The organism is Kitasatospora sp. NPDC101155 (assembly GCF_044768305.1).
Taxonomy (GTDB): domain Bacteria; phylum Actinomycetota; class Actinomycetes; order Streptomycetales; family Streptomycetaceae; genus Kitasatospora.
The window spans coordinates 217,663-271,357 of the sequence record NZ_JBIWPN010000007.1; the positions used below are offsets into that span (position 1 = coordinate 217,663).

At 73.1% G+C, this 53,695-nt stretch carries 57 protein-coding genes (2 of these 57 running past the window's edge); 33 read left to right on the forward strand and 24 right to left on the reverse strand.

The genetic code is table 11. From position 1 onward, the window contains the following. Together ACIRYZ_RS13400 and ACIRYZ_RS13405 are read left to right on the forward strand one after the other, a co-directional pair. A protein-coding gene (locus ACIRYZ_RS13400) for a GNAT family N-acetyltransferase (protein WP_402943071.1) crosses the window boundary here: on the forward strand, positions 1–219 show its final stretch. Its footprint begins 612 nt before the window's first position; 219 of the gene's 831 nt are visible here — the last part of the coding sequence; its start codon lies off the left edge, out of view; its stop codon occupies positions 217–219. Beyond that, positions 216–1,064, forward strand: coding sequence for a lysophospholipid acyltransferase family protein (locus tag ACIRYZ_RS13405; protein ID WP_402943074.1), 849 nt, complete (start codon positions 216–218; stop codon positions 1,062–1,064). The genes ACIRYZ_RS13400 and ACIRYZ_RS13405 overlap by 4 nt, the downstream gene beginning before the upstream one ends. A 144-nt stretch (positions 1,065–1,208) precedes the next feature. Here ACIRYZ_RS13405 and ACIRYZ_RS13410 read toward each other — a convergent pair whose 3' ends face one another. Then, positions 1,209–2,783, reverse strand: coding sequence for an MFS transporter (locus tag ACIRYZ_RS13410; protein ID WP_402943077.1), 1,575 nt, complete (start codon positions 2,781–2,783; stop codon positions 1,209–1,211). A gap of 125 nt (positions 2,784–2,908) precedes the next feature. Between ACIRYZ_RS13410 and ACIRYZ_RS13415 the strand changes: the two genes are divergently transcribed. From ACIRYZ_RS13415 to ACIRYZ_RS13430, 4 genes are all read left to right on the forward strand, one after another. Then, positions 2,909–3,607 carry a TetR/AcrR family transcriptional regulator gene (locus ACIRYZ_RS13415; RefSeq protein WP_402943078.1) on the forward strand — a complete coding sequence of 233 codons (699 nt, stop codon included), beginning with the start codon at positions 2,909–2,911 and terminating at the stop codon, positions 3,605–3,607. A 121-nt stretch (positions 3,608–3,728) separates the two neighbouring features. After that, entirely contained in the window at positions 3,729–4,154 is a 426-nt protein-coding gene (locus ACIRYZ_RS13420; RefSeq protein ID WP_402943080.1) for a hypothetical protein, read from the forward strand. A gap of 75 nt (positions 4,155–4,229) precedes the next feature. After that, the gene (pip, locus tag ACIRYZ_RS13425) at positions 4,230–5,192 is read left to right on the forward strand and encodes a prolyl aminopeptidase (RefSeq protein ID WP_402943083.1); all 963 of its coding nucleotides are present in this window, start codon (positions 4,230–4,232) and stop codon (positions 5,190–5,192) included. A 30-nt stretch (positions 5,193–5,222) separates the two neighbouring features. Then, on the forward strand, positions 5,223–5,357 hold the full coding sequence (locus ACIRYZ_RS13430; protein WP_402943086.1) for a hypothetical protein: 135 nt from the start codon (positions 5,223–5,225) through the stop codon (positions 5,355–5,357). Positions 5,358–5,681: 324 nt separating this feature from the next. Here ACIRYZ_RS13430 and ACIRYZ_RS13435 read toward each other — a convergent pair whose 3' ends face one another. The 3 genes from ACIRYZ_RS13435 to ACIRYZ_RS13445 form a co-directional block, all read right to left on the reverse strand. After that, positions 5,682–6,230, reverse strand: coding sequence for a PaaI family thioesterase (locus ACIRYZ_RS13435; RefSeq protein WP_402943087.1), 549 nt, complete (start codon positions 6,228–6,230; stop codon positions 5,682–5,684). An 81-nt stretch (positions 6,231–6,311) separates the two neighbouring features. Continuing rightward, positions 6,312–7,220 (reverse strand): mycothiol conjugate amidase Mca, encoded by a 909-nt coding sequence (gene mca, locus ACIRYZ_RS13440; RefSeq protein WP_402943090.1) that lies wholly within the window; start codon positions 7,218–7,220, stop codon positions 6,312–6,314. Positions 7,221–7,323: 103 nt separating this feature from the next. Beyond that, a complete protein-coding gene (locus ACIRYZ_RS13445; protein ID WP_402943092.1) occupies positions 7,324–8,820 on the reverse strand; it encodes an MDR family MFS transporter in 1,497 nt (498 codons plus the stop codon). Positions 8,821–8,946: 126 nt separating this feature from the next. On the opposite strand from ACIRYZ_RS13445, the gene ACIRYZ_RS13450 reads away from it, so the two are divergent. From ACIRYZ_RS13450 to murQ, 3 genes are all read left to right on the forward strand, one after another. Further along, positions 8,947–9,603 carry a TetR/AcrR family transcriptional regulator gene (locus ACIRYZ_RS13450; protein WP_402943095.1) on the forward strand — a complete coding sequence of 219 codons (657 nt, stop codon included), beginning with the start codon at positions 8,947–8,949 and terminating at the stop codon, positions 9,601–9,603. Between the two features lie 129 nt (positions 9,604–9,732). Further along, positions 9,733–10,413, forward strand: a complete 681-nt coding sequence (locus ACIRYZ_RS13455) for a DUF6445 family protein (protein WP_402943098.1) — start codon at positions 9,733–9,735, stop codon at positions 10,411–10,413. Between the two features lie 109 nt (positions 10,414–10,522). Further along, a complete protein-coding gene (gene murQ, locus ACIRYZ_RS13460) occupies positions 10,523–11,428 on the forward strand; it encodes an N-acetylmuramic acid 6-phosphate etherase (protein ID WP_402943101.1) in 906 nt (301 codons plus the stop codon). On the opposite strand, the gene ACIRYZ_RS13465 is transcribed toward murQ, so the two are convergent. Together ACIRYZ_RS13465 and ACIRYZ_RS13470 are read right to left on the reverse strand one after the other, a co-directional pair. After that, positions 11,425–11,937: an isochorismatase family protein gene (locus ACIRYZ_RS13465; protein WP_402943103.1), complete on the reverse strand. Its 513-nt coding sequence runs from the start codon at positions 11,935–11,937 to the stop codon at positions 11,425–11,427. The two genes, murQ and ACIRYZ_RS13465, sit on opposite strands and share 4 nt — an antisense overlap. Positions 11,938–11,942: 5 nt before the next feature. Further along, positions 11,943–12,674 (reverse strand): TetR/AcrR family transcriptional regulator C-terminal domain-containing protein, encoded by a 732-nt coding sequence (locus tag ACIRYZ_RS13470; RefSeq protein ID WP_402943106.1) that lies wholly within the window; start codon positions 12,672–12,674, stop codon positions 11,943–11,945. 248 nt (positions 12,675–12,922) lie between these two features. On the opposite strand from ACIRYZ_RS13470, the gene ACIRYZ_RS13475 reads away from it, so the two are divergent. After that, complete coding sequence (locus ACIRYZ_RS13475; protein ID WP_402943109.1) at positions 12,923–14,278, forward strand: MFS transporter; 1,356 nt, start codon at positions 12,923–12,925, stop codon at positions 14,276–14,278. A gap of 376 nt (positions 14,279–14,654) precedes the next feature. Beyond that, positions 14,655–16,121: a TolB family protein gene (locus tag ACIRYZ_RS13480; protein WP_402943112.1), complete on the forward strand. Its 1,467-nt coding sequence runs from the start codon at positions 14,655–14,657 to the stop codon at positions 16,119–16,121. Positions 16,122–16,211: 90 nt separating this feature from the next. Here the strand turns inward: ACIRYZ_RS13480 and ACIRYZ_RS13485 are convergent, their stop codons facing one another. Both ACIRYZ_RS13485 and ACIRYZ_RS13490 read right to left on the reverse strand, forming a co-directional pair. Further along, positions 16,212–17,420, reverse strand: a complete 1,209-nt coding sequence (locus tag ACIRYZ_RS13485) for a hypothetical protein (RefSeq protein WP_402943114.1) — start codon at positions 17,418–17,420, stop codon at positions 16,212–16,214. Then, positions 17,417–20,122, reverse strand: coding sequence for a hypothetical protein (locus tag ACIRYZ_RS13490; RefSeq protein ID WP_402943116.1), 2,706 nt, complete (start codon positions 20,120–20,122; stop codon positions 17,417–17,419). Before ACIRYZ_RS13490 ends, ACIRYZ_RS13485 begins: the two co-directional genes overlap by 4 nt. A 376-nt stretch (positions 20,123–20,498) precedes the next feature. Here ACIRYZ_RS13490 and ACIRYZ_RS13495 point away from each other — a divergent pair, with 376 nt between their 5' ends. Beyond that, entirely contained in the window at positions 20,499–21,068 is a 570-nt protein-coding gene (locus ACIRYZ_RS13495; RefSeq protein WP_402943119.1) for a hypothetical protein, read from the forward strand. A gap of 80 nt (positions 21,069–21,148) precedes the next feature. Here ACIRYZ_RS13495 and ACIRYZ_RS13500 read toward each other — a convergent pair whose 3' ends face one another. After that, entirely contained in the window at positions 21,149–22,612 is a 1,464-nt protein-coding gene (locus ACIRYZ_RS13500) for a glutamate synthase subunit beta (protein ID WP_402943122.1), read from the reverse strand. Between the two features lie 163 nt (positions 22,613–22,775). On the opposite strand from ACIRYZ_RS13500, the gene ACIRYZ_RS13505 reads away from it, so the two are divergent. Together ACIRYZ_RS13505 and ACIRYZ_RS13510 are read left to right on the forward strand one after the other, a co-directional pair. Further along, the gene (locus tag ACIRYZ_RS13505; RefSeq protein WP_393038675.1) at positions 22,776–23,456 is read left to right on the forward strand and encodes a response regulator transcription factor; all 681 of its coding nucleotides are present in this window, start codon (positions 22,776–22,778) and stop codon (positions 23,454–23,456) included. Further along, positions 23,453–24,838 carry a sensor histidine kinase gene (locus tag ACIRYZ_RS13510; protein WP_402943124.1) on the forward strand — a complete coding sequence of 462 codons (1,386 nt, stop codon included), beginning with the start codon at positions 23,453–23,455 and terminating at the stop codon, positions 24,836–24,838. Before ACIRYZ_RS13505 ends, ACIRYZ_RS13510 begins: the two co-directional genes overlap by 4 nt. A gap of 56 nt (positions 24,839–24,894) precedes the next feature. Here ACIRYZ_RS13510 and efeB read toward each other — a convergent pair whose 3' ends face one another. From efeB to ACIRYZ_RS13525, 3 genes are all read right to left on the reverse strand, one after another. Next, a complete protein-coding gene (efeB, locus tag ACIRYZ_RS13515) occupies positions 24,895–26,220 on the reverse strand; it encodes an iron uptake transporter deferrochelatase/peroxidase subunit (RefSeq protein ID WP_402943127.1) in 1,326 nt (441 codons plus the stop codon). Further along, entirely contained in the window at positions 26,220–28,280 is a 2,061-nt protein-coding gene (efeU, locus tag ACIRYZ_RS13520) for an iron uptake transporter permease EfeU (RefSeq protein ID WP_402943129.1), read from the reverse strand. Before efeU ends, efeB begins: the two co-directional genes overlap by 1 nt. A 239-nt stretch (positions 28,281–28,519) precedes the next feature. After that, positions 28,520–28,837 (reverse strand): hypothetical protein, encoded by a 318-nt coding sequence (locus tag ACIRYZ_RS13525; RefSeq protein ID WP_393038663.1) that lies wholly within the window; start codon positions 28,835–28,837, stop codon positions 28,520–28,522. Between the two features lie 408 nt (positions 28,838–29,245). Here ACIRYZ_RS13525 and ACIRYZ_RS13530 point away from each other — a divergent pair, with 408 nt between their 5' ends. Beyond that, positions 29,246–30,868 carry a cytochrome bc complex cytochrome b subunit gene (locus tag ACIRYZ_RS13530; protein WP_393038693.1) on the forward strand — a complete coding sequence of 541 codons (1,623 nt, stop codon included), beginning with the start codon at positions 29,246–29,248 and terminating at the stop codon, positions 30,866–30,868. 84 nt (positions 30,869–30,952) lie between these two features. Here ACIRYZ_RS13530 and ACIRYZ_RS13535 read toward each other — a convergent pair whose 3' ends face one another. Next, positions 30,953–31,357, reverse strand: coding sequence for a hypothetical protein (locus tag ACIRYZ_RS13535; RefSeq protein ID WP_402943132.1), 405 nt, complete (start codon positions 31,355–31,357; stop codon positions 30,953–30,955). Positions 31,358–31,561: 204 nt separating this feature from the next. Here ACIRYZ_RS13535 and ACIRYZ_RS13540 point away from each other — a divergent pair, with 204 nt between their 5' ends. The 5 genes from ACIRYZ_RS13540 to ACIRYZ_RS13560 all read left to right on the forward strand — a co-directional run bounded on the left by ACIRYZ_RS13540 (position 31,562) and on the right by ACIRYZ_RS13560 (position 35,462). Next, positions 31,562–32,176: a TetR family transcriptional regulator gene (locus ACIRYZ_RS13540; protein WP_402943134.1), complete on the forward strand. Its 615-nt coding sequence runs from the start codon at positions 31,562–31,564 to the stop codon at positions 32,174–32,176. A 27-nt stretch (positions 32,177–32,203) separates the two neighbouring features. After that, positions 32,204–33,748 carry an FAD-dependent monooxygenase gene (locus ACIRYZ_RS13545; protein WP_402943137.1) on the forward strand — a complete coding sequence of 515 codons (1,545 nt, stop codon included), beginning with the start codon at positions 32,204–32,206 and terminating at the stop codon, positions 33,746–33,748. 72 nt (positions 33,749–33,820) lie between these two features. Next, the gene (locus ACIRYZ_RS13550) at positions 33,821–34,171 is read left to right on the forward strand and encodes a hypothetical protein (RefSeq protein WP_402943139.1); all 351 of its coding nucleotides are present in this window, start codon (positions 33,821–33,823) and stop codon (positions 34,169–34,171) included. A 93-nt stretch (positions 34,172–34,264) separates the two neighbouring features. Beyond that, positions 34,265–34,918 (forward strand): NADPH-dependent F420 reductase, encoded by a 654-nt coding sequence (locus ACIRYZ_RS13555; protein WP_402943141.1) that lies wholly within the window; start codon positions 34,265–34,267, stop codon positions 34,916–34,918. Between the two features lie 112 nt (positions 34,919–35,030). Beyond that, positions 35,031–35,462: a YchJ family protein gene (locus ACIRYZ_RS13560; protein WP_402943144.1), complete on the forward strand. Its 432-nt coding sequence runs from the start codon at positions 35,031–35,033 to the stop codon at positions 35,460–35,462. 22 nt (positions 35,463–35,484) lie between these two features. Here the strand turns inward: ACIRYZ_RS13560 and ACIRYZ_RS13565 are convergent, their stop codons facing one another. Further along, positions 35,485–36,462: a polysaccharide deacetylase family protein gene (locus ACIRYZ_RS13565; protein WP_402943145.1), complete on the reverse strand. Its 978-nt coding sequence runs from the start codon at positions 36,460–36,462 to the stop codon at positions 35,485–35,487. Positions 36,463–36,698: 236 nt separating this feature from the next. Here ACIRYZ_RS13565 and ACIRYZ_RS13570 point away from each other — a divergent pair, with 236 nt between their 5' ends. Beyond that, entirely contained in the window at positions 36,699–37,238 is a 540-nt protein-coding gene (locus ACIRYZ_RS13570; protein ID WP_402943148.1) for a GNAT family N-acetyltransferase, read from the forward strand. A gap of 22 nt (positions 37,239–37,260) precedes the next feature. On the opposite strand, the gene ACIRYZ_RS13575 is transcribed toward ACIRYZ_RS13570, so the two are convergent. Beyond that, entirely contained in the window at positions 37,261–38,166 is a 906-nt protein-coding gene (locus ACIRYZ_RS13575; RefSeq protein ID WP_402943150.1) for a carbohydrate kinase, read from the reverse strand. 328 nt (positions 38,167–38,494) lie between these two features. Here ACIRYZ_RS13575 and ACIRYZ_RS13580 point away from each other — a divergent pair, with 328 nt between their 5' ends. The 5 genes from ACIRYZ_RS13580 to ACIRYZ_RS13600 all read left to right on the forward strand — a co-directional run bounded on the left by ACIRYZ_RS13580 (position 38,495) and on the right by ACIRYZ_RS13600 (position 42,487). Next, positions 38,495–40,033: a M1 family metallopeptidase gene (locus ACIRYZ_RS13580; RefSeq protein WP_402943153.1), complete on the forward strand. Its 1,539-nt coding sequence runs from the start codon at positions 38,495–38,497 to the stop codon at positions 40,031–40,033. 352 nt (positions 40,034–40,385) lie between these two features. Further along, positions 40,386–40,910 (forward strand): SigE family RNA polymerase sigma factor, encoded by a 525-nt coding sequence (locus tag ACIRYZ_RS13585; protein ID WP_402943155.1) that lies wholly within the window; start codon positions 40,386–40,388, stop codon positions 40,908–40,910. Further along, complete coding sequence (locus ACIRYZ_RS13590) at positions 40,897–41,676, forward strand: hypothetical protein (RefSeq protein ID WP_402943158.1); 780 nt, start codon at positions 40,897–40,899, stop codon at positions 41,674–41,676. The genes ACIRYZ_RS13585 and ACIRYZ_RS13590 overlap by 14 nt, the downstream gene beginning before the upstream one ends. A gap of 47 nt (positions 41,677–41,723) precedes the next feature. Beyond that, positions 41,724–42,167 carry a hypothetical protein gene (locus tag ACIRYZ_RS13595; protein ID WP_402943160.1) on the forward strand — a complete coding sequence of 148 codons (444 nt, stop codon included), beginning with the start codon at positions 41,724–41,726 and terminating at the stop codon, positions 42,165–42,167. 83 nt (positions 42,168–42,250) lie between these two features. Continuing rightward, positions 42,251–42,487, forward strand: coding sequence for a hypothetical protein (locus ACIRYZ_RS13600; protein WP_402943163.1), 237 nt, complete (start codon positions 42,251–42,253; stop codon positions 42,485–42,487). A 39-nt stretch (positions 42,488–42,526) separates the two neighbouring features. On the opposite strand, the gene ACIRYZ_RS13605 is transcribed toward ACIRYZ_RS13600, so the two are convergent. From ACIRYZ_RS13605 to ACIRYZ_RS13615, 3 genes are all read right to left on the reverse strand, one after another. Next, positions 42,527–44,131: a sigma-70 family RNA polymerase sigma factor gene (locus ACIRYZ_RS13605; protein ID WP_402943165.1), complete on the reverse strand. Its 1,605-nt coding sequence runs from the start codon at positions 44,129–44,131 to the stop codon at positions 42,527–42,529. Positions 44,132–44,312: 181 nt separating this feature from the next. After that, positions 44,313–45,323, reverse strand: coding sequence for a CAP domain-containing protein (locus ACIRYZ_RS13610; protein WP_402943168.1), 1,011 nt, complete (start codon positions 45,321–45,323; stop codon positions 44,313–44,315). Positions 45,324–45,439: 116 nt separating this feature from the next. After that, positions 45,440–45,919 carry a GNAT family N-acetyltransferase gene (locus ACIRYZ_RS13615; protein ID WP_402943171.1) on the reverse strand — a complete coding sequence of 160 codons (480 nt, stop codon included), beginning with the start codon at positions 45,917–45,919 and terminating at the stop codon, positions 45,440–45,442. A gap of 216 nt (positions 45,920–46,135) precedes the next feature. On the opposite strand from ACIRYZ_RS13615, the gene ACIRYZ_RS13620 reads away from it, so the two are divergent. Further along, complete coding sequence (locus ACIRYZ_RS13620; RefSeq protein ID WP_393029920.1) at positions 46,136–46,387, forward strand: hypothetical protein; 252 nt, start codon at positions 46,136–46,138, stop codon at positions 46,385–46,387. Between the two features lie 25 nt (positions 46,388–46,412). Here the strand turns inward: ACIRYZ_RS13620 and ACIRYZ_RS13625 are convergent, their stop codons facing one another. Continuing rightward, positions 46,413–46,580, reverse strand: coding sequence for a hypothetical protein (locus ACIRYZ_RS13625; RefSeq protein WP_402943174.1), 168 nt, complete (start codon positions 46,578–46,580; stop codon positions 46,413–46,415). Positions 46,581–46,598: 18 nt separating this feature from the next. On the opposite strand from ACIRYZ_RS13625, the gene ACIRYZ_RS13630 reads away from it, so the two are divergent. The 5 genes from ACIRYZ_RS13630 to ACIRYZ_RS13650 all read left to right on the forward strand — a co-directional run bounded on the left by ACIRYZ_RS13630 (position 46,599) and on the right by ACIRYZ_RS13650 (position 49,859). Then, positions 46,599–47,225: a DJ-1/PfpI family protein gene (locus tag ACIRYZ_RS13630; protein WP_402943177.1), complete on the forward strand. Its 627-nt coding sequence runs from the start codon at positions 46,599–46,601 to the stop codon at positions 47,223–47,225. Positions 47,226–47,523: 298 nt separating this feature from the next. Further along, positions 47,524–47,766: a ferredoxin gene (locus tag ACIRYZ_RS13635; protein WP_402943180.1), complete on the forward strand. Its 243-nt coding sequence runs from the start codon at positions 47,524–47,526 to the stop codon at positions 47,764–47,766. A gap of 88 nt (positions 47,767–47,854) precedes the next feature. Continuing rightward, complete coding sequence (locus ACIRYZ_RS13640; protein ID WP_402943183.1) at positions 47,855–49,069, forward strand: cytochrome P450; 1,215 nt, start codon at positions 47,855–47,857, stop codon at positions 49,067–49,069. A gap of 183 nt (positions 49,070–49,252) precedes the next feature. Beyond that, the gene (locus tag ACIRYZ_RS13645) at positions 49,253–49,417 is read left to right on the forward strand and encodes a hypothetical protein (protein WP_387616524.1); all 165 of its coding nucleotides are present in this window, start codon (positions 49,253–49,255) and stop codon (positions 49,415–49,417) included. 103 nt (positions 49,418–49,520) lie between these two features. Then, on the forward strand, positions 49,521–49,859 hold the full coding sequence (locus tag ACIRYZ_RS13650) for a hypothetical protein (RefSeq protein WP_402943185.1): 339 nt from the start codon (positions 49,521–49,523) through the stop codon (positions 49,857–49,859). 118 nt (positions 49,860–49,977) lie between these two features. Here ACIRYZ_RS13650 and ACIRYZ_RS13655 read toward each other — a convergent pair whose 3' ends face one another. From ACIRYZ_RS13655 to ACIRYZ_RS13665, 3 genes are all read right to left on the reverse strand, one after another. Beyond that, positions 49,978–50,262 (reverse strand): DUF427 domain-containing protein, encoded by a 285-nt coding sequence (locus ACIRYZ_RS13655; protein ID WP_402943188.1) that lies wholly within the window; start codon positions 50,260–50,262, stop codon positions 49,978–49,980. A gap of 77 nt (positions 50,263–50,339) precedes the next feature. Next, entirely contained in the window at positions 50,340–50,576 is a 237-nt protein-coding gene (locus ACIRYZ_RS13660) for a DUF6296 family protein (RefSeq protein ID WP_402943191.1), read from the reverse strand. 36 nt (positions 50,577–50,612) lie between these two features. Next, positions 50,613–50,849 carry a DUF2277 domain-containing protein gene (locus ACIRYZ_RS13665; protein ID WP_402943194.1) on the reverse strand — a complete coding sequence of 79 codons (237 nt, stop codon included), beginning with the start codon at positions 50,847–50,849 and terminating at the stop codon, positions 50,613–50,615. 151 nt (positions 50,850–51,000) lie between these two features. On the opposite strand from ACIRYZ_RS13665, the gene ACIRYZ_RS13670 reads away from it, so the two are divergent. Next, entirely contained in the window at positions 51,001–52,194 is a 1,194-nt protein-coding gene (locus tag ACIRYZ_RS13670) for an MFS transporter (RefSeq protein WP_402943197.1), read from the forward strand. A gap of 6 nt (positions 52,195–52,200) precedes the next feature. Here the strand turns inward: ACIRYZ_RS13670 and ACIRYZ_RS13675 are convergent, their stop codons facing one another. Together ACIRYZ_RS13675 and ACIRYZ_RS13680 are read right to left on the reverse strand one after the other, a co-directional pair. Further along, positions 52,201–52,719 (reverse strand): gamma carbonic anhydrase family protein, encoded by a 519-nt coding sequence (locus tag ACIRYZ_RS13675; protein ID WP_402943200.1) that lies wholly within the window; start codon positions 52,717–52,719, stop codon positions 52,201–52,203. 57 nt (positions 52,720–52,776) lie between these two features. Beyond that, positions 52,777–53,695, reverse strand: partial view of a serine hydrolase domain-containing protein gene (locus ACIRYZ_RS13680; protein WP_402943202.1) — the 3' portion only. Its footprint extends 380 nt past the window's final position; 919 of the gene's 1,299 nt are visible here — the last part of the coding sequence; the start codon falls outside the window, past its right edge; the stop codon is at positions 52,777–52,779.

Genomic DNA, 53,695 nt, shown 5'->3' on the forward strand with positions numbered 1-53,695 from the left:
CGCTGGGACGCCACCGGCGTGCCGCGCGCCGAGCGCGGCGCCCTGCCCGCCTTGCTCCGCGGCTACCTGCGGCTCGGCGCCTGGGTCTGCGGTGAGCCCGCGTACGACCCGGACTTCGGCTGTGCCGACCTGTACGTGCTGCTGTCGCTGGAGCGCACCGACCCCCGCTACCTGCGGCACTTCCTGTCCGGAGCACCCTCCTCGGGCGCGTCGTCATGAGCGCCTGGCTGCCGACCGCACCTTGCCGGCCGGAGACCTGCCTGGGCGAACGCGCGCCGGAGGTCTCCCACCTCCGGCGGGCGCTGCGGCTGACCGCCTGCCTGACGGCGGTGCTGGCCGGGGTCGTGCTCTGCCTGCCGGTGCGGCTGCTGCCGTACGGCGCCCGGGACCGGCTGATCCGGCTCTGGGCGCGGGTGCTGCTGCGCTCCCTCGGGGTGACCGTCCACCTTGGGACGCCAGGGACGCCCGGGATTCCCGGAGTTCCCGTGCCGAGCGGGGCGGTCGGCGCCGGCGGGGCACTGGTGGTGGCCAACCACGTGTCCTGGCTGGACATACCGTTGCTCGCGGCCGGACGGCCCGGGCGGTCGCTGGCCAAGACCGAGGTCCGGCAGTGGCCGGTGCTCGGGCACCTGGTCGCCTGGGGCGGCACCGTGTTCCTGGACCGCGATCGGCTGCGGGCCCTCCCGGACACCGTGGCGACGGTGGCCGAGGTGCTGCGCTCCGGGCACCCGGTGATCGTCTTCCCGGAGGGGTCGACCTGGTGCGGGCGGGAGAGCGGACGGTTCCGGCCCGCGCTGTTCCAGGCCGCGGTGGAGGCTGGTGCCTCCGTCCAACCGGTGACGATCCGCTACCGGTTGGCGGACGGACGGCCGACCAGTGCGCCCGCCTTCGTCGGGGACGACGGGCTGCTCACCTCGCTCGCCCGGGTGGTCGCGGTGCGCGGGCTGGTCGCGGACGTCACCTTCCTGCCGCCGATCCCGCCGCCCGGGCCGCAGCCCACCCGGGCGGGGGCCCGGCGGGAGCTGGCCCGCGCGGCGCAGGCGGCGGTGGAGGGCATCCACTGACGGGGCCCGCCGTGGAGGCGGGTTAGAGGGGCTCCTCGAAGGCGTCTCGTACGGGGACCGTTGAAGGCGTCTCCTACAGGGACCCTTGAAGGCGCCCCTCGGTCGCGTCCCGCCGAGGTTCCGTCACGGCACGTCGGCCGGTGCTCACGTGGCGCGGGTGCCCGCCAGTTCCTCCGGCTGCGGTCGGCCGGAGCCGGACGGACCGGACGGGACGAGCGGCCGGGCCCGGCCGAGCAGGACCGCGACCAGAACGGCGGTCACTGCCAGCCCGCCCGCTCCGCTGAGCACGGCGAGGTGGATGCCGTCGATGAAGGCGCCGTCCACCGCTGCCCGGACCGGCCCGGGCAGCGCCGCCGCCGTGCCTCCGGGGCCGTGCGCCACGCCGGCCGGGGCATCCGCGATCGAGCCGACGGCCTCGGGCGGGACACCGAGCCGGTGCAGGGCCGAGGTCAGCGAACCCGTCATCCGGTTGGTCAGGACGGCGCCGAGCACCGCGATGCCGAGTACGCCGCCCAGTTCGCGCAGGGTGTTGATGGTCGCCGAGGCCATCCCGGTCTGCGCCGGGGCGACCCGCTGCATCACCGCGATCGAGACCGGGGTGAAGGTCATGCCCATCCCGAGGCCCATCGCGAACAGCGTCCACAGGTAGGCCGGGTAGTGCGCGTGGTCGCCGTACAGCGACAGCCCGCCTAGGCCCGTTGCGCACAGCGCGAGGCCGAGCACCAGCGGCAGCCGCGGACCGTAGGCCGCGGTCAGCCGACCGGAGAGCGGTGCGGCGACCACCAGCATCGCGGTCATCGGGAGCCCCGCGTAGCCGGCGGCGGCCGGGGACCAGCCGAGCACGCCCTGCATCATCAGCGGCAGGAAGAACAGCGCCCCGAACATCCCGAAGCTGACCATGAACCCGCTGAGCAGCGCGCCGCCGAGCGCCCCGTCGCGGAACAGGCGCAGCTCCAGCATCGGTTCGGCGATGCGCAGTTCGAGTACCAGGAAGGCCAGCAGCAGGACGGCGGCCGCGGCGCCGCAGCCGAGCACCCGCGGGTCGGTCCAGCCCCGGGAAGGGCCCTCGATCAGCGCGTAGACCAGCAGGGCCAGGCCGGCCGCGGACAGTGCCAGGCCCATGAGGTCGATCCGGCGCGGGCGCGGGGCGATGTCCGGCAGGACGCGGGCGGCGAGCAGCAGTCCGGCCACGCCGATCGGCACGTTGATCCAGAACACGCTGGCCCAGCCGAGGTGTTCGACCATCGGACCGCCGACGACCGGGCCGATGGACAGGCCGAGCGCGGAGACCCCGGACCAGGTGCCGATCGCCTTGGCGCGCTCGCGTTCGTCGGTGAAGACATGCCGCAGCAGGGCGAGGCTGCCGGGTGTGAGCAGCGCGGCTCCGACTCCCTGGAGCATCCGGGCGCCGACCAGCACGCCGATCTCCCCGGCGAGCGCAGCCACGGCGGAGCCGGCCGTGAACAGGGCGAGGCCGAGGCGGAACACCCGGGTGCGGCCGTAGCGGTCGCCGAGCGCGCCGCCGGTCAGCACCAGGGCGGCGTAGACCAGGCTGTAACCCTCGGCGACCCACTGCAGGCCGCTGATCCCGGTGTCCAGGTCCTGCCCGATCCGGGGCAGGGCGTTGTTGACGATGACGTTGTCCAGCATGGACATGAACATGGTGACGCAGAGCGTAAGTAGCGCGAGCCGCTTGCGGCGGGCACTCGACTCCTCCATGGGACCCCTCCCGATCTAAGGCCCCTAACAGTGTTAGGCGCTTGTCCGGCAGCCATAGGGTGTCCCTAACGGTGTTAGATTGCAAGCGGGATTCCACGACACCGCTGGGAGGCGTCCGCACAGCCATGCCGGAGATCAACGGCGCCACGCCGGAACACAACGCCGGGACACCCGCCCTGACCAGGGAAGCCCTCGCCCAGGCGGCGCTTCGCGTACTGGAACGGGACGGCCTGGCCGGACTGTCCATGCGCAAGGTCGCCGCCGAGGTGGGCGTCAAGGCGGCCTCGTTGTACTGGCACGTCCGCAACAAGGAAGAGCTGCTCGACCTGCTCAACGACGCGATCATGGCCTCGGCCGAGCCCCCGCCGCGCGAGGGCGACTGGCGGATGCAGATGCGCGGATACTGCTGGCGCCACCGACAGCTGCTGCACGACAACCGCGACGCCGCCAAGGTCGTCGCCGGCCGCCTCGCCCCGGGGCCGCACATGTTCGGACTGCTGGACGACCAGCTGGACCGCCTGCGCGAGGCCGGATTCTCCGACGCGCACGCCGCGCTGACCACCTATCTGCTGAGCTCCTTCGTCCAGGGCTTCGTCCTCCAGGAACAGTCACCGATGTCGGCCGCCGAGGCCGACGGCGCCAGCCGTCTGGAGGTCACCACCGAGGTCCGCGACCGCTTCCGCGCCCTGCCCGTCGAGGACTTCCCCAATCTCGTCGCCCTGGCCGGCGACCTCACCGAGCCGAGCCTCGACGCCCGCTTCGAGTTCTGCGTCGAGCGCATCCTCGACGGACTGGCGGCCCTGCTGCCGCCGGAGCACCAGTGACGAACCGATGACGCACCGCCCGCCGGGCCTGCCGGGCTTACCTGGCCTGCCGTGCGACGACGGCTCCGCCCTCGACTACGATGATCACCAGGCAAAGGCCAGGCAAAGGAGCGGTGGGGCGATGGTCGAGCGTAAGGCGGCGGAGAAGCCGGCCGCTCACCAGCCCGGGGACCCGACGCCGGTCCCGGGCGGACAGGTCGGCCCGGGCAGATACATCGCAGAGACGTCGATGGGCTGCCTCGGCGAGCTGCTGACCGAGATCGTCGGCGGGCTCGTGCTCCTCGTCCTCACCACCGCCTCCCTGGCGGGCGCCTATCTCCTCGCCCGCGCCCTCCACCAGGCGAGTCCGGCAGGGGCGTACGGCCTGGCCGCGGTGGGGCTGCTCGGGCTGGCCCACGGCATCCGTCACTGGCGCCGCCCCAAGGAACAGCGCAGCCGGGTCGGCCGCATCACCGCCGCCGTCACCGGCGCGCTGGGCTTCTGGCTGATCCTCTGCGTCGGATACGCCCCGTTCGATGCCGCCTTCGGGCTGAACATCGGGCTCTGACCGGTCCGACGGCATGTATGCTCACCCGGCGCCCCGCCCACCGTCCACCGCCCACCGTCCACGGAGGAGTTACCGATGGCCGAGCCGCATTCCCACGACGAGCCCTACGCCCAGGGCCTGTTGGACGTCGGCGACGGGCAGCGGATCCACTGGAACACCTCCGGCAACCCGGCGGGCAAGCCGGCTGTGGTGGTGCACGGCGGGCCGGGCTCCGGCCACCATCCCGGCTCCCGGCGGTACTTCGACCCCGAGCGCTACCGCGTCGTCCAGTACGACCAGCGCGGCTGCGGGCGGAGCCTGCCGCACGCCGCCGACCCGTCAACCGGGCTGGAGCACAACACCACCGCGCACCTGGTCGCCGACCTGGAGCGGCTGCGCGAGCACCTGGGCATCGACAAGTGGCTGTTGTACGGCGGCTCGTGGGGTTCGACCCTGATACTCGCGTACGCGCAGGCCCACCCGGAGCGGGTCTCCGCGATCGTGATCTGCGGGGTGACCATGACCCGCCCCGAGGAGACGGACTGGCTCTACCGGGGCGTCGGCCGTTTCCTGCCGGGCCCCTGGGAGAAGTTCCACGCCTTCCCACCCGCCGTCGACCGGGACGGCGACGTGCTCGACCTGCTCACCGCCTACAGCCGGCTGCTCAACAGCCCAGAGGAGGACGTCCGCCGAGCCGCCGCCCAGGCCTGGGCCACCTGGGAGGACGCCGTCATCGCGCACGAGGTGCTGGGCAAGCCGAATGCCTACTCCGACCGCCCCTCCGACGCCCTGATGGCCTTCACCCGGATCACGGCGCACTACTTCTCGCACCAGGCCTTCCTGGCGGACGGCCAACTGCTGCGCGACGCCGGTCGGCTGGCCGGTATCCCGGGCGAGCTCATCCATGGACGGCTCGACCTCGGCGGCCCGCTGCAAACCGCTTGGCAGCTGGCCAAGGCCTGGCCGGACGCCAACCTGACGGTCATCGACGAAGCCGGACACACCGGCAGCCCGCGAATGGCGGAGGCGGTCCTCGCGGCCGTCGAGCGCTTCGCCTGAGAGCGGAACCTGCTCTTCAGCAAGGCCGTCATGGAGCAAGCCAAGCCCGACTACCGCTGCGTCATGGTGACCGACAACTTCCTCGCATTCCGGGCGGCGCTGATCGCCCGCAGGACCGGCACCGACGTCAACGGGCATGTGTTCGGCTCGCCCACCGCCCGGTAATACTGGCCGAGTGCGGCCATCCGGGAGTTCGCGGCGGTGTTCCTCTCGCACAAGCGGGTCAACTTCGGGATCTGCGGCCTCCTTGCGCTCTGCGGGGTGCTGGCGGCGCTCTGAGCACCTCGGGTTTCGGGGGCCTGGGTGTTCGGGTTTGGGTGTTCGGGTTTGGGCGTAAGGGGCTTGGGGCGTACGGGCCTCGGGGTCTCCGGGTCTCGACTGCTCAGCCTCGGGCTCTTCGGGCATGGTCTGTTCGGTTGGGCCCCGGTCGTCGCGGCGGTCGCCGCCACGGTCGGGGCCCGGCTGTTCAGCGGTGGGTTCGCCGGCCGGTCAGGCCGCCGGGCGGGGGGTGAGGATCGCGCAGGTGGTGGTGGCGTGGGCGTAGAGCTTGCCGTTCTCCGCGCCGACCACCCTGGCCTCCGCGGTCGCCATCGTCCGTCCCAGGTGGAGCACCACGCCCTCGCAGCGCAGGAGCCCCGAGTCGGCGAACAACGGACGCAGCATATGGACGTTCAACTGCGTGGTGGTGTAGCCGATCCCGGCCGGCAGCTTGCTCAACACGGCGCAGCCGAGCGCCGAGTCGAGCAGGGTGGCCAGGTACCCGCCGTGCACGGTGTTCATCGGGTTGAAGAGGTGGTCGCCCACCTCCCCTTCGAACACCGCCGTGCCCGGCTTCACCTCGACCAGATGAAAGCCCATGGTGCTGCAGATCGACGGCTCCGGGATCCGCCCGGCGATCCACTCCAACAGGACCTCCTCGCCGGTGAGGTGCGGATACTCGGAGATCGGCGGACCGACTGTCCAGGTGTGGGTGCGGGAGCGCGACTCCTGACCGCCCAGGGACTGCTGCTCGGTGGGGGCAGGCTGGTGATTCGTCATGAGACCAACCTGCCTTGTTCGAACCCCTGGCTCAAGTCCCGTCCGGTACACGCCCGTCGGCCTCACTGGTTCACTCATGCCTCATGCCGCCCCCTCCTTCGCGCGCAACCCTGCGAACAGGTCGGTCTCGCCCCCGCCCGTCCCGGGTCCGCCCGTTGCGGGTCCACTCAGGAAGCTCCGAGCCAGGTGGTAGTCCTCCGTCGGCCAGACCTCACGCTCGATGTCCCGGGGGTGGGCCATGAACGCGGCGCCGGGCTCCACCTGGGTGGCGTGCGCCAGCATCGCCGCGTCCCGTATGGCGAACTGCTCGGAGCAGGCGATTCGGGTGGTGGTCGCGAGGGCGGGCGGGGTGTCGGGCCAGCCGGCGAGCAGTTCGCCCATGGCCGAGTCGACTCCGCGCTCCGTCATGGCGTCGTGCAGCGTCTGGAACCAGGCCCGGGAGAGGGCCAGGTGGTAGTAGAGCTTGGCCGCCTGCCAGGGCTCGCCCGCCTCGGGGTAGCGCTTCGGGTCGGCGGCGGCCTCGAAGGCCTCGGCGGTGACCTGGTGGGTCATCACATGGTCCGGGTGCGGGTACCCGCCGGTCTCGTCGTAGGTGATCACCACCTGCGGGCGGAACTCCCGGATCAGGGCGACCAGCGGGGCCGCGGCGACCTCCACCGGCTGGGCGGCGAAGCAGCCCTCCGGCAGCGGCTCTCCGGGGCCTGGCATCCCGGAGTCGACGAAGCCGATGAACTGCTGCCGCACGCCGAGGATCTCACGGGCCGCGGCCATCTCCTCGCGCCGGATCCGGGCGAGGTTGTCCCGAACCTCGGGCCGGTCCATCGCCGGGTTGAGCACCGAACCGCGCTCGCCGCCGGTGCAGGTGGCGACCAGGACGTCCACGCCCTCGGCCGCGTACCGGGCGAGGGTGGCCGCGCCCTTGCTGGACTCGTCGTCGGGGTGGGCGTGCACGGTGAGCAGACGCAGGCCGCCAGGATGCTTGGTGAACATGAGGTACCTCCATGGTCGATACGAATGGATGGGGATCGGTCAGAACCGATGGGGATCGGTGTGAGCCCGCCCAACTGATGGATGATCACTGACCGACGGCCGGTCAGTCTGCCTTACGGTCGGCGCCCGGGTAGAGCAGGGCCGGCGCGATGGCGAGCGCCGACAGGGCCAGCACCCACCAGAAGGTCGCGCCGAAGGCCGCACCCGGCTGGCCGGGGTGTCCGGCCTGCGCCCGCTGGAGGACCAGCGTCAGCACCGCCGTGCCGAGCGCCCCACCGAGCCGGTTGAGCACGTTGACCGCACCGGCGGCCGCCGCCACCTGCGACTTGTCGACGCTCCCGTACACCGCCGCCATGCCGGGGATCAGGACGATCCCCATGCCCGCCCCGCGCAGCGCCAGCGAGCCGACGAGCAGCCAGTCCGCCGGGCCAGAGCCCGTTCCCAGCTGGGTGAACACGAGGGTGCCGAGCAGCGAGCAGCCGATACCGAGCAGGATCAGCGGGCGGGGCGCGAAGCGGTCGGCTATTCGCCCGGCCAGCAGCGAAGTGACCGCCGTACCGAGCGCCTGCGGCGCGAGTAGCAGCCCGGCCTCGACCGCCCCGGCGCGCTCCACCTGCTGGTAGTAGAGCGGGACCAGGAACATCGAGCTGTACAGCGCGGCGCCCTGAAGGAAGCTGTTCGCCGTCGCCACCGCGAAGCCACGCCGGACGAACAGCCGCACGTCGATCAGCGGCGCCCGGGCCCCGTCACGCCCCGCCCGCAGCGCGTGCCGACCGTACGCCATCAGCAGCACCGCACCCACCGCGACCGCCACCGGGCCGACCGCGCCGCCCTCGCCTATCGTGGAGAGCCCGTAGACCAGTGCCGTCAGGCCCGGCGACAGCAGCACCACACCCGTCACATCCAGTCGGGGTTTCGCGAGTTCCGACCGGCTCTCGGCCGGAAGCCACCGGGCCGCCAACAGCAGGGTGAGCAGCCCCACCGGCACGTTCAGCAGGAACATCCAGCGCCAGTCCAGGTGCTCCAGCACCAGCCCGCCGAGGATCGGCCCCAGGACCGGGGCCAGGCTGATCGGGAGCAGCATGGTGCCCATCACCCGCGCGATCCGGGAGCGCCCGGCCTCCTGCACCATGAGCGTCTGCCCCAACGGCTGGATCATCGCGCCGCCGACGCCCTGGAGCACCCGAAAAGCGATCAGGCTGCCCGTCGACCAGGCCAGTCCGCACAGCGCGGATCCCAGCACGAACAGGACGACCGATCCGAGCCAGGCGCGCCGGGCGCCGAAGCGGCCGGCGGCCCACCCGGAGAGCGGCATGGTCAGCGATATCGCCAGCAGGTACCCGGTGGCCACCCATTGGACCGCGGCCATCGAGCTGTGCAGGTCGCGGGCGACGGAATCGATGCCGACGTTGACGATCGTGGTGTCCAGCAAGGCCAGGATCGGGCCCAACGCGAGCACCGCGCCCATCTTCAGCAGGCCGGGCGGCAACCGCTCCGGCCGCTGCGCCCGAGCGGCCCCGCGCCGACCCTTCGCGGCGCTCTTCTCCGCGCGCCTCTCCGAGCCCTTCGTCGTGATCCGCGTGGTGACCGATGTGGTCATGAACCCTCCCCTGGGCCGCTCCTCCGTCGACCGCTCCGGCCGACGTGAAGAACTTAGGACGGGCCCAGTTATTAGGTCAAGCATAATTTCCGTGCTCGACCCAGCGAACTGCGCTAGGCTCCTGCCATGACCGACACCGGGAACACGCCGAACCTGCGCGAGCTCAACAAGCGCCGCACCCGCGAGGCGATCTCGCACGCCGCGACCAGGCTCTTCATCGAGCAGGGCTTCGACCGGACGACCATCGCCGAGGTCGCGGCCGCCGCGGGCGTCGCCAAGATGACCGTCACCAACCACTTCCCGCGCAAGGAGGACCTCTTCTTCGACCTGCACGAGGAACTCGTCGGCCGGCTCGCCCGCGCCGTCGCCGAGCGCGCCCACGGCGAGTCCGCCCTCGCCGCGCTGCGTCGGGACTGCCTGACCGCGCTCGACCGGCACGACCCACGACTCGGCTTCTCCGGCGAGGACTTCGCCCGCACCGTCGCCGAGAGCCCGGCCCTGGGCGCCCGACTGCGCGAGCTGAACGAGCAGGCCGAGACGGCACTCGCCGAAGCGCTGGCCGAGGCCGTGCACGCGATACCCGTCGACTTCGAGAGCCGGGTCGCCGCCGCCCTGCTCGCCGCCGTCGACCGGGCGGTGTTCACCGAGGTGTTCCGCCGCACCCTGGCCGGCGAGGAGCACGCCGCGATCACCGCCGCGGTGAGCCCGTGGGCCGCCCGGGCCTTCGACCGACTGGAGGCTGCCCTTGGCAGCTACGCCGTCCGCGAGGGCCAGGCCGTTTGAACGCCGACCGGTAACTTGTCGCGCGAGCCCGAACACGACGATGGAACACTCACACCAAATACCGCCCTTGACGAAAAGTTGACCTGTTCACGGCAGAAGGTTGACGACCGCCGCCCCTATGGTCGGCCCATGCCCTCACAGCCCATCAGGCCCACCGCCCTGCCGGTCCTGCCCTACCGCAAGCCCACCCGCGGCCGGGACTTCTGGGTCCTGGACAACGTCCTGCCCGACCCGGACGCCGTCCGCGAGCGCGTCCTGGCCCGGGGCGACTGGACCGAGGGCTACCCGTACCGCCCCGAGACCTGGCCGGGCGTGCGCACCATGCCGGGCCTGGAGCCTGACGAGCTGGCGCGGGTCGAGGCACTGGTCCGCAAGGCCACCGGCGCCTCCCGGCTGTGGGTGCAGAGCACTCCGGGCGGCGGCACGCTCAACCACAACTGCGTCCAGGTCGTCGGCGCCGGAGAGTCGGAGTCCCGCCCGCACACCGACTCCCGCGCCCTCTGCCGCTACGCCGCCGTGCTCTACCTCAGCCCGGGCGCACCCAAGGACGCAGGCACCAGCTTCTACCGCCAGCAGTTCCCCGGCGGCCGCCTCGGCGGGAACCTGGTCAACGCCCTGCACAACAACCTGGTCGAGGCGCTCGGCACCCGCCACGTGCCCGCCGACCACTTCGCCGAGGACGTCCGCGTCCCCAACCGCTACAACCAACTGCTCCTCTACCACGCCAACCTGATCCACAGCGCCACGAATTACTACGGCAACGAGTTGGCGGACCGCCGCATGACGGCGGTGTTCTTCTGGATGGCCTGACCAATAGCCTCAACACGCCCTGAAGCACGCCCTGAAGCACCGCCTGAATCACGACCCGAACGCCACACCACCCGGGTTCAGGCCGCCCCTCCCCGGGGACGCTCGCCGCATGAACACCGACGCCGCACCCCCGACCGAGACGGTCCGACCCGACTGGGCCGGGATCGACCAGCTGCCCACCCTCGACCTGCTCCACCTGATGAACGCCGAGGACCGTACCGTCCCCACCGCCGTCGCCGGGGAGTTGGCCCGGATCGCCGTCGTGGTGGACGCCGTGGCCGCCCGGATGGCCCGCGGCGGGCGGCTGGTCTACGCCGGGGCGGGGACGGCCGGGCGACTCGGGGTGCTGGACGCCGCCGAGTGCCCGCCGACCTTCGGCACTGATCCAGCCCTGGTCGTCGGCCTGGTCGCAGGCGGCCGGACGGCCGTGACGGAGGCCGCCGAGGGCGCCGAGGACCGTACCGAGCTCGCCGAGGCCGACGTCGCCGCGCTCGACCTGACCCCGGCCGACACCGTGGTGGGCGTCTCCGCCTCGGGCCGCACGCCCTACCCGGTGGCGGCGGTGCGTGCCGCACGGGCGGCCGGGGCCCTGACCGTCGGGCTGGCGTGCAACCGAGGCTCGGCGCTGGTGGCGGCCGCCGAGCTGGGGATCGAAGTGGAGGTCGGCCCCGAGGTGCTGGCCGGGTCCACCCGACTGAAGGCGGGCACGGCACAGAAGCTGGTGCTCAACATGCTGTCCACGGCCGTGATGGTCCGTCTCGGCCGGACGTACGGAAATCTGATGGTCGACCTCCGGGCCACCAACGCCAAGCTCCGCGAGCGTGCCCGACGGATCGTCGCCGAGGCCACCGGCGCCGACCAGGACGCGGTCCACCGGGCCCTGACCGCGACGGACGGACGGACGAAGGACGCGATCCTGGTCCTGCTCGCGGACGTGGACGCGCCCACCGCCGCCCGACTGCTCACGGCCTCGGGCGGACGGCTGCGCGACGCCCTGAAGCCGGCCGGAGGCTAGCCCAGCTGCAGGTCGGCCGCCACCACGACCTCGCCCAGCCGCGGGAAGTTCAGCTCCACCGAGGCCCGGTGCTCGGCCTCCGTCAGCCCGGTCATCGCGTCCTCGACGAACACCAGCCGGTACCCGTGGTCGGCGGCCGCGCGGGCGCTCGACTCCACACCGAGGTTGGTGGCGATCCCGGTGAACACCAGCGTCTCCACGCCGCGCGCCTGCAGCAGCTCGTGCAGCCCGGTGCCCTGGAAAGCGCCGATCGTGCGCTTCACCACGACCTCGTCGGCCGCCGCCTCGACCTCGGCCAGCAGCTCGCTGCCGGGCGGCTGCTCGGCGACGCCCGGCCGCTCGACGCGCACCGCGACGACGGGGGCACCGGCGGCGCGGAAGGCCTTGGCAAGCTCCAGCGAGGACGCCACCACCTCCGAACCGGCGTGCGGCGCGAGCGGGTTGGCGACGATCCGGTCCATCAGGTCGATCAGGACCAGGGCGGTGCTGCGGGGATCAAGGGTGGTCATGGCGCTCACGCTAGCCCATGCCCGTCGCCGGTCACACCTTCACCAGGACCCGCCCCCGCACCCCCACCAGGACCCGCGCCCGCGCCCTCGACGGAACCCGCCCCCGCACCCTCGGCCTCACGCGCGATCTCGGCCCGGAACCCCTCGATCAGCACCCGCAGCCCGTACTCGAAGTCGGCGTCGTGGTCGGTCATCCGCAGCACGTCGACCGCCTCGCTCAGCAGTGGCAGGTCGCGCAGCGCCTCGTCCGGGAAGGGCGGCCTGGCGCGCTCCGCGGCGTCCTGCCGCCAGGCCTGCTCCTCGGTGACCCAGCCCATGAGGTACCGGTCGACGGTCAGCAGCAGTCGCAGCGCGGTGCGCGGACGCAGCCCGGCCCGGCACAGGGCGCTCAGCTGAGCCTCGACGGCCGGGAGTTCGCCCTCGGTCGGCAGGGTGCCGGCGTGCACCCGGGCGCCGTCGCGGTAGGAGAGCAGGGCGCGGCGCTTGGCCCGGGCGTCGGCGGCGATCCACGCGGGCCAGTGCTCCGGGTCCGGCTCGCGGTCGGGCGGCAGAGCCTCGGCGAGCATCGCCTCCGCCATCAGGTCGAGCAGCTCCCGCTTGTTCTTGAAGTGCCAGTACAGCGCCGGTGACTGCACGCCGAGCTCCCGGGCGAGCCGCCGGGTGCTGAGCCCGTCGATGCCCTCCTCGTTGAGCACGCGCAGCGCGGTGCGCACCACCTCGTCGCGTTGCAGTGCCATCGATCGGCCTCCCGGTTATCCGCTTGCGAGGCCACCTTATCGCCGCTAAATTCCAGGCCGGACTTTATCAGTGATAAGGAGCGGGCAATGAGGACTGGCGACAGGACCGGCAATCACGCTCAGTGACAGAAGCACCGCCGAACGCAGCATGCAACACGCAACGTGCACACCCAACGTGCACACCCCACCTGCATCGCGCCCAAGGAAGCCGTCGCGAGAGCGACGGCCGCGAAGGGACCAACCCCCTCATGACCTCAGGAACGGACCGCCTCCGGTACCGACTACTGCCGAACACCGCCCCCTGGCGCTCCTCCCGCGACTTCCGGCTGACCTGGACCTCCGGCACGGTCACCCTGCTCGGCTCGGTCTTCACCATGACCGCGATCCCGCTGCAGATCGCCCACCTCACCGGCTCTCCGCTCGCGGTGGGCGCGGTCGGCGCGGTCGAACTCGCGCCCACCGTCCTCTTCGGCCTCTACGGCGGCGTGCTCGCCGACCGCGCCGACCGCCGCACCGTCGCCCTGGTCACCGAAGTCGCGCTGGCCGCGCTCAGCGCCCTGCTGCTGGCCAACGCACTGCTCGGCACGCCCGCCGCCTGGCCGCTCTACCTCGCCGCCGGGCTGGCGGCGGCGATCCAGGGCCTGCAACAGCCCTCGGTCGAGGCGATGATCCCCCGACTGGTGCCGCACGACCAGCTGGTGGCGGCCGGGGCGCTGCTCTCGCTGCGCTGGAGCATCGGCGGAGTGGCCGGGCCGGCCGCCGCCGGGTTGCTGATCGCGACCGCCGGCGTCCCGGCGGCGTACCTGGTCGACCTCGCCACCTTCCTGCTGTCGATCGCCCTGCTCGCGCGGGTCCGGCCGATCCCCTCGGAGCGCGACGCCGAGCCGCCCCGGCTGCGCGAGTTCACCGAGGGAGCCCGGTACGCGACCCGGCGGCCCGACCTGATCGGCACCTACCTGGCCGACCTCGCGGCCACCGTCTTCGCCCTACCCACCGCACTGTTCCCCTTCCTCGCCGAGGAGTTGGACGCGGTCTGGGCGCTCGGCCTGCTCTACTCGGCTTCCGCCGCCGGCAGCCTGATCGCGGCCGCCACCGGCGGCTGGACCGAGCGGGTGCACCGGCACGGACGGTGGGTCCTGCTCTCCACCGCCCTGGTCGGCGCGGCCACCGCCACGGCCGCCGTCGCCCCGGGCCTGTGGGCCGTGGTGCTCTGCCTGATCGTCGCGGGCGGCGCCCACTGGATCGGCGACACCTTCCGCAGCGCCATCTGGAACCAGTCCATTCCGGACGAACTCCGAGGCCGCGCCGCCGGCCTGGAGATGCTGATCGGCTCCACCGGGCCGGCCCTCGGCGACCTACGGGCCGGCGGCCTCGCCGCCCGCCAGGGCATCCGGGCCGCGCTGGGCACCGGCGGCCTGCTCTGCCTGGGCAGCAGCACCGTCCTGTCGGCCGCACTCCCCGCGCTCTGGCGCTACGACCAGCGCGACCACCGGCGCGAACGCCAGCACGAACAACATCTCAAGCACCAGCACCACCCCGAACACCCACAGCGCCGACACCAGCACGAGCACCCGCAGCACCAGACCCCGGAGCCCTCCCCGTAAACCGCCGCTCAACCCACGACGGGCACCACCGCATGCCGGGCGATCAACTCACCGGGCCGGCGCGGATCGCCGACGCCACGCATGGGCAGCACGGTCAACGTGTACGTCTGTTCGTTCCCCCGAGCAGCACGAAGCGTTCGGGCGCGCCCACCCGCACGCCCGTCCCTTGACGTGAATACGCCGCTCCGCGCGAACCACCGTTGACCGCCCACCCCACCCGGCGGTTGGCTCACCCAGAGCCGACCGCCGGGGAGTTCGACGCAACCAGCCCTGGACGCCGTCTGCCCTGGACGCAACCAGGCCTGGACGCAACCAGCCCTCGACGCCACCGGGCGTCACCGTCGACGCGGCCGGCCGTTCCCAGGGGAGGGACCCGATGACCCGCACGCGCACCACCGCCCGCCCGTCCCGGCGCCTGCTGCGCGCCGCCTGCGCACTCGGCGCAGCCGCCGCACTCGCGCTCACCACCACCCAGGCGGCCCAGGCGGACCCCCGCCGGAAGTCCGGAGTCGAGCGGGTATCCGTCGGCCTCGGCCAGGCGCAGCCCGACGGCGCCTCGCACGCCGCCGGGCTGAGCGCCGACGGCCGCTACACCGTCTTCACCTCGAACGCCACCAACCTGGTGCCCGGCGACACCAACGGCAAGTCCGACGTCTTCGTCCGCGATCTGCGGACCGGCGACACCGAGCGGGTCGACACCGGATCGGACGGCGCGCAGGCCAACGGTGGCTCCTTCGAGGCCACCATCAGCGGCAACGGCCGGTACGTCGCCTTCAGCTCCGACGCCACCAACCTGACACCCGGCGCCAACCTCGGCGCCCAGGACGTCTACGTCCATGACCGCTGGACCGGCGAGACCACCCTCGTCTCCGTCGGCGAGGAGCCTGGCAAGCCGCAGCCGAACCAGTTCTCCGGGCACCCGTCGCTCAGCTGGGACGGCCGCTACATCGCCTTCCAGTCCAACCGCACCGACCTGGCCCCCGGGACGGTCACCTGGTTCGGCGCCAACATCTACGTCCACGACCTGTGGACCGGCGAGAACCGCCTGGTCAGCATCGGTGCGGACGGCAAGGAGGCGAACGGTTCCTCCGCCGCCCCCGTGATCAGCGCCGACGGCGGCAGCGTCGCCTTCATCTCCAAGGCGACCAACATCACCAGCCAGGACAAGCCCGTCTCCCTCTCCCCCGACGCGGCCGCCGGGCTCGCCGCCGAGTCCGGCCAGGAGCCCGACGAGCAGTTCGTCCGCGACTCCTTCCGGACCGACGACCGGCCCCGGATCCTCAAGCCGCACCTCTACCCGCTGTACGTCCGCGACCTGCGCGCCGAGGAGACCACTATGGCCAGCGCGGACGAGAAGGGCGGCTGGCGCGGAGCGGACTACCCCTCGCTCAGCCCGGACGGCCGGTACGCGGTCTACTCGACCTGGGTCCAGCACGGCGACAACTGGTGGGAGCGGCACTTCGAGGTGTACGTCCGCGACCTGGAGGAGGGCACCGAGACCCAGGTCAGCGTCGGCCTGCCCGGGACGAAGACCACCGGCGACTCCCTCAACGGGCAGATGACCGCCGACGGCCGCTGGGTGTACTTCGACTCCACGGCCGCGAACCTGGTGGCCGGCGACACCAACGGCGTCGGCGACGTCTTCCGGCGTGACCTGTGGAGCGGCCGCACCGAACGGGTCAGCGTGGCGAACGACGGCGCGCAGACCACCGGCGCCTCGTACGGACCGTACGTCGACGCCCATGGCACCACGGTGGTGTTCGGCTCGGACGACGGCACCCTCGTCCCGGGCGACACCAACAAGGCGCCGGACGTGTTCGCACGCCACCTGCCGAAGCACTGACACCCACCACAACGCCCACGCCCCGACCCAGCCCCGAATCCCGACCCCGGCCCTGGCGTCGAACACGATGCCGGGGCCGCCCCCGACCCGCTACCCGAACTCGGGCAACAGGTATCCCAACTGCGAGATCACCGACCAGAGTTGATCCGCCACCTTGGCCGCCGCGGCGACCGCCCCGACGAACGCCTCGGGTGCGGCCGCCGCCGCGACCAGCCCGCCCTTGGCCACCGCCGCCAGCCCCGCGACCACGCCGGTGCCCACCGCCGCCCACACCCCCAGGGCCAGCAGCCCGACCGCGCCCAGCCCGGCCAGGAACAGCTCGCCCTCGGGGGTGAACAGCCGCCGGTCGCGCTCGATCGCCACCGCCAACTCCGGGACCAGCGTGGGCCCGAGCGCCCGGGAGCGCTGCCGGGCCCGGATCAGGTTGAGCATCGCCTCGCGGATCTTGTCGGGCAGTTGCACCGCCCGCAGCGGTACCCGGTGGATGTGGTACAGCACCAGCCCGTCGTAGCCGGGCCGCCCGTTCGCGGGCCTCGGGTACTCACGGAACTCGGTTCGGTTGGTGGGCCAGTAGCAGATCCAGTCGACGTAGGTCTCCCCGTTCTGTTCGATGACGTTGACCGGCATCGGCAGGATCATCAGCCCGGCCCCGAGCCGCCAGTCGGTGCCGGTGGCCACCACCGTGAACGGCAGCTGCTTGACGGCGGTGCGCTGCATGGCGAGCAGCCGGTTCTCGATCACCCGGCCGCACGGGTCCCGCAACACCGAGATCTTCCCACGGAGTTCGCGGTAGGTGTCCAGCGCGCCCTGCTCGGTGCCGACCTCCAGGGCCTCCATCCGCAGCTCCGGGACGTGGTTCTGGATCCCGAGCATGTCCGGTTTGAGCGCTCCGCCCGGGGTGAGTTCACGGACGGCCTTGATCAGCTTGACCGCCGGGGTGCTGCGGTCCTTGAGCATCCGTTTGATCGCCTCGACCTTCGCGGTCGGGAAGACGTTGCGCAGGTCCTCCGACAGCACCTGGAGCACCATCCGCAGCACCGGGTCCTGCGGCTGCGGGGTGAGCCGCCCGTAGGGCAGCGCGTCCTCGGGGTCCAGCCGGTCCCGGCGGGGGCTTCCCCACCACTCGGAGATCCGGTCGAGCTGGAAGGTCACCCAGGTCGCGCCGGGGCGGGCGTCGAAGTCCGCGCCGAAATGGTGGCGCACCCACAGCTCGGCGGCCAGGTACTCGAAGACCGTCGGCGGTTCGTCCCGCGCCTTGCCCAGCAGCAGGCAGGTGTCCTCATCCTTCAAGAAGCTCACGAGATGTCCTTCAGCGGACTGCTGACCGCGATGTCCGTCCCCGAGGTCGGCGTGTACTCGTTCCACTCCGCGATCAGCGTGCCCCGGTGCCCCGGGCGACGGATCGGGAAGGGCGTCAGGGTGCCGTCGTGGCGGTGGGTGAGCCCGGCGAGCAGCAGGTGGCCGTCGTCCGGCACCCGTACCACCCGGGCGGTCTCCTGGATCCGCCGGTCGTCGTACTCGTCCACGACCACCACGGTGTCCGGGTCGAAGCCCGCGCTGGAGGCCACCGGCACCAGCACCGGCGCTCCCCCGGCGGCCGGTTCGACCACGGCGGCACAGGTGGTCACCACCTCGTCCTCCAGGAGCAGCGAGCTGCTGCCCGGGTTGGCCGGCGGGATGCCCGGATAGTTGCGGTCGTCGTAGGCGGCGATCTCCCGGGCGATGGTCAGGTACGGGTGGTCGGCGGGCAGCGGGGCGCCGTGGAAGCCGCCCTCGGCGAACCGCACCCAGGCCTCCTCCCAGCCCTTGCGCACGGTGAGCACCACCCGGGCACTGCCCGCCCGCAGGAAGGCCTGCCGGTTGGCGTCGGGGTGGCTGATCCGGCTGACGAACGGCCAGGCGACGGGCGCGTCCCAGAAGTAGGAGTAGAGGAAGGTGACCACGTTCTCCCACTCGATGGCCTGGTTGACGAAGGCCACCTCCGCCTCGTGTCCCAGCACCGCCGCCCAGGCCGCGGCGCTCACCCCGAGCCCGCCGGTGTCGTTGCCGGGGAAGCCGGCGCCGTGGCGCAGCCGGTCGGGGTCGCTCGCGACCGAGGCCGTGAAGGCGTCGACCACCTCCGACGGCATCATGTGGTAGTCCACGCCGAGCAGGAAGCGCAGCACGCCCTTCATGATCTCGTCGCTCTCCTCGCGCCGGAGCGTGAGGGTGTCCACGCCGTTGAGGCGCTCGCGCAGGGCGGCGGCACGGGCGGCGAGGTCCTGCTGTTCGGCGTAGTACTTGGTCTGGGCGGCGTTGAACAGGGCCGCCCAGACGTCGTTCTGCCACTGCCGGCGCGCCTCGTCGGTGGGTTCGACGGCCGCGGTGAGGCTCAGCCAGGTCTGCCGGTTGTTGACCAGGTGGAAGCTCACCACGCACGGCCCGCCCGCGTGCCGCAGCAGGCCGCCGTTGACCGGGTCGGCGAGGTCGACGGGGCCGTGCGTGCCGTAGGGCTCGTTCCATTCGGGGATGGCGCTGCCGAGCACCTTGAGGTTGTAGTGGTAGTCGCCGGTGCGGCTCTCGGAGGTGAACTGGAACCAGAGGTTCTTGATCCAGTACCGGTCCGGGATGTTGAGCGGCGGCGCGTCGAAGATGGCGGCGCCGTCGTTGTTGGGCGCGGTGACGTTGACGTGGATGTCCGGGAGCGGGCCGGGGGCGAGCGGCACGGTGGCGCCGTACTTCTCGGCCAGCACCAGGTAGTGCGGCTGGCTCTCGCCGGGGCGGGTCTCCTCGGTGATGTCGGAGTGCGGCACGTCGAAGTGGAACGGTCCCAGCTTCGCCTCCAGGGCGGCGAGTTCGGCGTACGCCTCGCGCAGCGCCCCGGCCGGCTCGGGGATCGCCAGGTCGTAGGTGAGCCGCAGCCCGGAGCGGTAGAGCCGGACCCGCCACTTGCGCATCATGCTGAAGTAGTCGATCCGGATCGGGTCGGTGGGGCTGGCGTTCTTCAGCGTGCGGGTGGTGGTCTCCGAGGAGCCGGTCACGGTGGTGGTCGTGATGGTGACCTTGTGCTCCTGCTTGGTGCGCGAGGAGGCCTTCTCGGTGATCGTGGTCGCGTGCTTGCGGCTGTCGGTGGCGGACTGCGAGTCGGAACTCTGGCTGGTCATGCCGGAGGTGGCGGAACCGGAGATCAGCGGGATGCCGCCGGAGACGGTGCCGGTGACGTTGAACTGGTTGCTGTGCTGGAGCTGGCTGGTGGTGGACTGGGCGAGCTCGGTGTTGTCGGTGACGCCGGTCTCGCTGACGTTCTCCAGCGAGTCGGTGACGATCGAGCTGAACTCCTTGGAGGTGACGGACCACTCCTTCTGGCTGACGGCCGTCTCCTCCAGCGGCGCGAGCGGGATGGTGGCGACGAGTTCGCCGCGTTCGATCCCGGCCGGGGCCATCTCCAGGCGCTCCAGGTTGAGCAGGCCGATCGGGGTGACGGCCGCGTTGTGGTCGTAGGCGGCGTTCGCGGCGGCGGCCCGGCCGGCCCGGGCCAGGCCCTCGACGGTGCCGTCCGCGCGACGCAACTGTTCGAGGGCGCCGCCGAGTTCGCGCAGCGCGGGACCGTCCACGGCGGCGAGGGCGGCGGAGCGCAGCGGGCGGTCGGCGGGGTCGGCGGCGGAGGCGGCGAGCAGCCCCCAGGGCAGCTCGGCCGTCAACTGCTCGCGCAGGGCGGTCACTTCCTCCGGGTGGAGGTCGAGCCGGCGCAGGTAGGCGTGCTCGGCGAAGCCCGGGTTGTGCTGCGGGCTGTCGACTTTCAGCGGGACGAGGGTGGCCTTGGGGATGCTGCGGGCGGCGTGCCCGAGCACCACCGGCTGCTGCCCGCCACCAGGCCAGGGCGGAGTCGGAGGAGTCGGCGGAGTCGGCAAGCCCAGCGGCACGGGCGCAAGCGCGGGTACGGGCTCGGGCGTGAGCACGGGCGTCGACGCGGGCAGTTGCGCCGACAGCTGTGCGGGTGCCCCCTGGGCGTGGTCTGGCATGGCGGTCCCCTCCGTCCGTCTGCTGCCCGGCACCTACCCGGGCCCGTGACGGGGACGCGTCGCGGGCGAACGGCTCGCGGGGCACGGTGCGTTGCGCGGAGGCGCGAAGCGGCGGGCAGCCCTCCCGAGCGCCTGCCCGCACCGAAGCGCGCCCCCACCCCCGAGGGCCGCTGTGCCGGAGTGCCGGAGTAGCGACATGCCGGCCCGGAACGCCCACCTGCTGGGAGCGCGTCAAGCGAACACTTGCCCCGACCCCGTTGACTGACGCTTTGTCAACTATTCACCATCCCCTGTCTACCCGCATAGAACCGCAGGTGGTGGCATGGACACATCGCCCGGCACACCCGTGCCGAGCCCGTGTCAGGGAGCTCCCCACATGCTTCGTGCCCATCGCATCGCCCCCGCCGTCGCGACCGTCGTCCTCGCCGCTGCCGCCCTCGCCACCGCCGGCACCGCGCACGCCGCCCCCGCCACCACCTCGCACACCCGCGCCGCCCTCGACGCGACCTGCTCGCAGGCCTACCTCCCGCTGCCCGACCCGGCCTGCACCCCCGGCGCCACCAACCCGGACGTCACCCAGGACACCATCGACTCCACCATCTGCGTCTCGGGCTACAGCACCTCGATCCGCCCGTCCACCACGTACACCAACCGCCTGAAGGTCCAGCAGATCGCCGCGTACGGCTACGCCGACACCAACACGGCGGACTACGAGGAGGACCACTTCATCCCGCTGTCGCTCGGCGGCAACCCCACCGACCCGAACAACCTGTGGCCGGAGCCGCGCTACGCCACCGGCGCGAGCGGCCTGTCCTCCACCGGCAAGGACACCGTGGAGTACAAGCTCTACCGCGCCGTCTGCAACCACCAGGTCGACCTGGTGCCCGCCCAGCAGGCCATCGCCACCGACTGGACCACCGCACTCTCGGTCCTCGGTCTCAGCTGAGCGATCCGCTGAGTCTCGGCTGAGCCCCCGGCCGAGCCCTCAGCCGGTCGAAGAGCCCTCCGGCACGGGCGCCCACGCCCTCACAGCGTGAGCGCCCGCGCCGAGGCGCTGATCGGCGACGGGAGTTCGGTACGTCCCCGCAGGTAGCGGTCCACCGCGGCGGCCGCCGCCCGGCCCTCCGCGATCGCCCAGACGATCAGCGACTGTCCACGCCCGGCGTCCCCCGCGACGAACACGCCGTCGGCCCCCGTGCCGTACTCGTCGTCCCGTTCCAGCGTGCCGTCCGAGCCGACGGCCAGCCCGAGCTGGGCGAACAGCGGCTGGTCCGGCTCCGGTCCGGTGAAGCCCAGCGCGAGCAGCGCGAGCTGCGCCGGCAGCGTCCGTCCGGTGCCCGCGCGGGCGCTGCGGTCCCCCGGCTCGGTCTCGGCGAAGCACACGCCCGCCAGCCGCCGGTCCGGCCCCGGCTCGAAGCCGACCGTGGCGGCCGCGAACACCCGGGAACCCGCTCCCGACTCCTCGTGCGAGGTGGTCTCCCGGTACACCTTGGGGTGGACCGGCCAGGGCTGCCCGGGCGCCCGGCGCACCGGCGGCCGCGGGTTGATGTCCAGCTGGGTGACCGAGGCCGGGCGCTGGCGCAGCGCCGTCCCCAGGCAGTCGGCCGCGGTGTCCCCGCCGCCGACGATCACCACCTCGCGCCCCTCGGCGGACAGCGGCGAGGCCGCGCAGTCCCCCTCGTCCACCCGGTTCGCCCAGGTCAGGTACTCCATCGCCGGGTGCACCCCGGGCAGCCCGCGCCCGGGCACGGCCAGCTCCCGGCAGGCCGTGGCCCCCACCGCGACCAGCACCGCGTCGTACCCGGCCCGCAGTTCCTCGCCGGTGACGTCCCACCCCACCCGCACCCCGGTGCGGAAGGCCGTTCCCTCGGCCCGGAGCTGGTCGAGCCGCCGATCCAACCGGTGTTTCTCCAGCCGGAACGCCGGTATCCCGTAGCGCAGCAGCCCGCCCGGGCGGTCGGCCCGCTCGTAGACCGTGGTCGTGTGCCCGGCCCGGGTCAGCTGCTGGGCGGCGGCCAGCCCGGCCGGACCCGAACCGACCACCGCGACCCGCCGCTGCGGCCCCCGCCGGTCGGGCGGCTGGGGGCGGTCCCAGCCCGCTTCCCAGGCCCGGTCGGCGATCGCCAGCTCGACGTTCTTGATCGTCACCGCGGCTCCGCCGATCGCCAGCACGCAGGCGCTCTCGCACGGCGCCGGGCAGAGCCGCCCGGTGAACTCCGGGAAGTTGTTGGTCGCCAGCAGCCGGGCGGCCGCCGCCCGCCAGTCGTCCTCCGCCACCAGCCGGTTCCACTCCGGCACCAGGTTCCCCAGTGGGCAGGCGGCGTGGCAGAACGGCAGCCCGCAGTCCATGCACCGCTCCGCCTGTCCGCCCACCACCGGCAGCAGCGCCCCCGGCCGGTACACCTCCCGCCAGTCCCCCAGCCGCTCCCGCGCGTCCCGTCGCGCCCGCTCCGCGCGCGGGGTGGTGAGGAAAGCCATCCGGTCTGCCATCGCGGCCTCCGGCAGGGCGTGCCGACACGGACCCGGCGGCCCACCGGGCGGCGCGCCACCGTGTGGCCACCGTACGCCCACGAAGCGGCACAGGAAAGCCGTCGACCCGAGAACCCCGTGACCCGGCCGCGACTGCCGTGAGCACGCCAGGGAGAATCTCCCCATGACCCACACCGTGCTGATCGCCGAGGACGACCGTGCCATCCGCGACTCGCTCACCCGCGCCCTGACGCTGGAGGGCTACCGGGTCCGGATAGCGGCGGACGGCACCCAGACCCTCGCCGTCCTCGCCGAGCAGCGCCCGGACGTCCTGGTGCTCGACGTGATGATGCCCGCGCCCGACGGCCTGGAAGTCTGCCGCCGACTGCGCGCGGCCGGCGACCGCACCCCGGTGCTGATGCTGACCGCCCGGGTCGAGGTACCGGACCGGATCGCCGGCCTGGACGCCGGGGCCGACGACTACCTGGTCAAGCCCTTCGACGTGGACGAGCTGTTCGCCCGCCTGCGGGCCCTGCTGCGCCGCCAGCCGCCCGGGCCGGTCGAGGACGTGCTGACCGTCGCCGACCTGCGGGTCGAGCCGCCCGCCCGCCGGGCCTGGCGCGCCGGGGAGGAGCTGGAGCTCTCCCGCACCGAGTTCGACCTGCTGGAGCTGCTGGCCCGGCACGCCGGCGCCGTCCTGGACCAGACCACCCTCTACGAGCGGATCTGGGGCTACGACTTCGGCCCCGGTTCGAAGAACCTCGCGGTCTTCATCGGCTACCTGCGCCGCAAACTCGACCGCCCCGGCCTGACCCCCCTGATCCACACCGTCCGCGGCGTCGGCTACACGCTGCGCGAGCCGTGACCGGCCCCGCGCGCCCGCGCCCCCGACTGCCGCGCCCGGGCCTGCGCACCACCCTCTCGCTCGCCTTCGCCGCGATGGCCGCCCTGGTGGCGGTGCTGATCGGCACGCTCGGCTACCACGCCGCCGAGCACCTGATCCGCGACGACGAGACGGACGACTTCACCTCGGCCGTCCGGGCCGTGAGCGGCCAGGTCGAGCGCGAGAAGCTGTACCCGGGGGACTTCAACGGCCCGAGCGGGCTGAGCGAGCAGCTGCTGCACCCGATCCGGGTCACCGCGCAGGCGCTGGACTCCACCGGCGCCATCGTCCCGGGCACCGCCCACCTCGATCTCCCGACCACCTCGGACGACCGCGAGCTCGCCCGCGCCGACGCCCCCGCCCGGACGGTGACGGACGTGCGCCGCATCGACGGCAACACCTGCCGGGTGGGCGTGGTCTCGCTCGGCGGCGGCCGGGGCGCGGTCCAGATCGTGCAGCAACTCGGCGACATCGAGGAGCTGTTGGAGAAGCTGCGCCAGCAGATGGTGGCCGTGGTGGCCGGTGTCGTGCTGATCGCGGGCGCGGCCGGCTGGCTGCTCGCCCGGCGGATCAGCGGCCGGCTGGTCCGGCTCACTGACGCGGCCGAACTGGTCGCCGCGAGCGGCCGGTTGGACGTCCCGGTACCCGCCTCCGGCACGGACGAGGTGGGCCGGCTCGGCCGCGCCTTCGACCGGATGCTGGTCCGGCTCGCCACCGCCAAGGAGAACCAGCGCCGCCTCGTCCAGGACGCCGGGCACGAGCTGCGCACCCCGCTGACCAGCCTGCGCACCAACCTCGCGGTGCTGCCCAGCCTGGACCGGCTGCCGCCCGCGGAGCGCGCCGCGCTGATGGCCGACCTGGCCGAGGAGGCGCGGGAGTTGACCCTGCTGGTGGAGGAGCTGGTGGCACTCGCGGCGGACCGCAAGGCGGACGAGGAAGCGGTCGAGGTGGTGCTGGCGGAGCTGGCCCATGCGGCCGCTGTGCAGGCCCGGCGGCGCAGCGACCGGGAGATCACCGTGGACGCGGACGACACCACCGTCACCGCCCGCCCGGACGCGCTGGCCCGCGCGGTGGGCAATCTGCTGGACAACGCCGCCAAGTTCGACCCGGCCGGCACGTCCCCGATCGAGCTGGTGGTGCGCGGCCCGCGGGTCGAGGTGCGCGACCGGGGCCCGGGCATCGACGCCGCCGACCTCGACCGGGTCTTCGACCGCTTCTACCGGGCCACCGCCGCGCGCAGCCTGCCCGGTTCGGGCCTCGGCCTGGCCATCGTGGCCGAGGTGGCGCAGTCGCACGGCGGCATCGCCTTCGCCGCCAACCGCGAGGGCGGCGGCGCGGTGATCGGCTTCACCCTGGGCGGCTGACAGCACGACGGCGGGCCCGGTGCGCCGAAGCACCGGGCCCGCCGTGGATCTCACGCTCAGCCGGCGGCCAGCAGCCCCCGCCCGAGCCAGTCGGCGTTGTCCTTCACGCCCGGCAGGACGAAGAAGTAGCCGCCGCCGGTCGGCGATATGTAGTCCACCAGCGGCTCGTCGATCAGCCGGGTCTGGGTGGCCTCGAACTGCCGCACCACGTCCTGCTGGTAGCAGCAGAACACCAGGCCCATGTCCAGGTTGCCGGCCTTGTCGACGCCCCGGTCGTAGTTGAAGCCGCGCCGCAGGATGCGCGAGGTGTCGGTGTCGGCGGTGCGCGGGTTGGCCAGGCGGATGTGCGCGTTGAGCGGGATCGCCTTGCCGTCCGGGTCCTTGCCGTAGTCCGGCGCGTCGGTCTCCTGGCGGCCGTCCAGCGGCGCGCCGGTGTCGCGGCGGCGCCCGAACATCTTCTCCTGTTCGGTGAGCGTGACGCGGTCCCAGAACTCGATCAGCATCCGGATGATCCGGATCACCTGGTAGCTGCCGCCGGTCGCCCAGGCGGGCTCGCCCATCCCGTCGGTCACCCAGATCAGCCGGTCCATCTCCCGGGAGGAGGTGGTGTCCGGGTTGACTATGCCGTCCTTGAAGCCGAGCAGGTTGCGCTGGGCGCCGTCCGGGCGGGACTGGTTCTGGAAGCCGTCGATCCGCCAGAGGATCTGCAGCGCGCCGCGGGTGTGCCGGGTGATGTCGCGCAGCGCGTGCAGCACGGTGTCCTGCCGGTCGGCGCAGATCTGCAGCGAGAGGTCGCCGTGCAGTTCGGCGGCCTGCAGGTTGTCGTTGGGGAAGGTCTTCATCGGCGCCAGCTTGACCGGCTTGGCCTTGGCCAGCCCGTAGCGGTCGTCGAACAGCGAGGCGCCGACGCCGACCGTGACGGTCAGGTTGTCGGTGGTCACCACCGAGCCGAGGATGCCGCTGTCGGACGGCGGCGCGCCGACGCCGAGGTCCGGCGGGGTGCCGCCGGCGGTGAGGAAGCGGATCCGCTCGGTCAGGGTCTTGAACAGATCCTCCAGGCCCTTGCGGTCCTGGGCGATCACCTGGCAGGAGATGAAGGCGGCGTAGCCCGGGGCCGGGGTGGTGATGCCGGCCTGGTGGTCGCCGTGGAACGGGACGGCCCCGGTCGCCGTCTGGTGGCTGTCCCCGGCGGCGGCCGGGCCGGCGCCGAGGGTGAAGGCCCCGCCGGCGAGGACGGCGGCGCCGGCGCTCGCGCCGAGCGCGGCCCGCACGAAGCTGCGCCGGGCCGGGCCGGCCGGGCAGCCACCCTGCTCGGCGGCCTGGACGGCCGCGGCGGCGTGCGGGAACGGGCAGGAGCCGGTGGCTGCGGTCTGGTCGGTCATCAGGCGGCCTTCCGGATCTCAAGGAGCGCGGGGATGGGCGAGAGGTCTTCGAGCAGCTGGCCGGTGGCGCCGTTCAGCTGACGGCGGCTCTCGGCGGGCAGCTTGTCCGGCGGGGTCCAGCCGTCGGCGGTGTGGGCGGCGGCGACCAGGTCGCCGACCCGCTTCATCCCGGCGTTGACCCGGACCAGCACCTGCGGGTCGCGCTCGTCGAGCAGCGGCTGCAGCAGGGTCAGCAGCTCCTGGGTGCCGGCCAGGTTGGCCTGGGCGGTGGCCAGGTTGGTGCCGCTGCCCATGTCGGTGTCGCCGGTCAGCTCGAACTGGAGGGTGTTCTCCAGGATCTCGTGGGCGCGCAGCGGCAGGTCGCCCGGGTCGAAGTCCTGGGTGGGGAAGTCGTGCACCAGCTTGGCGACGTTCTGGGCGAGCTCGTCGGCGACCGGCGTCAGGTCGGCGGCGGACTGGCCGTGCCAGAGGCCGTACTCCAGGCGCAGGAAGCCGGTGAAGTCCTTGTCGTCGGCCTTGTCGGCGAAGCCGTCGGCGCGGCCGTCGATCTTCTTGTCGAGGTCGGCGAAGGTGCCGTAGGCGGCGCCGAGCGAGGCGTACTGCAGGTGGGCGGTGAGCCAGTCGGCCTTGGCGGCGGCGAGGTCGCCGCCGTGCACGTCGGTCTGGATCTTCTGGGTCTGCGTCATCAGGGTCGCGAGGCCCTTGTTGACATAGTCCTTGTAGCTGTCCAGCGGGGCCTTGAGGTCGTCCTCGTTGACCGGCTTGACGGCCTTGACCTCGGCGCCGCCGCTGACGTGGACGGCGGCGGAGGTGACGGACTTGCCGCCGGTGGGCACGCAGCGCCAGGCGTAGTCGCCGGAGCCGATGGTGGCGGTCAGCGCGCGGGTGGTGCCGGGGGCCAGGCCCTCGATCTCGCCGTAGACGGCGCCGGTGCCCGGGTTGACCAGGTAGACCTCGGAGACCTTGTCGCCGGTGTTGTGCATCTGGAAGACCTGCTGGCCCGGCTGCGGGTCGGCGAAGCCCTTGCCGCACTCCTGCTCGGAGACCGAGACGGTGGCGGCACTGTCCTGCTTGCCGTCGCTGGCCGCGATCACGACGCCGGCCACCACGACCGGGACGGCGACCAGCGCGGTCGGCAGCACCCAGCGCGGACGGCCCGCGCGCACCGGCTCGGCCTTCTCCTCGGCGCCCGCGGCCTTCTCGGCGCTCGTGCTCTTCTCGGCGGCGGCTGGGGCCGGGGCCGCCTTTCCGCCCCGGATGCCCTCGATGAACAGGGTCATCACGATGCTCAGGTACGCGATGTAGCCGACGACCTGGAGGACCGTCATGGTGACGGTCAGGTTGAGGGTGCCCTGGACGAGCGTGGCGTACCAGGAGGAGGCGTCCAGATGGCCGCTCAGGTCGAAGGCGTACGTGGTGCCGCCGCCGATCAGCCCGGACTCCTGGAGGTCGCGCAGGCCGTAGCCGAGCACACCGGCCGCGACGACGATCAGACCGGCGCCGGTGATGGTGAAGAACCGGGTGAGGTTCATCTTCAGCGCCCGGCGGTACAGACCCCAGCACAGGCCGACGGAGAGCAGCAGGCCGACGGCGGCGCCGATCAGCGGTCCGGTGGACTCCCCGGCGGTGCGCGCGTTGGTCCACAGGAAGAGCGAGGTCTCCAGGCCCTCGCGGGCGACCGCGAGGAAGCTGGTGAGCACCAGCGCGCCGGCGCCCATCGCCAGCGAGGCCTGGACCTTCTCCTTCAGGTCGGCGGAGAGGGTGCGCGCCGAGCGGCGCATCCAGAACACCATCGCGGTGACGAAGCCGACCGCGATCAGGCTCAGCACCCCGCCGAACGCCTCCTGGGCGTGGCCGGAGAGGTTGGCAGCGGTGAAGGTGAGCACCGCGCCGAAGCTGAGGCTGAGCGCGACGGCCGCCGCGACGCCGGTCCACACCTGGGGCAGTCGGCCCTTCTGACCGGCCCGCACCAGCGTGGCGACCAGGATCGACACGATCAGGCCGGCTTCCAGGCCTTCGCGTAGCCCGATCAGAAAGCTCGGAAACGCCTCATCCCACATGCAGCGGGCTCCTCCCCCGGGCCGCCCCGGGTTGTACCTGTCCTCGGCGCACCACCGCGGTGGCGGCGGAGCGGCACGGCGAACGCCCCGGACACCGGGGTCCAGGGCGTTTCGCTTAGCTTAGGCAAACCTTAGAGCCGCTGCGGTCAAGTGCACCCCTGCTTCAGGTAAGGGTTCGGTATGGGAACACCCATACGACCGTCAACCCGGCAGGTCACGGGGCCGGAGGGAGGCCGGCGTCACCCCCACCACTGCTCGGGCGCCGCCGGCTCCGGAGGGACCGTCACCGGTTCGGCGCAGCGCACCAGCAGTTCCCCCTCCTCCGTCTCGGTGACCAGGAAGCCGCACTCGCGCAGGACGAGCGCGGCCGCGCCGCTCACCGCCGCTCGCGCCTCCCCGGAGGGTGGCCCGTCCGGCCCGGCGCCCGGCGACCAGCCGAGCACCACGCCCTCGGGGTGGTGGCCGATCGACAGGGGCGAGGGGCCCGGTGCGGTGTCGAACCCGGCGCGGGCCAGGGCCGCGGCGACGTCCTCGAAGAGTTCACGGTGATCCACCATTGGCGCAGCGTAGGCCCCACCCCACAGGACCTCCGGACGCGGCGCGCGCCGAAACGGTTCAGCTGCACCCGAGCGCAGCATCGGCGTCCGTTGGGCCGAGCGGCGGCCAGCCGATCGGGCGCCGGGAACCCCCGTCCGGCCCGACACGCACGGCCGGACGGGCCGATGGACGTGCACAGTCGGCCCCCTGCCGACAGCATGACAGAGTAAGCGCTCCATCACCCTGAGCAACGGGTCCGGCGGAGCACCTGGTCCGCGCGCCGGTCCGACCGGCGGACCCGTATCGAGAGGTCCCATGATCACAACACTTCGCCGGCCGGCGTTCCCGCTGGCGGGCTTCCACCACGGCACGCCGAGAACGCCGGGGAGCCCGTCGTGAGAACCGACCAGCAGTCGCAGCCGGGACCGGTGACCAGCCAGCGCACCAAGCCCGAGAACAAGGCCCAGGCCCTGGCCGACTGGACCGACGGCCGGCTCGGCATCTACTCCCTGGCCAAGGCCAATCTGCGCAAGATCTTCCCGGACCACTGGTCCTTCATGCTGGGCGAGGTCGCGCTCTACACCTTCGTCATCATCATCCTGACCGGCGTCTGGCTGACCCTGTTCTTCAACCCGAGCATGGGCGAGGTCGTCTACGACGGCCGGTACGTCCCGCTCAAGGGCATCCAGATGTCGCAGGCCTACGCCTCCACGATCAACATCAGCTTCGACGTCCGCGGCGGCCTGCTGATGCGCCAGATCCACCACTGGGCCGCGATCGTCTTCATCGCCTCGATGTTCACGCACATGCTGCGCGTGTTCTTCACCGGTGCGTTCCGCAAGCCCCGCGAGATCAACTGGGTCTTCGGCGCGCTGCTGTTGTTCCTCGGCATGTTCGACGGCTTCATGGGCTACTCGCTGCCGGACGATCTGCTCTCCGGCACCGGCATCCGCTTCATGGAGGGCGCGATCCTGGCCGTCCCGATCGTCGGCACCTACCTGCAGTTCTTCATCTTCGGCGGCCAGTTCCCGGGCACCGACATCATCCCGCGCCTGTTCACCGTCCACATCCTGCTGATCCCGGGGATCATGGTGGGCCTGCTCGCGGCGCACCTGATCCTGGTCTTCTACCACAAGCACACCCAGTTCGCCGGGCCCGGCCGGACCAACGACAACGTGGTCGGCATGCCGCTGATGCCGGTCTACATGGCCAAGGCGGGCGGCTTCTTCTTCCTGGTCTTCGGCGTGGTCGCGTTCATGTCGGCGATCGCCACGGTCAACCCGATCTGGGCCTACGGCCCGTACCGGCCCGACCAGGTGTCGACCGACGCCCAGCCGGACTGGTACATGGGCTTCTCCGAGGGCCTGATCCGGGTGATGCCAGGCTGGGAGATCAGCGTCTGGGGCGGCCACACCCTGAACCTCGGGGTGTTCGTCCCGCTGATGATCTTCCCGACCGTCCTGCTGGCCATCTGGTGCTGGCCGTTCCTGGAGGCCTGGGTCACCGGGGACCGCGGTGAGCACCACATCGCCGACCGGCCGCGCAACGCGCCGGTCCGCACGGCCTTCGGCGCGGCCTGGGTGAGCCTCTACCTGATCCTGCTGGCCGGTGGCGGCAACGACCTGCTGGCGACCCACTTCCACCTGTCGATCAACGCGATCACCTACGCGGTGCGGGCCGGCTTCTTCGCCGTGCCGGTGGTCGTCTTCGTGATCACCAAGCGGTGGTGCCTGGGTCTGCAGCGGCGGGACAAGGACAAGGTGCTGCACGGCCGGGAGACCGGCGTCATCAACCGGCTGCAGCACGGCGAGTACGTCGAGGTGCACGCGCCGCTGCCGCAGGGCCGGCTGTACACCCTCACCGCGCACGAGCAGCCCGAGCCGACCGTGCTGGAGCCCGAGGTGGACGAGAACGGCGTGGTCCGCAAGGCCGGGCTGTGGACCCGCACCCGGGCGAAGCTGTCCCGCGGCTTCTACGGCGAGGGCAGCCAGATCCCCAAGCCGACCGTCGAGGAGCACGCGGAGATCAGCAGCGGCCACGGCCACCACTGATCCCCGGGTCGAAACCCGGAGGGCCCGCTGCGCCGGAATCGGCGCAGCGGGCCCTCGTCGTGCCGCAGGCACGCTCGGCGACGCTCAGCCCCTGAGGGCCGCGGGGAGGACGGCGAACAGCGCCGCCGCCAGAGCCACGGCGAGGCAGAGCGCCGCCCAGCGGGCGCAGATCCGGCGGCACTCGGCGCGGTAGCGGGCGGCCAGCCGGCGGCAGCGCCCGACCGCGCGGTCCACGACCTCCTCGGCGTAGCGCAGCCGGTCGGCGGCGTAGGCCTGTTCGAGGCTCTCCCGCTCCACGTCCGGCAGCCAGGGGAACCGGGCGGCGAACGCCCGGGCGTCCCGTTCGGCCGCCGCGACCTCCGCCTCCCAGGCGAGGAAGCCCTCGATGCGGGCGATCCCCACCCGGGAGGCCACCCGGCCGCCGCCGTTGTCGGCGGGCCTGCCCTGGCGGGGTGTGCGTGCTCTCGGCGGACGCTGTCTGCCACCCATGACCGCTCCTCAAGTCCTGTCGAGTCGTCCCGCCGGAAACCTGCGGGAATGGGCCTCTTACCGGGGATCGCTCCGCAATCAGGCAACTACTACCAGCGACGAACCGCAGGTGGGAGACGGCTCGCCACAGCCCGCACACCCGGGAAAAACTTGCGTGCCACGCACTATTGCGTGACGCGCACGTTTTGCGGGACAGTGGTGGCCATGACGAACGGGCAGCCCGGTCTGCGGGAACGCAAGAAGGCCGCGACGCGGGAGGCACTGAGCTGGGCGGCACTGCGCCTGGCGGCGGAACGGGGGCTGGAGAACGTCCGGGTGGAGGACATCGCGGCCGCGGCCGGGGTCTCCCCGCGCACCTACAACAACTACTTCTCCAGCAAGGCCGAGGCGATCGTCTTCCGGCACCGCAACCGGATCCTGCAGGCCGCCGAGGCACTGCGGGCCCGCCCCGCGGAGGAACCGCTGTGGGAGGCGCTGGCCCAGGCCCTCGTCGAGCCCTTCGACGGCGCGGAAGCGGAGCCCGACCAGCGCTGGATCGCCGCCATACGGCTGCTGCTGCGCGAACCGTCGCTCCAGGCCGAGCTGTCGCGCGGCGGCGCACGGACCCGGGCCGAACTGACGGCAGCGGTGGCCGCCCGGACCGGCACCGACGCCGACCGGGACCTCTACCCGAAGCTGGTCGCCGCGGCCGCGCTCTCCGCGCTGCAGGTCGCCAACGAGCACTACCTGACCGCCGATCCGGTGGTGCCCTTCAAGCCGCTGTTCGCCGAGGCACTGCGGCAGCTGGCGGCCGGGCTGCCCGATCCGTCGTCCACATGAACGAACCGTCTCAGAGGGGGATTCGAGATGACCAACGACGTCATCATCGTCGGCGCCGGCCCGGTCGGGCTGTTCCTGGCCTGCGAACTGGCGCTGGCCGGAGTGCAGCCCGTGGTGCTGGACCGGCTGCCCGAGCGCTCCGGCGAGCAGAAGGCCAACGGGCTGGTCGGCCAGGTGCTCCGCCTGCTCGACCACCGCGGCCTCCACCAGCCGCTCAGCGGCCTCCCGGGCGCGCCGCAGCCCGTGCCGCGCTTCGTGTTCGGCGCCTTCCCGCTGGAGCTGCACCGGCTCGACGCCAACCCGCTGCACGCCGTGCCCGTACCGCAGCACCGGATCGAGGAGGTGCTGGAGGAGCGCGCCCTCGAACTGGGCGTCACCGTGCGCCGCGGCTGCGAGGTCTCCGGCTTCACCCAGGACGCGACCGGCGTGACCGTCGACTTCCACGGCCCCGACGGCACCGGGCAGGCGCGGGCCCGCTACCTGGTCGGCGCGGACGGCGGCCGCAGCACGGTCCGCAAGCTCGCCGGCATCGATTTCCCCGGCGTCACCTCGCCCGACCCGGTCTCCCGCATCGCGCATGTGCGGCTGCCCGAGGGGCTCCGCACCACCGCCAGCGGCGAGGTCCTGCTGCCCGGGTGCCCGACCCCGTTCCGCCCGTACACCCACACCCGCACCGACCACGGCGTGTTCGTCATCTCCCCCTTCAACGAGGACGCCGTCATGATCGCCACCATGGAGTGGGGCGGCCTGCCGGTGGACCAGCGGGCCCCGCTCACCCTGGACGAACTGCGCGCCAGCATCCGCCGGGTGACCGGCGCCGACCTCGAACTCACCCCGGCCCGCACCGCCGGTCCGTTCACCCCGCGCCGCACCGTCGGCCACAACACCCGGCTCGCCGAGCGCTACCGCGACGGCCGCGTCCTGCTGGTCGGCGACGCCGCCCACGTCCACGCCGCGACCGGCGGCCCCGGCCTCAACCTCGGCCTGCAGGACGCCGCCAACCTCGCCTGGAAGCTGGCCGCCGAACTCCAGGGCTGGGCCCCGCCCGGCCTGCTGGACAGCTACCACCGCGAGCGCCACCCGATCGGCGAGCGGGTGTTCATGCACTCCCAGGCCCAGATCGCGCTGATGGCCCCCGGCGCCGGGACCACCGCGCTACGCGCCCTGGTCGGCGAACTGCTCTCGCACGAGGACAACCTCGCCCGGATCGCCGCACTGATGGCGGGCAGCGACGTCCGCTACGACACCGACTGCCCGCACCCGTGGGCCGGGGGCTTCGCGCCGGAACTCGCGCTGACCACCGCCGAGGGGGATCTGCGGCTCGCCGAACTCGCCCGTGGTGGGCGGGCGTTGCTGCTCGACCTGACCGGCGGCGCACTCGGGCTCGCGGACCGGGCGGCGGGGTGGAAGGACCGGGTGGACGTGGTGACCGCGGAGTGCGCCGAGCCGCCGGCCGGGGCGCTGCTGCTACGCCCGGACGGGTACGTCGCCTGGGCGTCGGGGGTCGGCGAGGCGGACCCGACGGGGTTGGAACGGACGCTGCGCACCTGGTTCGGCACGCCGCGCGCCTGAGTACCCGTACCCGGGTGGACTGAGTACCTCGCCGCTGCCGCAGCGGCAGGGGTGGCCGGGAGCATGGACGGCATGAGCGAATCCGCGCGTACCGCAGCCGCCCCGGCCGGGTCCGACCGAGGCCGCTGGTGGCGGGCCCCGGCGATCTCCACCGCGGTGACCCTGATGCTGCTGCCCTGGGCCGTCGTCCTGCGCGGCCTGGGAGAGATGGCCACCGACCCCTGCACCAGTCCGGGCCCCTGCCCCGCCGTGCCGTACCTGGCCGCCGCCTCCGCGGCGCTGATCGCGGCCACGGTCGCGCTCGTCCTCCAGTGGCCGGCCTCCTGGCTGTTCCAGCGGGCCCGGGTGACCGTCTGCCTCGTCCCGGTCGCCGCGCTGGTGGTGGAGGTACTGGCGATCATGAACGCCGGGAACAGCATGTGACACCGGATTCCCGACCAGGTGACCGACAGTCAACTATGGTCGTCGCAGCCCGTTCCACGAGGCACGGGCCTCGACCGGACGGACGGGGAAACGGTGCGCATCGGAATCATCGGCACGGGAGTGGTCGGGCAGACCCTGGGCAGCAAGCTGGTCTCGCTCGGCCACCAGGTGACGCTGGGCTCCCGCGGCAAGGACAACGAGAAGGGGCTGGCCTGGGCCCAGCAGGCCGGCCCCGACGGGCACACCGGCACCTTCGCCGAGGCAGCCGCCTTCGGCGAGGTGGTGCTGAACGCCACCGGCGGGACGGTCTCGCTCGCGGCGCTGCGCGCGGCCGGGGCCGAGCACCTGGCCGGGAAGCTGCTGATCGACGTCTCCAACCCGCTGGTGTTCGGCCCGGACGGGGTGACCCTCGACCCGGTGAACACCGACAGCGTCGGCGAGCGGATCCAGCACGAGTTCCCCGAGGCCCGGGTGGTGAAGGCGCTCAACACGCTGAACTGCGCGCTGATGGTCGACCCGGGGAAGCTGGCCGGTGAGCACAATCTGTTCATCGCCGGGAACGACCCGGACGCCAAGGCCGACACCGTCGCGCTGCTGGGCGAGTTCGGCTGGCCGGCCGGGTGGATCGTCGATCTCGGGGACATCACCGGCGCCCGGGCCACCGAGATGATGATGCCGTTCTGGCTCCGGATGATGGGGCACTTCGGCGACGCCGAGTTCAACTACTCCTTCCAGCGGGCCAAGTAACGGCGGGCAGCCCTCGGGCCCGGCCCCACCGTGCGCGGTGGGGCCGGGCCCGGCGCAGGTGGCGGGACGGGGCCCGGCGGAAGCCTGACCGCGGTGGGGGAGAATGGACCGCATGTCCCGACGTCGTTCCGCGCCCCGCGCCACCACTCCCCGGCTGCTGCCGTCCTCCCCGTGCCCGTGCGGCCTGCCCGCCGCCTACGGCGACTGCTGCGGCCGACTGCACCGCGGCCAGGCGGCGGCCACCACTGCCGAGTCGCTGATGCGCTCCCGGTTCAGCGCCTTCGCCGTCCAGGACGCGGCCTACCTGCTGCGCACCTGGCACCCGGACACCCGGCCGGACGAGGTGGACTTCGACCCGACGCTGCGCTGGACCCGGCTGGAGGTGCTCTCCACCACCGAGGGCGGCGCCTTCCACGCCGAGGGGACGGTCGCCTTCCGGGCACACTGGACGGAGGGCCGCGAGGAGGGGGTGCTCGCCGAGCACAGCCGGTTCGTCCGGTACGAGGGCGCCTGGGTGTACCTGGACGCCCTCTCGCTCGACTGAGGCTCCCCTTGCCGGGCGGCGCCTACAGGTAGTCGTCCAGGCGACCCAGCGAGAAGCCGGCCGCGGTGACGTCGTTGACCACCTTGCGCAGCAGGTCCGGCATGGTGGCCTTCCACTCGGAGGTGCCCCGGAAGTGGGTGAGGATGATGTCGCCCGGGTGCAGCTTCTGGTCGTCGTAGCGCCACTCCATGTGGTCCGGGAAGGCCTCCTCGTTCCACATCGGCACCGCCTGCACCCCGCAGGACGCGGCCGCGCGCAGCGTGTCGTCGTTGTACTCGCCGTACGGGGGCCGGAAGAGCCGGGGGCGGACGCCGATCTGCTGCTTCAGCTGGTCCTGCTGGTCGCAGATCTCCTTGCGCTGGGTCTCGTAGTCGAGGACCTTGAGGTTGCGGTGGTTGATCGTGTGGTTGTTGATCTCCACGCCCTGCTTGTGCAGGTCCCGGAAGTAGCCGTAGTTGTCGCGGACCAGGTAGTCGGAGAGGAAGGCGCTGAGCGGGATCCCCAGTTCCTCGGCCATCTTCGAGAACGCCGGGTCCTTCTCGTTACCGTCGTCGACGGTCAGGAAGACCACCTTGTCCTTGGTCGGCACCCGGAAGACCACGGGTGGGCGGCCGTCCTTCAGTTTGACGCCCTGCACCGGGGTGAGCGCGACCCTGGTCGCCGGGCGGGGCGGTGCCTTCAGCGGCGGGCGCTCCAGGCCCCAGCGCAGCGCGGTCTCCAGCGCGGCGCCGGCGACGGACTCCTGACGGGCCGCCGCCTCGCCGCTGGTCTCCTCCTCCTGGCGGGCCAGCCCCGGCACCTTGGCCGGTTCGGCGGGCGGTCGGGCCGCGCCGTGGCCCGCCGAACCGCCCCCGGCGGCGGGTGCCGCGCCCGCCTCGGCCGGGGCGGCCTCGGGCCGGGTGGACCCGGCGGGCCCGGCACAGCCGGCGACCACGACGGAGAGGCACACGGTGGCCAGCAGGCCGGCCCGCACACCGCTCCGCTGGTTCTGACTCGCCATCAAACCCCTATTTTTGTGACAACCTGATGGTCTGTTCATAGCTGCACTGCTCCCCCACCGCGCACCCCCACCAATCCCCCCATCACCCGCCCGGGGCAACGCCGCACCGCTCGCCTTGCCGTTCCTTTGCCGAACCGGCCGGACGCGACCGGACCGGAAGCGGGTCGGACGCCTCGGGAATCGGTCGGATCGAAAACCCTTTGCGGCGACGGCACCCCGGAACGGATCATGCGCACATGACGAATACCGCGCCCCGCCGCTCCGACCTCTGGGCCGTCACCACGGCCGACGTGACCGCCCCCGAGGCCCTGGAGCTGCTGCGCGACTACTACTACGACGTGGCCAACAGCTACTACCGCCTCCACCTCGGCCGGGAGGGCACCCCCGAGGAGCTGGAGACCGGCCTCGCCGGGTCCCCCAGCGACGACCTCGCCGCACCGACCGGCCTCTTCCTCCTCGGCCGCCACGACGGCACCGCCCACTCCTGCGCCGGTCTGCGCCGGTACGACGCCACCACCGTCGAGCTCACCCGCGTCTTCGTCCGCCCCGCCCTCCGCGGCACCGGCGGCGGAGCCGCCCTCCTCGCCGCCGTCGACGAGGCGGCCCGCAGCATGGGCGCCGACCGGATCATCCTCGACACCCGCCTCGACCTGATCGAAGCCCGCACGCTGTACCTGCGGAACGGCTACCAGGAGATCCCCGCCTACAACAACGGGCCGTACGCCCAGGTGTGGTACGGCAAGGACCTCACCGTGCTCGCCCCGCAGTCGAGTTGACCAATCGCTGAGAGCGGGGGCGCTACCTCGCGCCGGCCTCCGAGTAGCGGGCCGACGCCGCCGCGAGTTCGGCGGCCGAGGGCGGGTTGGCGCCGGGGCGGGAGACGGTGAGGGCGGCGGCGGTGACGGCCTGGGTGAGGCAGCCTCGGAGGTCGGTGCCGCCGGCGCGGACGTGCAGGAAGGCGGCCATGAAGGAGTCCCCGGCGCCGACGGTGTCCGCGACCGCCACCGGGACGGCCGGGGCCTGCTCACGGCCGCCGTCGGAGGTGCGGGCGAAGGCGCCCTCGGCGCCGAGGGTGACGGCGACCAGGGTGGGGCCCAGGGTGAGCCAGCGCTCGGCGACGGCCTCGGCGGGCTCGCCCGGGTAGAGCCAGGCCAGGTCCTCGTCACTCGCCTTCACCAGGTCGCTCAGCGCCACGCAGCGCTCGACCCGCCGGACGGCCTGCGCCCGCTCGCCCATCAGCGCGGGGCGCACGTTCGGGTCGTAGCTGATCTGCGCCCGGCCGCGCCAGCGCTCCACCAGGGCCAGCACCGAGGCCGCGCCCGGCTCGCTGACCGCGCCGATCGAGCCGAGGTGGACGGCCACGGGGGTGGTGGTGAGGTCGGTCGGCGGAAGGGTCCAGCCGATGTCGAAGGTGTACCGGGCCCGGCCCTGCCCATCCAGCCGGACCACCGCCGAGGGCGTCCGCGCCACCTCCGCGGCCCGGACCTCCACCCCGGCGGACTCCAGGTGCGCGCGGATCAGCCGCCCGTTGGCGTCCGGCCCCAGTTCGGTGAGCAGCACGACGGACCGGCCCAGCCGGGCCAGGCCGTAGGCGAGGTTGGCGGGGCTGCCGCCGGGGTGCACGACATCCGGGGCCCCGTCCGTGCGGACGATGTCGGCGACGCACTCGCCGATCACCAGTACGTGGGCGTCGGGGCTGGTCACTGCGGCTCCTGGCATCCGGTGGGCGGGCGTCGTCTCGGCCGTCAGCCTACGGGGTGTGCCCGGGAGTCGTCAGGGCATGAAAGTACGGCCGCCGGACCTGGCCAGGTTCTCCGACGGCCGTGGCCCCGTCCGTCAGGGGACGAAGCACCTCGAACACTAGACCCCGCCCGGGCACCCTGCCAGCGCCGTGAGCCGTCCGGGGGATGTCCGCGTGTCGTCACGATCCGGGCCGTCCCGACCTCGCGGGCCTGACGGTCCACTAGCATCCGAGCCCGGCGCGTCGCGTGCGTACCGCTGCACGGCCCCGACTGTCGGCTCCCGAAATGCGGTGATCACCCTACTCAGGCCCCGTGCCGGTCTCGCCCTGACGCTCGCGCTCAGCGCGGCGGTGCTGTCCGCCAGCGTGCCGTCGGCCACCGCCGCCGACGGGCTGGGCGACCCGGTCTTCCCCTCGCTCGGCAACACCGGCTACCGGGCGCTCGCGTACGACCTCGCCTTCGAGTACCGGGCCGACACCCGCACGGTGGACGCCACCGCGGTGATCACCGCCCGGCCGAACCGGACGCTCGCCAGTCTGTCGCTGGACGCGCTCGGACTGAACGTGCGCGCCGTCCGGGTCGACGGGCGGCCGGCCGGGTTCACCACCCATGACGAGAAGCTGACCGTGACCCCGGCGAAGCGGCTGCACCGCGGCACCACCACGCGACTGACCGTCGAGTACACGGCCGACCCGCGCGCCAGGCTGCCGCACACCGGCTGGGTCCCGACCCCGGACGGCTTCGCGGTGGCCGGCCAGCCCGCCAGCGCGCACACCGTCTTCCCCTGCAACGACCACCCCAGCGACAAGGCCCGCTTCACCATCGCAGTGACCGCCCCGGACCAGCTGCTGGGCGTGGCCAACGGGGAGTCGACGCAGACCGAGCGGCTCGGCGACGGCCGCACCACCCGGCGGTACGTCTCCCGCGAGCCGATGGCCACCGAGCTGGTCCAGGTCTCGGTCGGCGACTACACCGTCCGCGAGCGCACCGGCCCGCACGGGCTGCCGCTGCGCGATGTCGTCCCGACCGCCCGGGCCGCCGAGCTGGCCCCGGCCCTGGACCTCACCGCCGACCAACTCATATGGGCCGAGCGGCGCTTGGGCCCGTTTCCGTTCGAGGCCTACGGCCTGATGCCGGCCAACACCGACGCCCCGGCGGCCTTCGCCTTCACCGGCCTGGAGACCCAGACCCTCACGCTCTACAAGCCGGACTTCCTGCGCCAGGGAGAGCCGGCGATCGGGCCGCACATGATGCACGAGCTGGTGCACTCCTGGTTCGGCGACAGCGTCTCCCCCGCCACCTGGGCCGACCTGTGGCTCAACGAGGGGCACGCCGACTTCTACGGCCTCGACTACCGCTACGAGCGCGGCTGGCCCGACGACTGGGGCCACACCACCCTGGTCGACCGGATGCGCCACCTGTACGGCCTCGGCGACCAGTGGCGGCACGACGCCGGACCGGTCGCCGCCCCCACCGCCGACCACCTCTTCGACAGCCAGCGCTACACCGGCGGCGCGCTGGTGCCGTTCGCGCTGCGGGAGAAGGTCGGCGCGGACACCTTCGACCGGATCGAGCGCACCTTCCTGCGCGAACACCGCTACGACACCGCGACCACCCACGACTACGTCCGCACGGCCTCCGAGGTGTCGGGGCAGGACCTCGACGGGTTCCTCACCGACTGGCTGTACGGGTCGCGCACACCGCCGATGCCGGGTCACCCGGACTGGACGGTCGGGCCGGTGTCCTCGACCCCGCCCGCCGCGACGCGGCAGGTCGGGACGGAGGTGACGAAGGAGTCGGAGGGGTCGGAGGGGTCGGGGACGCTCTGATCTCCTTTCGTACGGTCTGATGCCTTTCGCCCGCCCGGTCGCGCCGGACAGTGCGTCCGGGCGCTCCCCGCGCGCCCCTGACCGGGCGGGGCCGGGCGGGCCATGGTGGTCCCCACGGCCCGCCCGCCGCCCGGCCGAGTCCCGGCCGGCTCGCGGGCCGTCCAACGTCCCCGGCCCGCCCGCCCTCGTGCCCGCCTGCCCGCCGTGAGAAAATTTCCGCCGCTGGCAGGCAACCCGCACCGCCGCCCACCGCGTTCAGCAGCCGTGAGAACGACACCATCGAGGACGCGGCCCGACCGGCCGCCACGGCTGACAGGAACGGTACGGGAACCATGGCGGGGACGGCGGCAGGATGAGGGACGCAACACCGGACTTCGCGGAGTTCGTCGCCGCCTGCAGTCCGAAACTGTTGCGCACAGCCTGGCTGCTGACCGGCGACCCGCACCAGGCCGAGGACCTGCTGCAGACCGCGCTGGCCAAGGTCTGGCCACGCTGGGAGCGGATTGCGCCCGACCGGCCGGAGGCCTATCTGCGGAAGGTGCTGGTCAACTGCCACATCTCCTGGTGGCGGCGGCGCTGGACGGGGGAACTGCCGCACGGAGAACTGCCGGAGCCGGAGCCAGCGACCGCCGACCCGTTCGAAGGGGTTGTGCTCGGCCAGGTGGTCGCCGAGGCGGTCCGGGCGCTGCCGCCGCGCCAGCGCGCCGTGGTGGTGCTGCGCTTCTTCGAGGACCTGAGCGTGGAGGACACCGCCGAGGTGCTGCGCTGCACCACCGGCACGGTGAAGAGCCAGACGCACCGGGCGCTGGCCGCCCTGCGCGGACGGCTCCCGGCCCGGGAACTACTGCTGGACGGGGGAAGCCGTGAGCTGGTCTGAGCCGAGGCGCGACGGCGGGGAGACCGAGGAGGAGGAGCTGCGCGTCCTGCTACAGCGGGCCGTCCCCGCCCTGGCCGCGCCGGAGGACCGGATGGAGCGGGTGCTCGCGCGCGCCGACCGGAGCAGGCGACGGCGGCGGGCCACCGGGCTCGGACTCGGCCTCAGCGGCGGGCTGCTCGCCGCTGTACTGGCCGCCGCGCCGGCGATCGCCCCGGCGCCGGACCGGGGCGCCGTCGGACCGGCAGCAGAGCGCCCGGCGGGCACCTCTTCGCCCTCGTACGCGCCGACGCCGTCCGTGTCGCCCACGCAGGCCGGGAGCCTCGTGAGCTTCTCGCAGGCCGACGGTCTCACCGCGGAACTGCCGCCTGGCTGGTACGCACAGGTCTCCGCCGTGGGCGGGCCGGGGGACCACCTCGGATACCTGGCCAACCGGCAGTTCGATACGAAGGTCCCCTGCCCCCAGACGGCCGTTTTCTGTCCGCCGATCGGAGCGCTGACCTCGGACCGGGCTCTCCTCACCGTGAAGGTGGTCGGGGTGGCGGACTCGGCCGGGCCGGTCTACGGGGAGAGCACGGGCATGGTCGACATCGCGGTCGACAAGGACTGCTCCGTCCAGAACGGCAACCGGGAGCTCGTCGGCCACCGGAGCTTCGCCCTCCGGAGCACCGGCGTGCGGATCGAGCTGACGGCCTGCGTGCGGGCGCCCTCGGACCGGACGCTGCAGCAGGTGCAGCAGGTGCTCGAGTCGCTCCGGGTCGCCCCCTGACCTTCCGCCCGTCCTCCTGACCACTCGTTTGACGAAACGGATTCGCCATGTCCCTACCCCGTCACGCCCTCGTGGGGTTGACGGCGCTGCTCCTGGCGGGCTGCATGCCCTCCGGCTCCCCGTCCGGCCCGGTCCTCGATGCCCGGGCGGCGCCCTCCACCGCCCTGCCGCCTCCTCCCAGCACGCCAGCTGCCACCGCGGCGCGACCCGCACCACCCGAGCTTCCACGCCACCTGCCGGGTGTCGGACCGAAGTTGGCGGCGTCGATTCCGCCGGCGGCGCGGCAGGCGCTGGTGGTCACCGGTGACGGGCCCGCCTCCTCTCCCGGTCACGCCGTCCTCTACCGCAACGACGGTGACGGCTGGCTTACCGGGCCCACCGGGCTGCGTGGGCATGAGCGAGGACCTGATGCGCGAACTGCTGCTGACCCCCTGGATCCGGCGCTGCACCCGGTGGTGGTGATGGGGGACCGCGAGGCGCTGGGGCGCTGAGGGGGCTGCGCTGTGCGAGTCGGGTGACCCGGTGGATCCGGAACCGCCCGTAACCCTTGCGGCGCAGTGTCGTTGGACCGGCCATGAAGAAGCGCAGCATGCTCGCCGTCGCCTCGCTCGCCGTGGGTGTCGTGGCCTCCCTCACCGCGCCGAGTGCGCACGCCAGTGCCGTCGGCGGTCAGGAGGGCCTGCCCGGTTCGCTGACCAGCGCGCCGGACGCGCTGCCCGGGCAGGTCGGCGACGCGGGCGGCGTGGTCGGCCATGCCACCGGCTACGTGACCGGGCCCGCGGACGGACTGGTCCCGGTCACGCCCGCCTAGCCCGGTCGGCGACCAGGCGGGCCTGCGGGAGGGAGCCGCTCAGGACAGCGGGGCGCCGAGGTCCTGGGTCCACAGGGTGCCGGCGGGGCTGCCGGCCACGCCGATGCCGATGTCCTTGAAGCCGCAGTCGAGCATGTTGGACTGGTGGATGCCGCCGTCCATCCAGCGGGAGAAGACGGTCGCGGGCGCGGTCGGGCCCCGGTCGAGGTTCTCGCCCCACTGGGACCAGCGGTAGCCGGCGGCGGTGATCCGGGCGTCGGGACGGACACCGTCGGGGTTGACGTGGTCGAAGAAGTTTCGGGCGGCCATGTCGTCGGCGTGCTTCTGGGCGGAGCTGTGCAGCCGGGGGTCGATCCGCAGCGGGGCGCAACCCGCCTTGGCCCGTTCGGCGTTGACCAGGTCCACAAGCTGCCGTTCCGGAGTGGGTGACGGCGCGGCGGTGGTCGGCCGGGTCGTGGTCGGCGTGGGAGTCGGCGTCGGGGTCTCGGTGGTGGGTGTCGGCGTGGGCGTGGGCGTCGGGGTGGCCGACGGGGTCGCGACCAGGGTCGGCAGGGCCTCCAGGGCGGCGGCCGGGGCGGTCGGTTCGGGTGCGGTGACGCGCGGCGGCTCGGCGTGGTTCGGCCAGACCAGGGCGAGGGTGGTCACGGCCACCGCTGCGGCCGCGCCGCTCGCCAGGGCGGCCTTGCGGGCGGCGGTGCCGGCCCAACCGCCGTGGGCGCCGGAGCCGCTGGCCGTTCCGGTGCCCGCGCCTCCGCCCGTTCCGGCGCCTCCGCCGGTTCCGGCCGCGCCGCCCCCCGCGGCCGCGGTGGAGTGCACGGCGGTCGTGGCGGCGGTGGCCGCGGTGTGCTGGAAGTGCAGTAGGGCGGGCGAGTCCAGCGGGATCGGGACCAGGACGAGGCCGGCCAGCAGCCCTTCGGCGGGGAAGAGGTCGCGGCCGAGGCCGTCGCAGGCGCCGCAGCTGCGGATGTGCCGGGCGATGCGCTTGCGCCAGACCGAGTTGGGGGTGCCGTCGAAGCCGGCGGTGACCTCGGCGAGCCCCGGGCAGCGCGGGTAGGCGCCGAGGGCACGGACCACCATCCGGCCGGCCTCCAGCTGCTTCTTCATCCGCTGGACGCGGACGGCGGCGTGCTGCGGGGACAGGTCGATGGCTTCGGCGAGCTCGGCGCGGGTGAGTTCGCCGCTGGCCTCCAGCCACCACAGGGCGAGCAGTTCGCGGTCGTCCGGGTCCAGCCAGCGGGTGGCCTCGGCCACCTCGCGGCGCTGGCCGGAGAGGCCCAGGCGCAGGATGGTCAGATCGGTGAAGTCGGCTCGGGGGTCCGGAACTTCCCAGGTCTCGTCCAGACCGCCGACGGTGGGCTGCTGTTGCCCCGCCGCATGGCGACGGCGCACCTGGTTCATGGTGATGGCGACCAGCCAGGACCGGAAGGACTCCGGGTCGCGGAGCCCGTCCAGGCCGTCCAGGGCGCGGATCATGGTCTCCTGGGCGACATCGTCCACGTCGGCGTGGCCGCCGAGGGCGCGGCCGGCCACGTTGTAGACGAGCGGCAGCCAGGCGGCGACCAGCGCCTCCTGGGCCTGCCGATCGCCTGCCTGCGCCGCGAGTACCAGGGTCGTCCCGGCTCTGTTCTGCACATCAGCGTTCATGGTCCGCACTCCGTCTTGCCGTGTTTCCGTCCGCCGCTGCCTCCTCGGAGACCTGTGGGGAGTGATCAGATAACAGCAATGTGCGCGGAATCGGAAAATCGGCCCGGTCGAGGGCCGGTGCCGGAGCCTCCTCCGGCCCGGTGCCGGAGCCGCCTCGCCCGGTGGAGATGCCCGGTGACGATCAGGAGGGGGCGGCGAAGACCTGGGTCCACCACGGACCGCCGGAGCCGGTCCGCACGCCCACCCCGAGCTGCTTGAACGCGCAGTTCAGGATGTTGGCGCGGTGGCCGGGGCTGTTCATCCAGGCGTCCATCACGGCCGCCGGGTCCTTCTGGCCGCGGGCGATGTTCTCGCCCCAGGTGCTCCATTGGTAGCCGGTGGCCTCGATCCGGTGGTCGGCGTGGTAGCCCTCGGGGCTGGCGTGGTCGAAGTAGTTGCGGTCGGCCATGTCGTCGCTGTGCGACTGGGCCGCGCTGGCCAGCCGGGGTTCGGCGGCGACCGGTCCGCAACCGGCCTTGGCCCGCTCGGCGTTGACCAGGTCCACCACCTGCTGGGCGTACGAGGAGGACGGGCCGCCGCCGACCGGGGTGGGAGCCGAACTGGCCACGGCGCGCTGGGCGGCGGCCGCTGCTGCGCCACCGGCCCCGGCTCCGGCGCCGCTCGCGGCAGAGCGGGTCGCGGTCGGGCTCGGCTTGGCGGTGGCGGTGGGCTGGGCGGTCGCGGTGGCCGTCGCGGTGGGCTGGGCGGTCGGGGAGGCCGAGGCGGTCGCGCTCTGGGAGGCCGGCGCGCTCGGGGTGGCCGACGGGTCGGTGGCCCCCGCGCTGCCCGGCGTACCGCCGCCGGGCACGGGTATCGCTCCCCCGGTGCCCGGCACCTGGATGCCCTGGTGCGTCCCCAGCTCGGCGGCGATCAGCGCGTCGGCCGCGACCGCCTGCCCGGCGAGGTCCCGGTCGGTCTGCTTGCCGCCGTAGGCCGCGTACCCGGCGCCGGCCAGCGCCGCGACCAGCCCCGTCCCGGCCACGGCGGCGACGACCGCGGTGACCGGCAGCAGCCCGCTGCGCCTTCGCGCCCGGCGGCCACGACCGCCCAGCCGCTGGGCTGCCCGCCGCGCGGCCCGCCCGCCGGGGCGACCGTGGGAGCCGCCGGGGCCGCCGCTCGCCGGGATGATGGTCGTCCTGTCGTCGCTGTTCACGTGGCCACTGCTTTCTGTCCAGGTCGGCGGGTTCGGGTGCCGACACCTGGGAGACCCCCCGGCGGTGCGCCGATAACAGAAAGTCCGAACGAATGTCCGTCAGCCTGGTGACAACCTCAGCGGGTCGGGCCCTCCGGGACCATGTCGTAGGTGACGAACATGGTCCGAACGGCCACCTGGTCGTACTTGCTGCGCGCCCGGTGGTTGTCGTCCGAGGTGATCCAGCGCACGGTGCTCCAGCCGCGCTCGGCGGCGATCTCCCGCAGCCGGGCCAGCAGCAGGTCCACCGCGCCGCCGCCCCGCACCTCGGGGGCGACGAACAGGTCGTCCAGGAACCCGCCGACCGCGCCGTGCAGCGGCCGGGAGAAGGGCCGGAAGTGCGCGAGCCCGACCGGCGTCCCGTCCGCGTCCCGGACCAGCAGGCCCTCCAACTCGTGCGCCGGGTCGATCAGCCAGGACCACACCAGCTCGGTCTTCTCCTCCGGCATCGGCATCCGGTAGAACTCGCAGTAGCCACGGAAGAGTTCACGCCAGGCCGGATAGTCGCCGGCCTCCGGCACGCCGACGGTCCAACGGTTCACGGCGGTGGTGCTCAACTCGGTCTCCCTCGATCGGGTGGACGGTGGAGAGCCAGCATGACGACCCGCCGGCCCGGCCGCCGATCTCCACCGCGGCCAACACCCGGTGCCCCGCACGCCACTTCGGCTGCTTCCCCGATGCCGGCGGACCACCCGGAAGAGTGACGCGCCTTCCCCGGTCCGGGCCCGTCGCCTACGGTGGGTCACCCCGAGGGCGACGACCGGAGGTTCCCCGTGGCGGATGAGCCGACCCCGCAGTACCGGAGCTACGCGTGGGAGGACGGGGAGGGCGGCCGCTACGTGGTCCTCTACCCGGGCACCGCGGAAGCCGACGAGGAGCGCAAGGCCCGCTTCCGCGCGATGGGCGCGCGGGAGGCGGAACTCCTCCGGGCAGAGGAGGCCGCGGAGGCGGCGAAGGCGGAGGTGGGAGTGGAGTGGGGGCGCCCGAGGCCCGCCCTGCGGCTGGTGCGCGGAGAGGGCTCCTGATCCGGTTCGGTGGCCTCAGGCGACCTCAGGCGCCCGTCGGCGGCTGCGAGGAGCGGTCCTTCGCCGACTGGTCCGCCCGGACCGGGCACCACCGCACGAGGTCCTCGCCCGGATCGCCGACCACCCCGACGACGACCTCGGCGTACCCGCCCTCGCCGCCTGCGCCATGATGAGCGGGCTTCTCCCCGCACACCCTCTGAAAGGCACGCCCGTGCGCATCGTCATTCCGCTCTTCGACGGGTTCACCGCACTCGACGTGGTCGGCCCCTACGAGATCCTCCGGATGCTGCCGGACGCCGACGTCGTCTTCGCCGCCGCCGCGCCGGGCACGTACGCGGACGGCGAGGGGCGGCTCGGCCTGGTCGCGACGGAGTCCCTCCAGGACGTCATGTCAGCCGACATCCTGGTGGTGCCCGGCGGTCCGGGCACCCGTCGCCTCCTGGCCGACCAGCCGCTCCTCGACTGGATCCAGCGCGTCCACGCCACGACCCGGTGGACCACATCGGTCTGCACCGGCGCCCTGCTGCTCGCGGCAGCCGGCCTGCTCGACGGCCTGGAGGCCACCACCCACTGGGGAGCCGTCGACCTCCTGGAGTCGTACGGCGCCAAGTACACGGAGCATCGCGTCGTGGAACAGCCCGGCGGCATCATCACCGCCGCCGGCGTCTCCTCCGGCATCGACATGGCCCTTCGCCTGGCCGAACTCGCCGCAGGCCGGGTCGCTGCCGAGGCCTTCCAGCTCGCCATCGAGTACGACCCCCAGCCGCCCTTCGACGCCGGCTCCTACCGGAAGGCGCCCCAGGAGGCGAAGGACTACCTCGCGGCCCGGCGACGCTGACGAGCCGCGGATGCCGGGGATCCGACCAGCCCCGGGCCGTCCGGGGCAGGGACGGACGGCAGGCCGCCGAGGCCGGCACCGTCGCCACCGAGGGGCTGTGACAGAGACCGTTTGGCGGAGTAACGTCAAATTCAAACCTGCCGTTCGGCAAGGAAGCCGCGACAGGGGGCGAATCGGCCGTTCTCGGCAATCCGGCCACCGCACCCTCCGTGCGCGGAGCAGTGGCGGCTAGGTTGGCAATGACAACGAGAGGCGGCCGTCGGACAGCCGGCGGCGCACTGGCGAGAGGTGCCCGACCATGCAGGTGAGCGTCGACCGGAACCGCTGCTGCAGCTCCGGGATGTGTGTCATGAACGTCCCCGAGGTGTTCGACCAGGACGACGACGACAGCCTGGTGAAACTCCGTCAGACCACCCTCCGGCCCGACCAGTTCGCCGACGTCAGACTGGCCGCCGAGCTCTGCCCGGGCGGTGCGATCACCGTCGTCGAGGACGAGCCGGAGTCGAGTTCGGAGCCGGAGTCCGAATCGACGGCCGGATAGGCCATTCCCCGTTCCGGGGAACCGATGTGACGATCCGCCATCGAGCCGAGCCCCACCCGAGGACACCGCGACGCAAGGAGACCCCACCTTGACCAGCACGCCCACCACCCAGGCCGTCCCCGTCCCAGCCCCCCACTCCAGCGGCTGCCCGTTCGGCCCGCCGCCCGCGTACACCGATGCCGCCGCCAGAGGCCGGATCGTCCGCGCCGACCTGCCCGGCGGCGAGCTCTGCTGGCTGGCCACCGGCTACGCCGAGGTCCGCACCGTCCTGTCCGACCACCGGTTCAGCGCGGACGTGCGCCACCCGTCCTTCCCGCTGCTGGCCCCCGGCCGCCGGGAGATGCTCGCCGCCAACCCGAGCTTCCTGCGGCTCGACGACCCCGAGCACGCCCGGCTGCGCCGCATGGTCACCGGGGACTTCCTGGTCAAGCGGGTGGAGGCGCTGCGCCCGGGCATCCAGCAGATCGTGGACGAGACGCTGGACGCCATGACGGAGGGCCGGACGGAGGCCGACCTGGTCACCGAGTTCGCGCTGCCGGTGCCCTCGCTGGTGATCTGCCTGCTGCTCGGCGTGCCCTACGACGACCGCGACCACTTCCAGGGCCTGAGCCGGACCCTGCTGAGCAACACGAGCTCCCTGGAACAGCTCACCGCGGCCCAGGCCGAGATCCTGGACTACCTCCGCGGCCTGGCGACCCGGAAGCGCGAGCGGCCGGAGGACGACATCCTCAGCCGTCTCGCCGCACGGGACGACCTGACCGTGGACGCCGTCGCCAGCACCGGGTCGCTGCTGCTGGTCGCCGGGCACGAGACGACGGCGAACATGATCTCCCTCTCGACTGCCCTGCTGCTGGAGCGGCCCGAGCAGATCGCCAGGCTGGCCGACCCGGCCGCCCTGCCCGGCGCGGTGGAGGAGCTGCTGCGCCTGCTGACCATCGTGCACACCGGGCTTCCCCGGGTGGCGCTGGAGGACGTGGAGCTGGGCGGCGAGACGATCAGGGCCGGGGAGGGCGTGATCGCGATGCTCTCCACCGCCAACCGGGACGAGGCGATGTTCGGCGGTGCCGAGCAGCGGGCGACGGACGAGCTGGACCTGGACCGGGACGCCCGGCGGCACATGGCCTTCGGCTTCGGTGTGCATCAGTGCCTCGGCCAGCCACTGGCCCGCGCCGAGCTCCAGATCGCGCTGGAGACCCTGTTCCGCCGGCTGCCCGGGCTGCGGCTGGCCGTCGAACCGAGCGAGCGGAAGTTCCGCACGGAGTCGTTCATCTACGGGATGCGCTCGCTCCCGGTGGCCTGGTGACCGCACTCCGTTGCGGTCCGGGAGGTCGTCGGGGTCCGGGCAGCCCGGGCAGCCGGAAGGCCCGCCGGGTCACCCGGCTGGCCCCCGTGCCGGGGCGGAGGCAGGCTTGAAGGGCGAAAGACAGTTCGGCCCTGCCGCGCCTGAGATCCGGCGCGCGGACCGGCCGAGGAGACGGAGCCCGCGATGACGGACATGAGCGAACGCTCCGAGGTGAGCAGCGACCGCGAGGAGGACGTCCGCGCCGCCGATCCCGAGGAGGGCATCACCTCGATGCAGAACCTGCACGCACAGGACACCTCACAGGCGGAGGGCGACCCCATGCTGGACGAACCCGGCTCCACCAGCTGACCGTCCGCCACACCGATTCGACCGCCCGGCGGGACCGGGCGGTCTCTGCGACCGCAGGTGTCACTGCCCGGGCGGCGGTTCACCGGCGGGGGAGGATAGGCGCATGACCGAACACGATCAAACCCGTCGGCAGCCTCAGCCGCCCGTGGATCCGCGCACCGCATGGGCGACCTGGACCACTCAGTCGATCATCAGCGGCCCCGGCGGGGTCTCCACCGCCGAGGTCGGTCCGATCTCCGGCGACCTCACCGTGCACACCACATGGGTGGACGGCGAGGCGCGGCTGACCGTGCAGTACACCGGCGCGCTGGACTGGTACACGGTCACCGGCAGCCCGGTGCCCGCGGCGGACGAGACCACCGCGCGGGCGATCCACCAGGCGATGGTGAACGGCGTCAAGGCGGGGCGCGGAGCGGTGGCCCCGCCGTCACCCACGGGCTAGCGCGTCCGCAAGGGGGGCTCGCCGACGGGTGCCCCGGCCCTCGACCGTCGGCCCGGCCGCGGCAACGGCAGCCGCGGTCGGGTCCTGGCGCGCGGGGTGCGGACGATTCCGGTGCGCCCTACCCGGTGATCTCCACCCCGCGCCAGAACGCCACCCGGCCGCGCACGTGTTCGGCCTCCGGCTTCGGGTCGGCGTAGAACCAGGCGGCGTCCGGGTTCGTCAGCCCGGCCACCTCCAGGGTGTAGTAACCGGCGGTGCCCTTCCACCCGCACACCGTGGTGGTCCCGGAGGGCCGCAGGAACTCGGCCCGGACCGACTCGGCCGGAAAGTAGTGGTTGCCCTCGACGACGACGGTGTCATCGCTCTCGGCGACGACGACTCCCTGCCAACTCGCTGTGGTCATACCGGCGATTGTGCCCCACGGCCGATCGTCCGCCGGGCGGTCCGGGGAAACCGGGACGCACGCGACGGACGCAGGCCCTACGGCAGCGGATGCGCGTGGACCGGCAGGTGCGGACTCTGGTGGCCGCCGCTGGCGATCATCCGGACCTCGCCCGCGTCGCTGATCTCGGCACGGACGATCCCGGTGGTGTCCTCGTACACGGGGTGGCCGCCCGGGCCCTTCGCGTCGGTCCGGGTGACCACGACCACGTCCTGCGGGGCCTGGGTGCCGGGGGTGCCGGGGAAGGTCAGGGCGTAACGACTGGCGGGGTTCATCTCCGGCTCCTGCTCCCTGTCGGTGACCCGTCCGCGTCAGACGGTGGCCTCGGCGGCCCGGGCGTGCGAGCCGCGGACCTCCAGCTCGGCGAGCAGCCGGGCGGTGGCCTCGGCCACCGCGTCCACGGCCCGGTCGAAGGCCTCGCGGTTGTGCGCCGCCGGGGCGCGGAAGCCGGACACCTTGCGGACGTACTGCAGCGCGGCGGCGCGGAAGTCGTCGTCGGCGGCGTCGGGCGTCACGGGCGGTCGCAGCGTCTTGATGTTGCGGCACATGCCCCCAGTCTCGCGCGCGGGCGCCGTGTCGGCGACCCCCTTTCGTCACATCCGCCTCACAGGGGCGTCATCCGGGCGGATTAGGATGCCGGACGAACGAATCGCCCGCCGCGCCCGTACCCGGCGCGGGCATCACTCCGGAGTCACCCCCTTGCCTCTCGCGCTGTTCGCGCTGGCCGTCACCGCTTTCGCCATCGGCACCACCGAATTCGCCGCCATGGGGCTGCTCCCCCAGGTCGCCGACAGTCTGCACGTCTCCATCCCGCAGGCGGGCTGGCTGATCTCGGCCTACGCGCTGGGGGTGGTGATCGGCGCGCCGCTGCTCACCGCACTGGCCGCCGGAAAGCCCCGCAAGGCGGTGCTGGTCGCGCTGGCCGCGCTGTTCGCGACCGGCAACCTGCTGTGCGCGGTGGCGCCGGACTTCTGGACGCTGGCCGCCGCCCGGCTGATCACCGGGCTCCCGCACGGCGCCTTCTTCGGGGCCGGGGCGGTGGCCGCCGCCGAACTGGTGGCGCCGGACCGGCGGGCCCGGGCGGTGGCGGTGATGTTCTCCGGACTGACCGTCGCCAACATCGTCGGCGTCCCGGCCGCCACCCTGCTCGGCCAGCACCTGGGCTGGCGGACGACCATGCTGGTGGTGGTGCTGATCGCCGCCGCCGGGACGTTCGCCATCGCCCGGCTGGTGCCGGCCCTCCCCTCCCCCGGGCAGGTCGGGCTCCGGCACGAGCTGCGGGCCTTCCGCAGCGGGCAGCTCTGGCTGGCGCTGGCCACCGTGGTGTTCGGCTGCGGCGGCATGTTCGCCTGCTACAGCTACATTGCGCCGCTGCTCACCGAGGTCTCCGGGTACGCGACCGGCTCGGTGACCCTGGTGCTGGCGCTGTTCGGGACCGGCATGACCATCGGCAACGTGCTCGGTGGGTTCGCCGCGGACCGGGCGCTGCGCCCCACCGTCTGCGCGGCCTTCGTGCTGCTCTCGGCGACGCTCGCGCTGTTCGCGGTGACCGCGCAGGCCCGCTGGTCGGCGGCGGTCACGGTGGTGCTGATCGGGCTGTTCGGCTTCGCGATCGTCCCGGCGGTGCAGACCCTGGTGCTGCAGAAGGCGCGCAGCGCGCCCACGCTGGCCTCGGCGACGGTGCAGGGCGCCTTCAACCTGGCCAACGCTCAAGGGGCGTACTTCGGCGGGCTGGCGCTGGACGCCGGGTTCGGCTGGACCTCGCCGACCCTGGTGGGCTCGGGCCTGGCCGCCTCCGGCGCCCTGGTCGCGCTGCTCGCCTGGGCGGCGGACCGGCGCCGGCCGGTGTCCCCGGTGTCCGAGCCTGCCGCCGCCGTCATGACGACCGTCTAGATCCGTCTAGATCTCCCGGTGGGCGTCGGCCAGCAGCAGGTAGCCCTCGCCGTTGAGCTTGATGCCCGCCCGCTCCTCCTCGGTCAGCTCCCGGCGGACCTTGGCGGGGACGCCCGCGACCAGCGAACCGGGCAGGACGGTCATGCCCTGGGGCACCACCGCGCCTGCGGCGACCAGCGAACCGGCGCCGATCCGGGCGCCGTTGAGCACGGTGGCGTTCATCCCGACCAGGGACTCGTCCTCGACCGTGCAGCCGTGCAGCACCGCGTTGTGGCCGACCGAGATCCGCTCGCCGACCACCAGCGGAAAGCCGGGGTCGGCGTGCAGGGTGCAGTTGTCCTGGATGTTGCTGCCCGCGCCGACGGTGATCGACTCGGCGTCGCCGCGCAGCACCGCCCCGTACCAGATGCTCGCGCCCGGGCCCACCGTCACGTCCCCCACCACGACGGCGTTGGGTGCGAGGAAGGCGCTCGGGTCGACGGCGGGCACCTTGCCCCCGACTGCGGCGATCATCGGCTCTGCCATGTCTCGTCCTCCTGACGACGGTCGGCGGTACTGTCGCCGGTCAGCGTAGGGGGCCGGTCAGGGCGTGATGCGGGCGAGGTCGGGTACGGACCCGGCGGCGAGTGCCGGGGCCTGGGCGCCGCACAGGGCGGTGACGGTGAGCCGGTTCCAGGCGGCGTTGGCGGCGTTCGCGTCCGCGACGTCGTAGACCGTGACGGCGGAGGCGAACTGCCGCTTGCCGTCCGCCGAGCCGAGCATCAGGGTGTTGTAGCCGGGGATGCCGCCGGCGTGGCCCCAGTAGGTGCCGCACGGGGTGTCCAGGCGCTGGAGGCCCAGGCCGTAGCCGACGCCCCCGCCGGAGGTGCCGGTCTGCTGCATCGCGGCGAGTTCGGTCGGGCGCAGCAGTCGGCCGCCGAGCAGGGCGCCGATGAAGGTGGTCAGGTCGGCGGTGGTGGAGATGCCGCTCCCGGCGGGGCCGGCCATCGAGGGGTCGAGCAGGGTGATGTCCACCGGGCCGGTGTCGGTCTTGAGGTAGCCGTGGGCGTGCGAGCCCGGGATGAAGGGCGAGTGGCCGGGCATCGAGGTGCCGGTGAGGTGCAGCGGGCGGATGATCCGGCGGGTGACCTCCTCCTGCCAGCTGCGGCCGGTGAGCTTCTCGATGATCATCCCGATCAGCACGTAGTTGGTGTTGGAGTAGCGCCAGTCCTGGCCCGGCGGGAAGGCGGGCGGGTACTTGTTGGCGATGTCCACCAGGTCCTGGAGGGAGTACGGCTTGAAGCGGCGGGCGGTCAGCCAGCCCTGGTCGTCGAACTCGAAGGCCGGGTCCTGGGTGTAGTTCGCGACGCCGCTGGTGTGGTTGAGCAGCTGGCGGACGGTGATCTGGGTGCTGTTCGGGACGATGCCGGGCAGCAGGCACTCCAGCCGGTCGTCCAGGTCCAGCCGCCGCTCGCCGACGAGTTGGAGCAGGGTGGCGGCGACGAAGGTCTTGGTGGTGCTG

What these genes read in the sequence shown, in the direction of transcription:
- ACIRYZ_RS13415 (WP_402943078.1), top strand. Translation starts at nt 2,909, where the DNA reads ATGCCGGAGATCAACGGCGCCACGCCGGAACACAACGCCGGGACACCC.
- murQ (WP_402943101.1), top strand. Translation starts at nt 10,523, where the DNA reads ATGAACACCGACGCCGCACCCCCGACCGAGACGGTCCGACCCGACTGG.
- ACIRYZ_RS13505 (WP_393038675.1), top strand. Translation starts at nt 22,776, where the DNA reads ATGACCCACACCGTGCTGATCGCCGAGGACGACCGTGCCATCCGCGAC.
- ACIRYZ_RS13435 (WP_402943087.1), bottom strand. Translation starts at nt 6,230, where the DNA reads ATGACGAATCACCAGCCTGCCCCCACCGAGCAGCAGTCCCTGGGCGGT.
- ACIRYZ_RS13525 (WP_393038663.1), bottom strand. Translation starts at nt 28,837, where the DNA reads ATGGTGGATCACCGTGAACTCTTCGAGGACGTCGCCGCGGCCCTGGCC.
- ACIRYZ_RS13635 (WP_402943180.1), top strand. Translation starts at nt 47,524, where the DNA reads ATGCAGGTGAGCGTCGACCGGAACCGCTGCTGCAGCTCCGGGATGTGT.
- ACIRYZ_RS13540 (WP_402943134.1), top strand. Translation starts at nt 31,562, where the DNA reads ATGACGAACGGGCAGCCCGGTCTGCGGGAACGCAAGAAGGCCGCGACG.
- ACIRYZ_RS13550 (WP_402943139.1), top strand. Translation starts at nt 33,821, where the DNA reads ATGAGCGAATCCGCGCGTACCGCAGCCGCCCCGGCCGGGTCCGACCGA.
- pip (WP_402943083.1), top strand. Translation starts at nt 4,230, where the DNA reads ATGGCCGAGCCGCATTCCCACGACGAGCCCTACGCCCAGGGCCTGTTG.
- ACIRYZ_RS13475 (WP_402943109.1), top strand. Translation starts at nt 12,923, where the DNA reads ATGACCTCAGGAACGGACCGCCTCCGGTACCGACTACTGCCGAACACC.
- ACIRYZ_RS13410 (WP_402943077.1), bottom strand. Translation starts at nt 2,783, where the DNA reads ATGGAGGAGTCGAGTGCCCGCCGCAAGCGGCTCGCGCTACTTACGCTC.
- ACIRYZ_RS13660 (WP_402943191.1), bottom strand. Translation starts at nt 50,576, where the DNA reads ATGAACCCCGCCAGTCGTTACGCCCTGACCTTCCCCGGCACCCCCGGC.
- ACIRYZ_RS13600 (WP_402943163.1), top strand. Translation starts at nt 42,251, where the DNA reads ATGAAGAAGCGCAGCATGCTCGCCGTCGCCTCGCTCGCCGTGGGTGTC.
- ACIRYZ_RS13455 (WP_402943098.1), top strand. Translation starts at nt 9,733, where the DNA reads ATGCCCTCACAGCCCATCAGGCCCACCGCCCTGCCGGTCCTGCCCTAC.
- mca (WP_402943090.1), bottom strand. Translation starts at nt 7,220, where the DNA reads ATGTTCACCAAGCATCCTGGCGGCCTGCGTCTGCTCACCGTGCACGCC.
- ACIRYZ_RS13490 (WP_402943116.1), bottom strand. Translation starts at nt 20,122, where the DNA reads ATGCCAGACCACGCCCAGGGGGCACCCGCACAGCTGTCGGCGCAACTG.
- ACIRYZ_RS13655 (WP_402943188.1), bottom strand. Translation starts at nt 50,262, where the DNA reads ATGACCACAGCGAGTTGGCAGGGAGTCGTCGTCGCCGAGAGCGATGAC.
- ACIRYZ_RS13675 (WP_402943200.1), bottom strand. Translation starts at nt 52,719, where the DNA reads ATGGCAGAGCCGATGATCGCCGCAGTCGGGGGCAAGGTGCCCGCCGTC.
- ACIRYZ_RS13420 (WP_402943080.1), top strand. Translation starts at nt 3,729, where the DNA reads ATGGTCGAGCGTAAGGCGGCGGAGAAGCCGGCCGCTCACCAGCCCGGG.
- ACIRYZ_RS13650 (WP_402943185.1), top strand. Translation starts at nt 49,521, where the DNA reads ATGACCGAACACGATCAAACCCGTCGGCAGCCTCAGCCGCCCGTGGAT.
- ACIRYZ_RS13595 (WP_402943160.1), top strand. Translation starts at nt 41,724, where the DNA reads ATGTCCCTACCCCGTCACGCCCTCGTGGGGTTGACGGCGCTGCTCCTG.
- ACIRYZ_RS13500 (WP_402943122.1), bottom strand. Translation starts at nt 22,612, where the DNA reads ATGGCAGACCGGATGGCTTTCCTCACCACCCCGCGCGCGGAGCGGGCG.
- ACIRYZ_RS13565 (WP_402943145.1), bottom strand. Translation starts at nt 36,462, where the DNA reads ATGGCGAGTCAGAACCAGCGGAGCGGTGTGCGGGCCGGCCTGCTGGCC.
- ACIRYZ_RS13480 (WP_402943112.1), top strand. Translation starts at nt 14,655, where the DNA reads ATGACCCGCACGCGCACCACCGCCCGCCCGTCCCGGCGCCTGCTGCGC.
- ACIRYZ_RS13645 (WP_387616524.1), top strand. Translation starts at nt 49,253, where the DNA reads ATGACGGACATGAGCGAACGCTCCGAGGTGAGCAGCGACCGCGAGGAG.
- ACIRYZ_RS13605 (WP_402943165.1), bottom strand. Translation starts at nt 44,131, where the DNA reads ATGAACGCTGATGTGCAGAACAGAGCCGGGACGACCCTGGTACTCGCG.
- ACIRYZ_RS13445 (WP_402943092.1), bottom strand. Translation starts at nt 8,820, where the DNA reads ATGACCACATCGGTCACCACGCGGATCACGACGAAGGGCTCGGAGAGG.
- ACIRYZ_RS13535 (WP_402943132.1), bottom strand. Translation starts at nt 31,357, where the DNA reads ATGGGTGGCAGACAGCGTCCGCCGAGAGCACGCACACCCCGCCAGGGC.
- ACIRYZ_RS13560 (WP_402943144.1), top strand. Translation starts at nt 35,031, where the DNA reads ATGTCCCGACGTCGTTCCGCGCCCCGCGCCACCACTCCCCGGCTGCTG.
- ACIRYZ_RS13450 (WP_402943095.1), top strand. Translation starts at nt 8,947, where the DNA reads ATGACCGACACCGGGAACACGCCGAACCTGCGCGAGCTCAACAAGCGC.
- ACIRYZ_RS13405 (WP_402943074.1), top strand. Translation starts at nt 216, where the DNA reads ATGAGCGCCTGGCTGCCGACCGCACCTTGCCGGCCGGAGACCTGCCTG.
- efeU (WP_402943129.1), bottom strand. Translation starts at nt 28,280, where the DNA reads ATGTGGGATGAGGCGTTTCCGAGCTTTCTGATCGGGCTACGCGAAGGC.
- ACIRYZ_RS13465 (WP_402943103.1), bottom strand. Translation starts at nt 11,937, where the DNA reads ATGACCACCCTTGATCCCCGCAGCACCGCCCTGGTCCTGATCGACCTG.
- ACIRYZ_RS13545 (WP_402943137.1), top strand. Translation starts at nt 32,204, where the DNA reads ATGACCAACGACGTCATCATCGTCGGCGCCGGCCCGGTCGGGCTGTTC.
- ACIRYZ_RS13665 (WP_402943194.1), bottom strand. Translation starts at nt 50,849, where the DNA reads ATGTGCCGCAACATCAAGACGCTGCGACCGCCCGTGACGCCCGACGCC.
- ACIRYZ_RS13495 (WP_402943119.1), top strand. Translation starts at nt 20,499, where the DNA reads ATGCTTCGTGCCCATCGCATCGCCCCCGCCGTCGCGACCGTCGTCCTC.
- ACIRYZ_RS13470 (WP_402943106.1), bottom strand. Translation starts at nt 12,674, where the DNA reads ATGGCACTGCAACGCGACGAGGTGGTGCGCACCGCGCTGCGCGTGCTC.
- ACIRYZ_RS13585 (WP_402943155.1), top strand. Translation starts at nt 40,386, where the DNA reads ATGAGGGACGCAACACCGGACTTCGCGGAGTTCGTCGCCGCCTGCAGT.
- ACIRYZ_RS13570 (WP_402943148.1), top strand. Translation starts at nt 36,699, where the DNA reads ATGACGAATACCGCGCCCCGCCGCTCCGACCTCTGGGCCGTCACCACG.
- ACIRYZ_RS13430 (WP_402943086.1), top strand. Translation starts at nt 5,223, where the DNA reads ATGGAGCAAGCCAAGCCCGACTACCGCTGCGTCATGGTGACCGACAAC.
- efeB (WP_402943127.1), bottom strand. Translation starts at nt 26,220, where the DNA reads ATGACCGACCAGACCGCAGCCACCGGCTCCTGCCCGTTCCCGCACGCC.